Origin of the sequence: Roseomonas mucosa ATCC BAA-692 (assembly GCF_000622225.1) — a bacterium.
GTDB classification, from domain to species: domain Bacteria; phylum Pseudomonadota; class Alphaproteobacteria; order Acetobacterales; family Acetobacteraceae; genus Roseomonas; species Roseomonas mucosa.
In genome coordinates this window covers 110,800-168,126 of the sequence record NZ_JHWD01000010.1, presented here as the reverse complement: position 1 = coordinate 168,126, position 57,327 = coordinate 110,800, and the positions used below count along the sequence as shown (strand labels likewise).

48 protein-coding genes (2 of these 48 cut by a window edge) are annotated in these 57,327 nt (G+C 71.2%); 22 read left to right on the top strand and 26 right to left on the bottom strand.

Annotation, left to right across the window (positions count from 1 at the left end):
• From bcsQ to BT98_RS0112635, 4 genes are all read right to left on the bottom strand, one after another.
• A protein-coding gene (gene bcsQ, locus BT98_RS0112650; RefSeq protein ID WP_019461157.1) for a cellulose biosynthesis protein BcsQ crosses the window boundary here: on the bottom strand, positions 1-416 show its 5' portion. Its footprint begins 385 nt before the window's first position; 416 of the gene's 801 nt are visible here — the first part of the coding sequence; it begins with the start codon at positions 414-416; the stop codon falls past the left edge of the window.
• A gap of 7 nt (positions 417-423) precedes the next feature.
• Positions 424-936: a hypothetical protein gene (locus BT98_RS0112645; protein WP_019461156.1), complete on the bottom strand. Its 513-nt coding sequence runs from the start codon at positions 934-936 to the stop codon at positions 424-426.
• Between the two features lie 636 nt (positions 937-1,572).
• Complete coding sequence (locus BT98_RS0112640) at positions 1,573-2,688, bottom strand: glycosyl hydrolase family 8 (protein WP_026033193.1); 1,116 nt, start codon at positions 2,686-2,688, stop codon at positions 1,573-1,575.
• Positions 2,689-2,757: 69 nt separating this feature from the next.
• Entirely contained in the window at positions 2,758-3,489 is a 732-nt protein-coding gene (locus BT98_RS0112635) for a TetR/AcrR family transcriptional regulator (protein WP_019461154.1), read from the bottom strand.
• Positions 3,490-3,686: 197 nt separating this feature from the next.
• Between BT98_RS0112635 and BT98_RS0112630 the strand changes: the two genes are divergently transcribed.
• The 6 genes from BT98_RS0112630 to mobA all read left to right on the top strand — a co-directional run bounded on the left by BT98_RS0112630 (position 3,687) and on the right by mobA (position 11,274).
• The gene (locus tag BT98_RS0112630) at positions 3,687-5,003 is read left to right on the top strand and encodes a GTP cyclohydrolase II (protein WP_019461153.1); all 1,317 of its coding nucleotides are present in this window, start codon (positions 3,687-3,689) and stop codon (positions 5,001-5,003) included.
• Positions 5,000-6,253, top strand: coding sequence for a URC4/urg3 family protein (locus tag BT98_RS0112625; protein WP_019461152.1), 1,254 nt, complete (start codon positions 5,000-5,002; stop codon positions 6,251-6,253). The genes BT98_RS0112630 and BT98_RS0112625 overlap by 4 nt, the downstream gene beginning before the upstream one ends.
• 44 nt (positions 6,254-6,297) lie before the next feature.
• Positions 6,298-6,939 (top strand): uracil phosphoribosyltransferase, encoded by a 642-nt coding sequence (gene upp / locus BT98_RS0112620; protein WP_019461151.1) that lies wholly within the window; start codon positions 6,298-6,300, stop codon positions 6,937-6,939.
• 362 nt (positions 6,940-7,301) lie between these two features.
• Positions 7,302-9,173, top strand: a complete 1,872-nt coding sequence (locus tag BT98_RS0112615) for an adenine deaminase (RefSeq protein WP_019461150.1) — start codon at positions 7,302-7,304, stop codon at positions 9,171-9,173.
• Positions 9,174-9,216: 43 nt separating this feature from the next.
• The gene (locus BT98_RS0112610; RefSeq protein WP_019461149.1) at positions 9,217-10,602 is read left to right on the top strand and encodes an NCS2 family permease; all 1,386 of its coding nucleotides are present in this window, start codon (positions 9,217-9,219) and stop codon (positions 10,600-10,602) included.
• A 63-nt stretch (positions 10,603-10,665) separates the two neighbouring features.
• Positions 10,666-11,274, top strand: a complete 609-nt coding sequence (gene mobA / locus BT98_RS0112605; RefSeq protein WP_019461148.1) for a molybdenum cofactor guanylyltransferase MobA — start codon at positions 10,666-10,668, stop codon at positions 11,272-11,274.
• 433 nt (positions 11,275-11,707) lie between these two features.
• Here mobA and BT98_RS0112600 read toward each other — a convergent pair whose 3' ends face one another.
• Positions 11,708-12,952: a molybdopterin molybdotransferase MoeA gene (locus BT98_RS0112600; protein WP_019461147.1), complete on the bottom strand. Its 1,245-nt coding sequence runs from the start codon at positions 12,950-12,952 to the stop codon at positions 11,708-11,710.
• Entirely contained in the window at positions 12,940-13,452 is a 513-nt protein-coding gene (gene mobB, locus BT98_RS0112595; protein WP_019461146.1) for a molybdopterin-guanine dinucleotide biosynthesis protein B, read from the bottom strand. Before mobB ends, BT98_RS0112600 begins: the two co-directional genes overlap by 13 nt.
• 203 nt (positions 13,453-13,655) lie before the next feature.
• Between mobB and BT98_RS0112590 the strand changes: the two genes are divergently transcribed.
• A complete protein-coding gene (locus BT98_RS0112590; protein ID WP_037250755.1) occupies positions 13,656-14,651 on the top strand; it encodes an NADP-dependent oxidoreductase in 996 nt (331 codons plus the stop codon).
• Positions 14,652-14,719: 68 nt separating this feature from the next.
• Here BT98_RS0112590 and BT98_RS0112585 read toward each other — a convergent pair whose 3' ends face one another.
• On the bottom strand, positions 14,720-16,057 hold the full coding sequence (locus tag BT98_RS0112585) for a dicarboxylate/amino acid:cation symporter (protein WP_019461144.1): 1,338 nt from the start codon (positions 16,055-16,057) through the stop codon (positions 14,720-14,722).
• Positions 16,058-16,317: 260 nt separating this feature from the next.
• Here BT98_RS0112585 and BT98_RS0112580 point away from each other — a divergent pair, with 260 nt between their 5' ends.
• The 6 genes from BT98_RS0112580 to BT98_RS0112555 all read left to right on the top strand — a co-directional run bounded on the left by BT98_RS0112580 (position 16,318) and on the right by BT98_RS0112555 (position 25,097).
• Positions 16,318-18,225, top strand: a complete 1,908-nt coding sequence (locus BT98_RS0112580; protein WP_051004834.1) for a sensor histidine kinase — start codon at positions 16,318-16,320, stop codon at positions 18,223-18,225.
• Positions 18,222-19,550 (top strand): sigma-54-dependent transcriptional regulator, encoded by a 1,329-nt coding sequence (locus BT98_RS0112575; RefSeq protein ID WP_019461142.1) that lies wholly within the window; start codon positions 18,222-18,224, stop codon positions 19,548-19,550. The genes BT98_RS0112580 and BT98_RS0112575 overlap by 4 nt, the downstream gene beginning before the upstream one ends.
• A 102-nt stretch (positions 19,551-19,652) precedes the next feature.
• A complete protein-coding gene (locus BT98_RS0112570; RefSeq protein ID WP_019461141.1) occupies positions 19,653-20,591 on the top strand; it encodes a 2-hydroxyacid dehydrogenase in 939 nt (312 codons plus the stop codon).
• A 119-nt stretch (positions 20,592-20,710) separates the two neighbouring features.
• Positions 20,711-22,150, top strand: a complete 1,440-nt coding sequence (locus tag BT98_RS0112565; protein ID WP_019461140.1) for a M20 family metallopeptidase — start codon at positions 20,711-20,713, stop codon at positions 22,148-22,150.
• Positions 22,151-22,314: 164 nt separating this feature from the next.
• Positions 22,315-23,892, top strand: coding sequence for an ABC transporter substrate-binding protein (locus BT98_RS0112560; protein WP_037250753.1), 1,578 nt, complete (start codon positions 22,315-22,317; stop codon positions 23,890-23,892).
• 182 nt (positions 23,893-24,074) lie between these two features.
• Complete coding sequence (locus BT98_RS0112555; protein ID WP_019461138.1) at positions 24,075-25,097, top strand: SDR family oxidoreductase; 1,023 nt, start codon at positions 24,075-24,077, stop codon at positions 25,095-25,097.
• A gap of 51 nt (positions 25,098-25,148) precedes the next feature.
• Here BT98_RS0112555 and BT98_RS0112550 read toward each other — a convergent pair whose 3' ends face one another.
• The 3 genes from BT98_RS0112550 to pdxH form a co-directional block, all read right to left on the bottom strand.
• A complete protein-coding gene (locus tag BT98_RS0112550) occupies positions 25,149-26,024 on the bottom strand; it encodes a universal stress protein (protein WP_026033191.1) in 876 nt (291 codons plus the stop codon).
• A gap of 200 nt (positions 26,025-26,224) precedes the next feature.
• A complete protein-coding gene (locus BT98_RS0112545; protein WP_027297231.1) occupies positions 26,225-27,715 on the bottom strand; it encodes a bifunctional aminoglycoside phosphotransferase/ATP-binding protein in 1,491 nt (496 codons plus the stop codon).
• Complete coding sequence (gene pdxH, locus BT98_RS0112540; protein WP_019461451.1) at positions 27,712-28,314, bottom strand: pyridoxamine 5'-phosphate oxidase; 603 nt, start codon at positions 28,312-28,314, stop codon at positions 27,712-27,714. The genes BT98_RS0112545 and pdxH overlap by 4 nt, the downstream gene beginning before the upstream one ends.
• Positions 28,315-28,416: 102 nt before the next feature.
• Here pdxH and fabI point away from each other — a divergent pair, with 102 nt between their 5' ends.
• The 4 genes from fabI to BT98_RS27805 all read left to right on the top strand — a co-directional run bounded on the left by fabI (position 28,417) and on the right by BT98_RS27805 (position 31,997).
• Positions 28,417-29,259 carry an enoyl-ACP reductase FabI gene (gene fabI / locus BT98_RS0112535; protein WP_019461450.1) on the top strand — a complete coding sequence of 281 codons (843 nt, stop codon included), beginning with the start codon at positions 28,417-28,419 and terminating at the stop codon, positions 29,257-29,259.
• Between the two features lie 34 nt (positions 29,260-29,293).
• Positions 29,294-30,400, top strand: coding sequence for a chorismate synthase (aroC, locus tag BT98_RS0112530; RefSeq protein WP_019461449.1), 1,107 nt, complete (start codon positions 29,294-29,296; stop codon positions 30,398-30,400).
• 70 nt (positions 30,401-30,470) lie between these two features.
• Complete coding sequence (locus tag BT98_RS24245) at positions 30,471-31,682, top strand: hypothetical protein (RefSeq protein WP_139323292.1); 1,212 nt, start codon at positions 30,471-30,473, stop codon at positions 31,680-31,682.
• A gap of 126 nt (positions 31,683-31,808) precedes the next feature.
• Positions 31,809-31,997, top strand: coding sequence for a hypothetical protein (locus BT98_RS27805; RefSeq protein ID WP_019461447.1), 189 nt, complete (start codon positions 31,809-31,811; stop codon positions 31,995-31,997).
• 55 nt (positions 31,998-32,052) lie between these two features.
• Here the strand turns inward: BT98_RS27805 and BT98_RS0112515 are convergent, their stop codons facing one another.
• The 6 genes from BT98_RS0112515 to BT98_RS0112490 all read right to left on the bottom strand — a co-directional run bounded on the left by BT98_RS0112515 (position 32,053) and on the right by BT98_RS0112490 (position 37,253).
• Positions 32,053-32,862, bottom strand: coding sequence for a TlyA family RNA methyltransferase (locus tag BT98_RS0112515; RefSeq protein ID WP_265886014.1), 810 nt, complete (start codon positions 32,860-32,862; stop codon positions 32,053-32,055).
• Complete coding sequence (gene dxs, locus BT98_RS0112510; RefSeq protein WP_019461445.1) at positions 32,859-34,790, bottom strand: 1-deoxy-D-xylulose-5-phosphate synthase; 1,932 nt, start codon at positions 34,788-34,790, stop codon at positions 32,859-32,861. Before dxs ends, BT98_RS0112515 begins: the two co-directional genes overlap by 4 nt.
• A gap of 25 nt (positions 34,791-34,815) precedes the next feature.
• Positions 34,816-35,727 carry a polyprenyl synthetase family protein gene (locus BT98_RS0112505; RefSeq protein WP_019461444.1) on the bottom strand — a complete coding sequence of 304 codons (912 nt, stop codon included), beginning with the start codon at positions 35,725-35,727 and terminating at the stop codon, positions 34,816-34,818.
• Positions 35,724-35,963, bottom strand: coding sequence for an exodeoxyribonuclease VII small subunit (xseB, locus tag BT98_RS0112500; RefSeq protein WP_026033252.1), 240 nt, complete (start codon positions 35,961-35,963; stop codon positions 35,724-35,726). The genes BT98_RS0112505 and xseB overlap by 4 nt, the downstream gene beginning before the upstream one ends.
• A gap of 39 nt (positions 35,964-36,002) precedes the next feature.
• Entirely contained in the window at positions 36,003-36,932 is a 930-nt protein-coding gene (locus tag BT98_RS0112495; RefSeq protein WP_026033251.1) for a histone deacetylase family protein, read from the bottom strand.
• A gap of 69 nt (positions 36,933-37,001) precedes the next feature.
• Positions 37,002-37,253, bottom strand: coding sequence for a sulfurtransferase TusA family protein (locus BT98_RS0112490; RefSeq protein WP_019461441.1), 252 nt, complete (start codon positions 37,251-37,253; stop codon positions 37,002-37,004).
• A 246-nt stretch (positions 37,254-37,499) separates the two neighbouring features.
• On the opposite strand from BT98_RS0112490, the gene BT98_RS0112485 reads away from it, so the two are divergent.
• Both BT98_RS0112485 and BT98_RS0112480 read left to right on the top strand, forming a co-directional pair.
• Positions 37,500-38,405, top strand: a complete 906-nt coding sequence (locus tag BT98_RS0112485) for an ROK family protein (protein WP_019461440.1) — start codon at positions 37,500-37,502, stop codon at positions 38,403-38,405.
• A gap of 213 nt (positions 38,406-38,618) precedes the next feature.
• Entirely contained in the window at positions 38,619-39,083 is a 465-nt protein-coding gene (locus tag BT98_RS0112480; RefSeq protein WP_019461439.1) for a hypothetical protein, read from the top strand.
• A 156-nt stretch (positions 39,084-39,239) separates the two neighbouring features.
• Here BT98_RS0112480 and BT98_RS0112475 read toward each other — a convergent pair whose 3' ends face one another.
• The 5 genes from BT98_RS0112475 to BT98_RS0112455 all read right to left on the bottom strand — a co-directional run bounded on the left by BT98_RS0112475 (position 39,240) and on the right by BT98_RS0112455 (position 45,991).
• Positions 39,240-41,024: a glucan ABC transporter ATP-binding protein/ permease gene (locus tag BT98_RS0112475; RefSeq protein WP_019461438.1), complete on the bottom strand. Its 1,785-nt coding sequence runs from the start codon at positions 41,022-41,024 to the stop codon at positions 39,240-39,242.
• A 308-nt stretch (positions 41,025-41,332) separates the two neighbouring features.
• On the bottom strand, positions 41,333-41,857 hold the full coding sequence (infC, locus tag BT98_RS0112470; protein ID WP_026033249.1) for a translation initiation factor IF-3: 525 nt from the start codon (positions 41,855-41,857) through the stop codon (positions 41,333-41,335).
• Positions 41,858-41,920: 63 nt separating this feature from the next.
• The gene (gene thrS, locus BT98_RS0112465) at positions 41,921-43,876 is read right to left on the bottom strand and encodes a threonine--tRNA ligase (protein ID WP_019461436.1); all 1,956 of its coding nucleotides are present in this window, start codon (positions 43,874-43,876) and stop codon (positions 41,921-41,923) included.
• Positions 43,877-43,949: 73 nt separating this feature from the next.
• Positions 43,950-44,876, bottom strand: a complete 927-nt coding sequence (locus tag BT98_RS0112460) for a glycosyltransferase family 9 protein (RefSeq protein ID WP_019461435.1) — start codon at positions 44,874-44,876, stop codon at positions 43,950-43,952.
• On the bottom strand, positions 44,873-45,991 hold the full coding sequence (locus BT98_RS0112455) for a glycosyltransferase family 4 protein (RefSeq protein ID WP_019461434.1): 1,119 nt from the start codon (positions 45,989-45,991) through the stop codon (positions 44,873-44,875). Before BT98_RS0112455 ends, BT98_RS0112460 begins: the two co-directional genes overlap by 4 nt.
• 119 nt (positions 45,992-46,110) lie before the next feature.
• Here BT98_RS0112455 and BT98_RS0112450 point away from each other — a divergent pair, with 119 nt between their 5' ends.
• Both BT98_RS0112450 and BT98_RS0112445 read left to right on the top strand, forming a co-directional pair.
• The gene (locus BT98_RS0112450; protein WP_019461433.1) at positions 46,111-47,274 is read left to right on the top strand and encodes a fumarylacetoacetate hydrolase family protein; all 1,164 of its coding nucleotides are present in this window, start codon (positions 46,111-46,113) and stop codon (positions 47,272-47,274) included.
• Positions 47,271-48,035, top strand: coding sequence for an alpha/beta hydrolase (locus BT98_RS0112445; protein WP_019461432.1), 765 nt, complete (start codon positions 47,271-47,273; stop codon positions 48,033-48,035). The genes BT98_RS0112450 and BT98_RS0112445 overlap by 4 nt, the downstream gene beginning before the upstream one ends.
• Before the next feature lie 15 nt (positions 48,036-48,050).
• Here BT98_RS0112445 and BT98_RS0112440 read toward each other — a convergent pair whose 3' ends face one another.
• The gene (locus tag BT98_RS0112440; RefSeq protein ID WP_019461431.1) at positions 48,051-48,971 is read right to left on the bottom strand and encodes a Rossmann-fold NAD(P)-binding domain-containing protein; all 921 of its coding nucleotides are present in this window, start codon (positions 48,969-48,971) and stop codon (positions 48,051-48,053) included.
• A gap of 133 nt (positions 48,972-49,104) precedes the next feature.
• Between BT98_RS0112440 and BT98_RS0112435 the strand changes: the two genes are divergently transcribed.
• Entirely contained in the window at positions 49,105-49,941 is an 837-nt protein-coding gene (locus BT98_RS0112435; protein ID WP_019461430.1) for a tetratricopeptide repeat protein, read from the top strand.
• A 1-nt stretch (position 49,942) separates the two neighbouring features.
• Here BT98_RS0112435 and BT98_RS0112430 read toward each other — a convergent pair whose 3' ends face one another.
• The 4 genes from BT98_RS0112430 to BT98_RS0112415 all read right to left on the bottom strand — a co-directional run.
• A complete protein-coding gene (locus tag BT98_RS0112430) occupies positions 49,943-50,740 on the bottom strand; it encodes an SDR family NAD(P)-dependent oxidoreductase (protein ID WP_019461429.1) in 798 nt (265 codons plus the stop codon).
• Between the two features lie 110 nt (positions 50,741-50,850).
• Positions 50,851-51,519: an FtsZ-binding protein FzlA gene (gene fzlA, locus BT98_RS0112425; RefSeq protein WP_019461428.1), complete on the bottom strand. Its 669-nt coding sequence runs from the start codon at positions 51,517-51,519 to the stop codon at positions 50,851-50,853.
• Positions 51,520-51,684: 165 nt separating this feature from the next.
• On the bottom strand, positions 51,685-56,226 hold the full coding sequence (gene gltB / locus BT98_RS0112420; protein WP_019461427.1) for a glutamate synthase large subunit: 4,542 nt from the start codon (positions 56,224-56,226) through the stop codon (positions 51,685-51,687).
• Between the two features lie 23 nt (positions 56,227-56,249).
• On the bottom strand, positions 56,250-57,327 hold the 3' portion of the coding sequence (locus tag BT98_RS0112415; RefSeq protein WP_019461426.1) for an NAD(P)-dependent oxidoreductase. Its footprint extends 362 nt past the window's final position; the window shows 1,078 of its 1,440 coding nt (coding positions 363-1,440); the start codon falls outside the window, past its right edge; the stop codon is at positions 56,250-56,252.

Genomic DNA, 57,327 nt, shown 5'->3' with positions numbered 1-57,327 from the left:
AGCGGCGCCAGCAGGGCCAGGCTGCGGGAGGGACCGGGCGGCAGGTCGGCGATGATGAGCAGGGTCTCGTCGGCCAGCATGGCCCGCATGGGACCGAGCAGCAGTTCCGGCTGTTGGCCGAGCAGTCCGTCCAGCGCCAGCGCCCGCGCGAGGTCGATCATCCCGAAGGGCAGCAGCGCGACCCCCGAGGCGGTCTGCCGCAGCGCCCGGTGCCAGTCGGGCCGGTCGGGCATGCCCGAGGCCCAGCCGAGCTGGTCGCCGAGGGACAGGCCGAAGTGCAGCCGCAGCGCGTTCTGCGGATCGAAATCCATGACCAGGACTCGGCGCCCGGCCCGGGAGAGGCTGTGGGCGATGTTCGCCGCCAGGGTGGTCTTGCCCACCCCGCCCTTCGGCGATGCCATGCAGATCAGCGGCACGCTGGGCCTACCTTTGGTCCGGAGAGAAGGGAGAGGGCGTCGTCGCGTTGGCGATGCCGCGCAGCAGCTCCGAAAGGCTGCCGGCGGCCGGCTGCGGCGCGTTCACCGCGGCACGCAGGTCCGCCATGGCATGGTCCACGGCGGCGAGGAGCGCGAAATCCATCTCGGCGGCACGCGGCGGCGGCTGCGCGGGTCCCGGATGACCGGAGGCCGCGGGCGCGGGGCCCGGCGGGATGGAGGGGGGCATGGCGGAAGGCGGCGGCCAGGATGCGGCTGGCGTGTTGCGGGTGGAATCCGGCCAGCCGGACGGGGCCGGGTATGAGGGAGGCGCCAGCGGGTGGGCATTCGCCACCGGGGGCGGAAATCCCGGCTGGGACGGGGCGAAGCCGGTGCCCGGGAATGGCGGCGGATAGCCATGGCCCGGCTGTCCGGTGCCCTGCTCCGACGGCCATGCGGCGCTGCCGGACGGAGCGGCGGGCGGCCAGTGCGGCGCCGGGGCGGCCTGCGGCGAATGGGGCATGGGATATTCCGCCTTTGGGGCAGCAGGCTGCGGGGCAGGATGGACCGGAGGCCGCAGCGCGTCCCAGGGCACGACCGGGAGCGGCGCGGAGGCGGACCAGGTCGGGTGGCTTGCCTGGAAGCCACCCGGAAAACTGCTCTGGGGCATCGCCGGGGGAGGCCAGGATGCCTGTGCCGGCGCGAAAGGCGGCGGCGCGTTCTGCGGCGGGCCGGCGGCCGGCGGTGGGAAGGGTATGCCGCCATGGCCGGGGGCCTGACCTGGGGCCTGGCCCTGGCCTGGGGCGGGCCACTGTGCGGGCCACTGTGCGGGCCCCTGTGCGGACCCCTGCGCGGGATGCGGCATGGACGCCGGGCCTGAAGGCGGGACGGGAGCCTGCATCGCCGCCGGAGGAGCCATGGCCGTCGGCGGCGGGACGGCAACCGGCGCGGCATCGGGCGGCGAGGGTGCCTCATCCGGCGCCGGCCGGGGCGGCGGATCGCGCCGCACGGCCTCGTTGCTGAAGTTCCGGTATCTCAGGGTCGTCGCGCCCAGGGCTTCCGCCACACGCAACACATCAGACTTGCCATCCATGCGAGGCGCCTCCCGACCGGCTTGGGCCATGTGCAGTGCAAGGGATGAGGGAACGCTCCGGCACGCTCATGCCGGGCGGTCCGCCAGGGCGACGAGCAGGCTCAGCGCCGCCGAGTAGTAGGTGTCGTCCCAGAGGGGCGCGGGGAGAGGCGCGGGGAGAGGTGCGGGGGGGATGCTTTCCCGCAGAGGTGAGCGGGAGGCGCCTTCCGGGCGGCTGGCCGCCGGGGCCATGCCGGCACGGCGCATCGCCAGCCCGGCCACCGCCGCCATCCCTGGCAGCGCCGGGACCGGCGCCGCTTCCGCGTTCCGCAGGTCCACCCAGGCAGGCGGCGGGCGTGGCGCATCGGCCCAGAAGGATGCCGGGCCGCGCAGCCCCGGCTCGTCCACCAGCCCGGCCCAGCCGAGCCAGAGCGGCACCCGGACGGCATCGTAGGAAAAGCGCGCCGGCCAGCCTTCCGCCAGCGTCACGCCCCCATCCGCCCGGGACACCGCCACCCAGTCGGCGGGCAGGCCATAGGGGCCGAAACAGGAATCCCGCAGCAGGGCCAGCCCATCCGTGGCCAGGTCGAGCCAGAGCGGGTCGGGCAGCGCCCGGGCCAGAACGCGCATCATCGGAAAGGCGTAGTAGGAGGGGTTCACGACAACCTCTCCACTCCGCTCGAAGCCTTGCAGGCCCGGCAGCAGGACGAGCCGCCCGCCGACCCGGCGCGGCAGCATCCGGAGGATGCCTTGCGCGGTGGCGAGGCCGCCCACCCGCCATTCCGGCCGTCCCCATTGCTCGCCGGCCAGGATCAGCGCCGTGGCGATGAACAGGTCGCCATCCGTGGCGTTGTTGAGGTCCTCGCTGCCGTCGCTGCCCTTGCCGCGCCAGGCGTGCAGGCCGTCCGATGTGCGGCGGAGGTTCTCACGCGTCCAGTCGGCGATTCGTTCGAAGCGCGTCCGGTCGCCGGCCTGTAGGGCGAAGAGCATCGCCCAGCCCTGCCCCTCGGAATGGGTGATGCCGCCGTTTCCCGTATCGACCACCCGGCCCTCGGCCGTCAGGAAATGCCGCGCGAAGGCGTGCCACCCGGATGCGAAATCGCCGGATGAGAGACGGCGCGGGGAAGCAGCCCCCGCTCTACGCGAAACACCGAAAGAACCTATCGCCCAGATAGTTTTCCTTCGCGTTATCTTGCTCGCCAAGGCGGCTCCCAAGGATTTTTGTCATATCCTTGGGTGTATCACCTGACCTAATGCATCGCAAAGGTTGTATTAACCATTTGTTCTTTTCGTGAACGTTCCGGCGCCCCTGTGGCTTTCTCGCCCTGGAGTCATTCCCCCCACGTCAGGCAGGCAGGCGCCGAGGACCAGGCGGAGGATGGTGTCCTCGCCCTCTGCGCAGGCCCGTTCGTCCATCTCCGCGATGCCCAGCACCGGCGCGATCTGCGACGCGAAGTCCGCATAGGTCTGGGTCATGGCCCAGAGGGAGAAGAAGAGGTGCCGCGGGTCGATCGGGCGCATCAGCCCGGCGGCGATCCATCCCTCCATCACCTCCGCCTTCCGCTCCACCAGCTCCCTGAGATCCCGCGCGAAGAAGCCGTGCAGCTGGGGTGCCCCGTGCAGCACCTCGTTGGCGAAGACGCGGGAGGCGTGCGGCCGCAGGCGCGAATGGCGCATCTTGGCGCGGATATAGGCGGTGAGTGCCGTGGCGGGATCGCTGTCCGGGCGGATGTCGTCGGTCGCGGAAAGCCAGAGCGCCAGGATGTCGTCCAGCACCGCGCGGTAGAGCCCTTCCTTGGTGCCGAAATAGTAGTGGAGATTGGCCTTGGGCAGGCCGGCCGCCTCGGCGAGGCCGGACATGCTGGCCCCGGCAAAACCCGCTTCCGCGAAGACAGGTTCCGCCGCGCGCAGGATCTGCGCCCGCAGCGCCTCGCGTCTGCCCTTCCGAGAGGCAGGCTTGCCGTCTCCGGCGCCAGCGCCTGCCGTTTCCGCGTGCTTCACCATCCCGATCCCCTGGAGGACGACCGATCCGTGCCCATCTTGCAAGTTGACCGATCGGTCAAGGTCACCATAGCCTCCCGGACTTGAGCGGCCATCCTCGCCATGGAGCCCTTCCGGATGATCCAGCGCATCGTGCAGATCCCCTCGTCCCGGCAAGCCCGGCCCTGGAAGGAACCGGCCCGCCGGGGAGGCTCCGCGCGATGAGCCAGATCCCCGAAGCCACCCCTTCGCCGCTCGCGTCCCCGCCGCTGCAGGCGGCCCTCCGCGGCAACCAGCCCGGCCCGGCGCGTCCCATCATCCTCACCTCGCATCCCGGAATGGCCGGCCAGGGTGCTCCCACGGTGCAATGGGGCGCCGCCGACCCGCAGCGGCGCGGCCCGGTGATCGCCACCCCCGGCGAGGGCAGCCGCAACGCCATCGGCACCCATGCCGGCTCCTACGCGCTCTATCGCGCCCTGGCCGTCGCCGCCGGGCAGCTTTCCGCCGGCCACCGGCCGGACCTGACCAACACCCGCCCGGCGGAGCCCATCGGTCCCTTCGCGCAGTGGGCAGACCCCGGGAGGATCGTCTCGCTCGATCCCTGGGGCCACATGACCACCGAGGCCTTCGGTGCCGAGATCACGGCGGGCCGCGATATCCGGCCGAGCATCGCGGTCACCAAGGCTCATATCAACATGCCGGAGCTGACCGCCGCGATGCGCGCCGGGCGGCTGGAGCCGGACGGACAGGTCCTCGGCCCCAACGGCGATGCGCGGGTCACCAAGGTGGCCATCGAGCCGGTCTGGTGGCTGCCCGGCGTGGCGGAACGCTTCGGCATCACCGAGAACGACCTGCGCCGCGGCCTGTTCGAGCAGACCGGCGGCATGTTCCCGGAACTGGTGACGCGGCCGGACCTCAAGACCTTCCTGCCGCCGATCGGCGGCATGACCGTCTATCTCTTCGGCGACCCGGCGAAGCTGGGCAGGCCCGAAACGCGCATCGCCTGCCGCATCCATGACGAATGCAACGGCTCCGACGTGTTCGGCTCCGACATCTGCACCTGCCGCCCTTATCTGGCGCATGGCATCGAGGTCTGCATCGAGGAGGCGCAGCGCGGCGGCGTGGGCGTCATCGTCTACAACCGCAAGGAAGGGCGCGCGCTCGGCGAGGTGACCAAGTTCCTTGTCTACAACGCGCGCAAGCGGCAGGAGGGCGGCGACCGCGCCGACCGCTACTTCGCCTGCACCGCCGGCGTGGCGGGCGTGCACGACATGCGCTTCCAGGAGCTGATGCCCGACGTGCTGCACTGGCTGGGCATCACCCGCATCGACCGGCTCGTCTCCATGAGCAACATGAAGTACGAGCCCATCGTGGCCAGCGGCATCGAGGTGGTGGAGCGCGTGCCCATCCCCGAGGAGCTGATCCCGCCCGACGCGCAGGTGGAGATGGATGCCAAGAAGGCGGCCGGCTACTTCACCGACAAGGTGCCGGATGCCGCCGAGCTCGCCATCACCAAGGGCCGCGGGCTGCAGGAGTGAGCGCGGCGGAGGACAGGGCGGAGACCGCCGCGCAGCTCGCCCTGCTGCGCGACCCGGCGACGATCCGGCGGCGGGCTCACGCCATGCTGGCGCTGGCGGAGCGTGACGCCCTGCCGCATTTCCGGCTGCACCCGGAACGGCTGGACGTGGCGGCGGACTATGTCGCGGCGGTGATCCGCGACAACTACCCGGACCTCGCCATCCCCTATCATGCGCGCTGGCGGCATTTCGCCGCCGGCGGGCGCGACCGCTGGGGCGCGCTCGCCCGGATGCTGGAGGACCAGTCCGGCGAGGAGGTCGCCCGCATCCGCTTCGATCTCTGCGTCGTCAGCGTGCTGCTCGACGCCGGGGCCGGGCCGGACTGGGCCTTCACCGAGGACGGGCAGCGTATCGCCCGCTCCGAGGGCCTGGCCGTGGCCAGCCTCCATGCCTTCGCCACCGGGCTCTTCTCGGGCGATCCGACGCATCCGTTGCGCGCCGATGCGGAGGGCCTGTCGCGGATCGACGCCGCCTCGCTCGGCGCCGCCTTCCAGGTGGGGCCGGGCAATCCGCTGGAAGGGCTGGAGGGCCGCGCCGCGCTGATGCGGGCGCTGGGCGCCGCGCTGCGCGCCCGGCCGGACATCTTCGGCCCCCAGGCCCGGATCGGGCGCCTCTACGACCATCTGGCGGCACAGGCCGGGGGGGGTGCCCTGCCCGGCGCCCTGCCTGCCAGGGTAGTGCTGGCCGCGGTGCTGGAGGGGTTCGCGCCGATCTGGCCATCCCGGCTCAGCCTGGGCGGGGAGAATCTCGGCGATGTCTGGCGGCACCCCCTCGCCGCGCCGGAGGAGCCCGCGCCCGGCCTGCTGCCCTTCCACAAGCTCTCGCAATGGCTCAGCTATTCGCTGATCGAGGCGCTGGAGGATGCCGGGCTGCGCGTGACCGGGCTCGACGAGCTGACCGGCCTGCCGGAATACCGCAATGGCGGCCTGTTCCTCGATCTCGGCGTGCTGGAACTGCGCGATCCCGCCCTGGCGGAGCATCCCCTGCCCGTGGAGCATGAGGCCATCGTGGAATGGCGCGCCCTGACCGTGGCGCTGCTGGACCGGGTGGCGGAGGGCGTCCGCGACCGGCTGGGCTTCACCGCCGCGGAGATGCCCCTGGCCCGCGTGCTGGAAGGCGGCACCTGGGCCGCCGGCCGGCGCATCGCCCGCGAGAAGCGCCCCGGCGGCACCCCGCCCCTGAACGTGCGGAGCGACGGCACGGTCTTCTGACCGGCCGAGCCCTTTCCCGCCGAGACGAAGAAGGTCCCGACACCATGTCCGCCGCCCATCCGACCCTGAAGGTGATCGACCACCCCCTGGTGCAGCACAAGCTGACGCTGATGCGGCGCAAGGAGACCTCGACCGGCGAGTTCCGCCGCCTGGCGCGCGAGATCAGCCTGCTGATGGCCTATGAGGTCACGCGCGACCTGCCGCTGGAGACCACCAGCATCGAGACGCCGCTGGAGGTGATGGAGGCGCCCATCCTCTCGGGCAAGAAGCTCTGCTTCGTGTCCATCCTGCGCGCCGGCGACGGGCTGCTGCAGGGGATGCTGGACCTCGTCCCCTCCGCCCGCGTCGGCCATGTCGGCCTGTACCGCGACCCGCAGACCCTGGTGCCGGTGGAATACTACCTGAAGCTGCCCGACGACATCGGCGCCCGGCAGGTGATCGCGGTGGACCCCATGTTGGCCACCGGCCATTCCGCCGCCGCCGCCGTGTCGCGCATCAAGCAGGCCGGTGCCTCGCAGGTGAGCTTCGCCTGCCTCCTCGCCGCGCCGGAAGGGCTGCGCGTCTTCGCCGAAGCGCATCCGGACGTGCCGGTCTTCACCGCCTCGCTGGACCGCGAGCTGAACGACCATGCCTATATCCTGCCCGGCCTGGGCGATGCGGGGGACCGGCTCTTCGGCACCAAGTGAGGCGCCGGCCGCGCCCCGGCGGATTGTCGGGGCACGGCGGAACCCCCTCCGGCGGGGTTTCTTCCGCTTCGGCTGTCGCCTCCGGTTGGACGGGGCCGGTTTCCCCCCGCTTCGGAGGCATTTTGCGGCAAGGTCGAAAAAGCCCAGGAAGTGCCTCGGCTCCGTCACATTTCCGGATGGTTATCCACAGAACCTTCCACGGATTTTGGGGATAACTGGGCGGTCCGGCCCGGCGCTCCACGGCGGGTGACGGGTGGCGGCGCCCCTGTACATGGCACTCGAATTGCAAGATTTTCCGCGGGCCCGGTGGCCGGGGGAGCCAGACCCGCGCCGCCGCCATCCCCCAGCCCGCCGGATCTGCCATGACCCCTGCCCGTCTTCCCGACGACCTGCTGATCGATGCCGCGAGCGAGGTGAGCATCCGCCAGGAGCTGACACTGGTGGCCCTGGGCCGGCGCCCGGCGGACCGGGTGCTGCGGGTCGGACGACTGCTGGACGTGCATACCCGGAGCTGGATGGAGGATGCGGAGGTCGTCATCCGCGGCCGCCGCATCGCCTATGTCGGCCCCGCCGGCTCCTGGCCCGGCGAGGCCGGGGAGCGCGTCCATGAGCCGGACCTCGCCGCGGTGCCTGGCTTCGGCGAGGTGCATAAGCATATCGAGAGCTCCCACCTGACGCCGGAGTGGGAGGCGGCGCTGGTGCTGCCGCGCGGCAATACCTGGACCTGCGAGGCCAGCCACGAGTTCTCCAACGTGGACGGGCCGCACAACCTGGAATTCTGGCTCACGGCCCGGCGCCAGGGGTCGCCGCTGAAGATCTTCCCCCTGCCCGGCTCCGCCGTGCCGCCCACCGCCTATGAATGGGGCGGCGGCTGGTTCGGCCATGACGAGCAGCAGGGCTTCCTGCGCGAGAGCCTGATGGTGGCCGGGCTGGACGAGGTGATGGACTGGCCCGCCGTCTGGAACCCGGAGAACCCGTCCTACAAGCGGCTCTGGGGCATGATCCAGGCGACCTTCGCCCAGCGCGGCGTGGTGGAGGGCCATGGCGCGGGGCTGCGGGAGCTGCCGGAGATCAACGCCTTCGCCGCCGCCGGCCTCGCCTCCGACCATGAGGCCTGGTCGCCGGAGGAGGTGTGGGAGAAGCTCCGCCACGGCATCTTCACCGAGATCCGCCCCTATTCCATGGACCAGGTGATCCCCTGGCTGCTGGACAAGGGCCTCGCAGACTGGTCGCAGGTCGCCTTCACCACCGACGACCGCAGCGCCTCGGACACGATCCGGCTGGGCGCCACGGACCACAATGCCCGCACCGCGATACGCCTGGGCCTCGCCCCGGAAACCGCGATCCAGTGCGTCACGCTGAACCCGGCGCGGCACATGCGCCTGACCCCCTGGGTGGGCAGCCTCGCGCCCGGCCGCTTCGCCGACGTGGTGCTGCTGCGCGATGTCGCGGCGCTGGAGATCGCGAAGGTCTGGGCCGATGGACAGCCGGTGAGCGAAGGCACGCGCTACACCGGGCCGGTGCCGCGCATCGCATGGCCGGAATGGGCGACGCGGACAGTGAACATCCGGCGCGAGATGAGAGCCGAGGATTTCCGCATCGCCGCCACGCCGGGACGCGCGGCGATGCAGGCGGCACTGCTGCGTCCCTTCCACTGGAATGACGGCTTCATCACCATGGAGCTGCCGGTCGCGGATGGCGCCGTGCAGCGCAACGCCGCGCGCCACGTCACGAAATTCGCCATCGTGGACCGTTTCTCCGGCGAGGGGCGCACGGCGAGGATGTTCTGGCTCGGCTGCGGACCGGCCACGCCCGGCACGGCGCTCGCCTGCTCGGTCGCGCATGACAAGCACAACATCTGGGTCGTGGGTTCCTGCGACGAGGCCATGGCGAAGGCGGTGAACGCGCTGCGCGAGACGGGCGGCGGCTGGGCCCTGGTGCGGGAGGGCGCGCTGGTTGCCACCGTGCGCTACGAGGTCGGCGGGCTGATGAGCTGCCGCCCGGCGGAGGCGCTGAACGCGGAGATGCAGCACCTCTATGACGAGGGCGCGAAGGTGGAGTGGATGTACGAGCCCACCTTCCACCCCCGCTGGTTCCCTGGTTTCCCGGAACGCCTGATCTTCGCCACCCTCACCTGCGCGCCGTGGCGCTGGGTGCTCGTGGCCCCCTGCGAGCAGGCGCCGCTGGGCTTCGTCAACGTGCAGACCGGCGAGACGCATCCGGTGGTCTGGTAGGAGGGGGTTCTCCACATGAGCAATGCAAGATGAGCAATGCAAGATGAGTAATGCAAGCCTGGGTGCGGGGGCGCCCATCGGCGAGGCACGGCCGAAAGGCGCGCTCGACCGCTTCTTCAAACTGAGCGAGCGCGGCAGCTCCGTGCCGCAGGAGGCGATCGCCGGCCTCACCACCTTCGCCGCCATGGCCTATATCATCGCGGTGAACCCGGCGATCATGTCGCAGGCCGGCATGGACCGCGGCGACCTGGTGATCGCCACCGCGCTGGCCGCCATCTTCGGCAGCGTGATGATGGGGCTGACGGCGAACCTGCCGCTCGCCGTGGCGCCGGCGATGGGGTCCAACGTTGTCTTCACCTTCATCCTGGTGAAGGGGATGGGCGTGCCCTGGCAGGGCGCGCTCGCCATGGTCTGCTTCACCGGCGTGGTCTTCCTGCTGCTCAGCCTGACGAAGCTGCGCGAGAAGGTGGCGAAGGACGTGCCGGAGGTGCTGAAGGTCGGCATCAGCGCGGCGGTCGGCGCCTATATCGTCTTCATCGCCCTGCGCGGCGCGGGCTTCGTGGTGGCCAATCCCGGCACCTTCATCGCCATGGGCTCGCTGCGCGAACCCGCGGTTCTGCTGACCCTGGCCGGCATCCTGGTCACGCCGATGCTGGTGGCGCGGCAGGTTCCCGGCGCGCTGATCCTGTCCATTGCCGTGCTGACCGTCATCGGCTGCTTCGTGCCGCTGCCGAACGGCACGGCGATCACCAAGGCGCCTTCCGCCTTTCTGGCGCTGCCGCACTGGCCGTCCAACACCTTCGGCCAGCTCGACTTCTCCTACATGTTCCAGAACTTCATCGTGGTGCTGCCGATCCTCTTCTACTTCGTCTGCGCCGAGTTCTTCTCGACGCTGGCGACGGTGATCGGCGTCACGGGGGCGGCGAACCTGCGCCGGCCGGACGGGTCCATCCCCAATGCCACGGCGGCCTTCTCCACGGATGCGACGGCGACGATCGTGGGGCCGATCCTCGGCACCTCCGTGGTCACGGCCTATATCGAATCCGTCACCGGCGTGCAGGCGGGCGGGCGCACCGGACTCACCTCCATCACCGTGGCGGCGCTATTCTTCCTGGCGCTGTTCGTCTGGCCGGTCTTCACCGTGATCCCGCCGCAGGCCACGGCCCCGGCGCTGGTGGTGGTCGGCGTGCTGATGCTGCAGGGGCTGACGCGGATCGACCTGGGCCAGCTCACCAATGCCGTGCCGGTGGCGTTGACGCTGCTGCTGACGGTGCTGACCAACAACCTGATCAACGGCATGGCGATCGGCACGCTGAGCTATATCCTGCTGTTCCTGGCGCTCGGCCGGGCGCGGGAGATCAGCGGCGTGGTCTGGGGCCTGGGCGTGGTGTTCATCGCCTATATCGCGGTGATGACGCGGCTGAGCTGACGGCGGGGCGTCCGGCCAAGGAGGCAGGGGCCCAGGGGGCGGGGACCAAGGGGGCGGGGGACCATGCGGGATGACACGGCGGGGCTCGTCCTGGCGGGCGGGCTGGCGCGGCGGATGGGCGGCGGCGACAAGGTGCTGCGGCCGCTTGGCGGGCGGGCCATGCTGGACCATGTGCTGGCCTCCCTCCGGCCTCAGGTCGCGGCCTGCCTGCTGAACGCGAACGGCGATCCGGCGCGCTTCGGCGCCTGGGGCCTGCCCGTGGCCGCGGATGGCATGCCGGACTTCCCCGGGCCATTGGCGGGTGTCCTGGCGGGCATGGACTGGGTGGCGGAACACCGGCCGGACCTGCCGTGGCTGGTGTCCCTGCCGGGCGACAACCCCTTCGCGCCGCCCGATCTCGTCGCGCGCCTGCATATCGCGCGGGAGGCCGCCGGGACCCCCATCGCCTGCGCGGCCTCCGGCCCGCACCGCCATCCGCCTGTGGCGCTCTGGCCCGTCGCGTTGCGCGGGGAGCTCCGGAGCAGCCTTCTGGCGGGGGAAAGGCGGGTCGGGGCCTGGGCCGCGCGCTGGGGCTGCGCCCTGGCCACCTGGGAGGCGGGGCCCGGCGATCCGTTCTTCAATGCCAATACGCCGGAGGAACTGGCGGAGGCCGAGCGGCGCATCCTGGGGTGAGGCGGCCCCGGGGGCGAGCCTCCGAATGGTGGGCCGCGCCGGGCCGTGGGCGTGTCCTTTGGGCACATGGGGCTCCGGCAAGGTTTTCGGGGGCTGGGCGGAGGCAAGGGTGACTGGGCCGTCGCTATCCGCGGGGCCAGGGTCTCTCACTTCCGTACCGTTTTAGGGTTTTGGTGTTTTAGGTTTTTAGTCCTTTATCTGTCGGGATGGGGACCATGGCTTCGCTTTGCGTGGTGGATGGGTGCCACTGAGGCCTTGCCTCGCGGGACCACAATATCGAGGCGGGAGGTGCGCGGAGCGTGCGGGCCTTCCGTGGCACCGGGAGCCGGTGCTGTCGGGTAGGCGGAACCCAGGCGATGACTTTATTCCTATAGCGTGGCGCGGGCGGAGAAGCAAGAGGCACTCCATGGACCGGCGTGGTCCATGGCCCGTGTCAGAACAGCCCGGCGAAGGGCAGCACCAGGATGCGGTCGCCCGGCGCGACATCGCCCATGTCTTCCGGCAGCTCGGCGAAGGCGTCGCTTTGCAGCAGCGAGGCGATCTGCCCCGCCCCTGCCCGCCCCGGCTTGCGGGCCACCGGACCGTCCGGCCCCGCCTCCACCGCCACGCGCAGGTATTCCCGCCGCCCCGGCAGCTTGCGGTGGCTGAAGCCGGCGCGCAGCTCGAAACGCGGCAGCGGCTTCGGCGCGGCCCCGGCGAGGTGCAGGGCCAGGGGACGCGCGAGGTGCAGGAAGCCGAGCAGCGCGGCGACCGGATTGCCCGGCAGGCCCATGACGGGGCGGCCCTCCACCACCCCCATCGCCAGGGGACGCCCCGGCTTCACCGCCAGCCGCCAGAAGGCGAGGCTCCCCGTTGCCTCCATGGCCCGGCGGACATGGTCCTCCTCGCCCGTGCTCACGCCGCCAGATGTCAGTAACATGTCATGTGAGAGCGCAGCCTCGCGCAGCGCTGCCTCGGTCTCCCCGCGCCGGTCGGGCAGCAGGCCGAGATCCACCGCCTCCACCGGCAGGTTCGCCAGGAGGGACAGCAGCATGAAGCGGTTGCTGTCATGCGCCTGGGCCGGGCCGAGCCGCCCGCCGGGCGCCACCAGCTCGCTGCCCGTGCTGAAGACGCCCAGGCGTGGGCGCCGCGTCACGGGAAGGGCCGCCAGGCCCAGTGCCGCCGCCAGGGCGATCTCGGGGGCCGCGACCAGCCGCCCCTTCGGCAGGGCCAGGGCGCCCGTCGGCAGGTCCTCCCCGGCGTGGCGGATATTGGCCCCGGCTGGCAGGCCCGGCGGCAGGAAGACCCGCCCCGTCCCGGCCCTGGCATCCTCCTGCATCATCACCGTATCCGCGCCGGGCGGCAGCGGCGCGCCCGTCAGGATGCGGACGGCGTGGCCCGGCGGCAGGGGGGCCGCCGCGTCGCCCGCCGCCACCCGGCCGGCCAGCGGCAGCCAGCCGCCTTCCGGCCCCAGATCGGCCCCGGCGAAGGCATAGCCGTCCATGGCGCTGTTGCCGAAGGGCGGCAGGTCGATGGGCGCGGCGATGTCCTCCGCCAGCACCCGCCCGCGCGCGGCCAGCAACGGGACGGCCTCGGCCCCGCCCGCCAGGGGCGGCAGGCGGGCGATCAGCGCCTCCGCCTCCGCCAGCGTCAGCGAGCCGTCGCCGCTGGCGAAGCAGTCGTTGCTCAGCCGTGCCAAGGGGCGGCGAATTCCAGCACGAGGTCGGCCACGCGCTCGATCTCGTCCAGCCCGGCATGGGGCAGGCCGCCCGCCGGCGGCGCGTCGGAGACCACGGCGCGGATGGCCGGGTCCTCCGGATGCAGCCAGGGGCGGCCGTTGGCGGCGCGGAAGACCTCCAGCTTCGGGTGGAGGTCGCGCTTGAAGCCCTCGACCACCACGAGGTCCACCGGCGACAGGCGGGACAGGAGGAAGGCCAGGCCGGGTTCCGGGGCGTCGCGCAGCTCGGTCATCAGCGCCCAGCGGCGGGCCGAGGAGACCAGCACCTGCCGCGCCCCGGCCATCCGGTGGCTGTGGCTGTCCTTGCCCGGCTGGTCCACGTCGAAATCGTGGTGCGCGTGCTTGAGCGTCGAGACGGAGACGCCCCGCGCGTTCAGGCTGGGGATCAGGCGGGTCAGCAGGGTGGTCTTGCCGGCGCCGCTCCAGCCCGCCAGCCCGATGATTCGCCTGGGTCCGCTCATGCCTGTGTTCCGTCCTGTTGCCGCCCTTGTCCCGCTGGCGGGCCCGCATCGCTACCCGATGTGGGGCCGGGCCGGAAGCGTGCCCACCCCCGCCATCTCCCCCTCCACCCATGGGACATACCGCCCCATCTTGCCGCCGGGGGCGGACGATCCCGCAACCGGGCGGGTCCGGCCCCGAAGACACAATGGAGTGTATGCGCATCATGACCGAGACGAACCCGCTGATCCGTCTGGCCCGGCGCCCCACCGGCATCCCCACCACGGAGGACCTGGTCTACGAGGAAGCGCCGGTCCCGCAGCCCGCCCCGGGCGAGGTGCTGGTGCGCAACCGCTTCCTGTCGCTCGACCCCTATATGCGCGGCCGGATGAACGACGTGAAATCCTATGCCCCGCCGGTCGCGCTGGGCGCGGTGATGGAGGGGCAGAGCGTCGGGCAGGTCGTGTCCGGCCCCGGCTTCGAGCCCGGCACCTGGGTCCTGGGCGGCAGGGGCTGGCAGCACTACTGCTCCGTGCCGCCGCACCTGCTGGTGCCGGTGGATGCGGAGGCCGCCCCGCCTTCCGCTTATCTGGGTGTGCTGGGCATGCCCGGCACGACCGCCTGGGTGGGCTGCACCGAGATCGCGCCGGTCAAGCCGGGCGAGACCTTCGTGGTCGCGGCAGCCTCCGGCGCGGTGGGCGCCGTGGCCGGACAGATCGCGCGGCGCATGGGCGCGCGGGTCGTGGGCATCGCCGGGGGCGCGGAGAAATGCGCCTATGTGCGCGACGAGCTCGGCTTCGATGCCTGCGTCGATCACCGGGGCGAGGATCTTCCGGCCGCGCTGGCGGAAGCCTGCCCGCGCGGGATCGACGTCTATTTCGAGAATGTCGGGGGCGCGGTGCAGCGGGCGGTCTGGCCGCTGCTGAACCCCTTCGCCCGCGTGGCCATGTGCGGCATGGTCGCGGAATACAATGACGGCACCCCCGCCCCCGGCCCGAACCTGATGAGCGCGGTGCGGAACAAGCTCAGCATCCGCGGCTTCATCGTGGGCGATCATCCGCGGCAGTTTCCCGTCTGGCGCGAGACCGGGGCGCGCTGGCTGCGCGAGGGGGTGCTGACGTACCGCGAGGATGTGGTGCACGGGCTGCGCAACGCGCCCGGGGCCTTCGCGGGCCTGCTGTCGGGGAAGAACTTCGGCAAGCTGGTGGTGGCGCTGGACTGACGGCGCCAGACGGAAACGGGGCGCCCTGGCGGGCGCCCCGTTCCATTCTTCCGGATGCGGCCCGGCCCCTACTCGGCGGCCGGCACCGGGGCGGCGAGGACCACCTTCTCCTCGGCCTGGCCGGACAGGGCGGCGTTCAGCTTCGCGCGGTCCAGCTCGCCTTCCCAGCGCGCCACCACGACCGTCGCCACCGCGTTGCCGACGAAGTTGGTCAAGGCGCGGCACTCGGACATGAAGCGGTCGATGCCCAGGATCAGCGCCATGCCGGCGACCGGCACGGAGGGCACCACGGAAAGCGTCGCGGCCAGGGTGATGAAGCCCGCGCCGGTGATGCCGGCCGCGCCCTTGGAGGAGAGCATGGCGACCAGCAGCAGCAGGATCTGGTCCCAGATGCTGAGGTCGATGCCCACGGCCTGGGCGATGAAGAGCGCCGCCATGGTCATGTAGATGTTCGTGCCGTCGAGGTTGAAGGAATAGCCCGTCGGCACCACCAGCCCGACCACGGACTTGGCGCAGCCGGCCTTCTCCATCTTCTCCATCAGGGCGGGCAGCGCGGCCTCGGAGGAGGAGGTGCCCAGCACCAGCAGCAGTTCCTCCTTGATGTAGCGGATCAGCGCCAGGATGGAGAAGCCGTTGTAGCGGGCGACCGCGCCCAGCACGACCAGCACGAAGAGCAGCGAGGTCAGGTAGAAGGTGGCGATCAGCATCGCCAGGTTGGCGATGGAGCCAATGCCGTAGCGGCCGATGGTGAAGGCCATGGCGCCGAAGGCGCCGATCGGGGCGGCCTTCATCAGGATCGCCACCAGCTTGAAGATGCCGGCGGAGAGCGAGTTCAGCACGTTCATCAGCGGATCGGCCTTCTCCCCCACCAGGGAGAGCGCGATGCCGAGCAGCACGGAGAAGAACAGCACCTGCAGGATGTCGCCGGATTCGAAGGCGCTGACCGGCGTGTTCGGGATGATGTTCATCAGGAAGCCGGTGATGCTCGTCTCATGCGCCTTGGCGGCGTAGCTGGCCACGGCCTTGGGATCGAGCGAGGCCGGGTCGATGTTCAGCCCCGCGCCCGGCCGGATCACGTTGGCCACGATCATGCCGATGATCAGCGCCATGGTGGAGAAGGTGATGAAGTAGAGCATCGCCTTGCCGGCGACGCGCCCGACCTTGCCCATGTCGCGCATGCCGGCGATGCCGGTCACCACGGTCAGGAAGATCACCGGGGCGATGATCATCTTCACCAGCTTGATGAAGGCGTCGCCGAGCGGCTTCATCTCCTGGGCGAAGGACGGGTAGAAATGGCCGAGCAGGATGCCGACGGTGATCGCGAAGAGCACCTGCACGTAGAGCTGCTGGTAGAGCTTCTTCGGCTTGCGTGGCACGGCCACGGCGGTGGGTTGGACAATGGCCATTGGATGCTTCTCGCCCCTGTGCTGGGCCGCGTCCTCTGCGGGGCGCGGCGTTCCGGTTTCCGACGTCACGCCGGATGCCGGCGTTCACGGGGCCTACGGCAAGGTCCGTGCCAGGAGACGCGCGGAAGGATAGGCGATGCTAACCCCTTCATCTTCTATAAGATATTTCATGCCGCAATGCAGCATCGGCGGCAGGGCGATGCGGTTCTCCACACAGTCCTGGACGCGGTAGTGCGGATTTCCACACAGCCTGGCGCCGGATGAGAGAAGCCCTCCCCGGCCCCGCACGGCAGCCCGTGCGGCGGCGCTCCCGGTGGCACCTCCGGTGGCGCCGCATCGCCTGGCTGCTGCTGCCGCTGCTGCTCCTTCTCCTGCTGGACCGGGTGGCCGATGGCCTCGCCACCCGCATCGCCCTGTCCGACCTGCGGACCAGCGCCCGGGCCGAGGCGGAGCTGCGCATGGCCCTGCTGCGCAGCGAGATCGACAAGCAGCGCAGCCTGCCGGTGGTGCTGGCCAGCGACCCGGACCTGCGGCGGGCCCTGGAAACCCGCGACCCCGCCCTGCTGGGCGCGCTGAACGCCAAGCTGGAGTCGCTCAGCGGAAGCACGGGCGCCGGGGTGATCTACGCGCTCGACGCACAGGGCATGACCCTGGCGGCGAGCAACTGGCGGCAGGAGGACAGCTTCGTCGGCAACGACTACAGCTTCCGGCCCTATGCCCGGCTTTCCATGGAACGGGGCTCGGCCGAGCATTTCGCCCTGGGCACCGCCAGCCACCAGCCGGGCCTCTACCTCGCCCGCCGGATCGACGCGCCGCCCTTCCCTGGCACCGCCGGTCCCCGGACGCTCGGCGTCATCGTGGTGAAGACGCTGTTCGACCGCGTGGAGGAGGGCTGGCGGCCGCTGCACCAGCCGGTGCTGGTCACCGACCGGGCGGGCGTCGTGCTGGTCACCAGCGAGCCGGCCTGGCGCTTCCGCGCCATCGTGCCGCTTCCGGAGGAGGAGCGCCGGCGCATCCGCGAGAGCCTGCAGTTCGGCGACGCGCCGCTGGCGCCGCTGCCGCTGCCGCTGCCGGATGCCGGCTCGCCGGGGGCGGAGGCTCCTGTTCGCCTGCGCCTGCCCGGCGCCGCGACGGAAAGCTTCCTCCTCACCCGCGTCCCGGTGCCCAGCACGGACTGGACCCTGCACCTGCTGACTCCGACCCGGGTGCCGGTGGAGCTGGCCACCGCCGCGGCGCGGCTGTTGACGCTGCTGGCGGGGCTGCTGGCGCTGCTCCTCGCCTGGCTGACGCTGCGCCGCCGCCGCCGCTTGGGGCTGGACATGGCGCGGCAGCGGCGGCAGCGGGAGGAACTGGAGGCCGAGGTCCGCCTCCGCACCGCCGAGCTGGAGCGGGCCAATGCCAGCCTGCGGGCGGAGGGCGAGGAGCGGCAGCGCGCCGAGGCCGCCATCCACCGGCTGCGCGACGATCTGGTGCAGGCCAACAAGCTGGCCATCCTGGGGCAGATCACCGCCAGCGTGGCGCATGAGATCAACCAGCCGGTGGCGGCGATCCGCTCCTTCGCCGACAATGCGCGGCTCTTCCTGGAACGGGGCGACGCCGCCTCGGCCACCCGCGGCCTCGGCACCATCGCCGGGCTGACCGAGCGGATCGGCGCCATCACCGGGGGGCTGCGCGGCTTCGCCCGCAAGGCCGGGGGCAGCCTGGAAAGCGTGCCGGTGCGGGCGGCGGCGGAGGCGGCGCTGCTGCTGCTGGGCCACCGGCTGCGCCAGGATGCCGTCGCGGTGGTTCTGGACGTGCCGGAGGAGCTTTGCGTGCGCGCCGAGCGGGTGCGGCTGGAGCAGGTGCTGGTGAACCTCGTGCAGAACGCGGTCGAGGCCCTGGACGGGAGGCCGGGCGGGCGCATCCGGCTGGAGGCGCGGCGGGTGCCCGGCCCGGCCCCCGGCCGGGTCCGCGTCACCGTGTCCGACAACGGGCCGGGGCTGGCGCCGGAGGTGGCGCGGTCCTTGTTCATGCCCTTCACCACCACGAAATCGGAGGGGCTGGGGCTGGGCCTCGTGATCTGCCGGGACATCGTGAGCGATTTCGGCGGGACGCTGGAGGCGGAGCCCCCTTGCGGGCCGGAGCCCGGCGGAAGCCTTTTCGTGATCACCCTGGAGCAAGCCGCTTGACCGACCTCGCCTTCGTGGATGACGACCCCTTCCTGCGCGAGGCCAATCTCCAGAGCGCCGCCCTGGCGGGGCTGGAGGCCCGCGGCTTCGCCTCGGCCGAGGAGGCGCTGGCGGCGATCGGGGAGGATTTCCCGGGCGTCGTGGTCACCGACCTGCGGATGCCGGGGATGGATGGCACCGAGCTGTTCCGCCGCCTGCGCCGGCTGGACCCGGACCTGCCGGTGATCCTGATCACCGGCCATGGTGATATCGCCATGGCGGTCGCCGCGATCCGGGAGGGAGCCTACCACTTCCTGGCTAAGCCCTATCCGGCCGAGGAGCTGATGGGCGCGGTGCGGCATGCGCTGGAGAAGCGGCGGCTGGTGCTGGAGAACCGCCGCCTCGCCCGGGCCGTGGCGGCGGCCGAGGAGGACAGCCCGCTGCTGGGCAACACGCCGGAGATGGTGCGGCTGCGCAAGGTGCTGCGGCAGATCGCCGATGCCCAGGTGGACGTGCTGATCGAGGGTGAGACCGGCACCGGCAAGGACGTGGTGGCCAATGCGCTGCACCGCATGAGCCGCCGCGCCGCGCGGCCCTTCGTGGCGCTGAACTGCGGCGCCCTGCCGGAAACGGTGATCGAGAGCGAGCTGTTCGGCCACGAGCCCGGCGCCTTCACCGGCGCGCAGAAGCGCCGGGTCGGGCGGATCGAGCATGCGGATGGCGGCACGCTCTTCCTCGACGAGATCGAGGCCATGCCGCTGGCCTTGCAGGTCAAGCTGCTGCGGGTGCTGGAAACGCGGGAGATCGCGCCGCTCGGCACCAACGAGATCCGCCGGCTGGACCTGCGCGTGGTGGCGGCCACCAAGACGAACCTGCTGGAGCTTTCCCGGCGCGGCGGGTTCCGCGAGGACCTGTACTACCGCCTGCATGTGGTGACGGTGCATCTCCCCGCCCTGCGGCAGCGGCGGGACGACATTCCCCTGCTCTTCGCGCATTTCCTGCGCCGCGCGGCGGAACGCTTCGGCCTGCCGGTGCCCGAGATGACCCCGGCCCTGCGCCGCCACCTGATGGAGCATGACTGGCCCGGCAATGTACGCGAACTGACGCATCATGCCGAGCGCGTGGCGCTGGGCCTGTCGGAGGAGGCCGCCCCGCCGGGCGAGGCGCGGGCGAGCCTGCCGGAACGGGTGGATGCCTATGAGGCCATGGTGATCCGCGACGCGCTGCGGGAACATGATGGCGACGTGCGCGCCACGGTCGAGGCGCTCGGCATCCCGCGGAAGACCTTCTACGACAAGCTGCGGCGCCACGACATCGACCAGCGCGCCTACCGGCTGCGGGAATAGGGCGACGCCAGGGGGGACGGCGCCGGAAACGTCATGCCACGCCGCGCCGGAGGGGCCTAGGATGCCTGTGCCGGGACACGCCCCTGAGCCGCGGAGCCGCCATTGACCATTCCCGTCCTGCTTGCCATCGACATCGCGCCCGAGAACCTGGCGCGCCTGCGGGACGCGGGCTTCGAGCCCGTCCAGGCCGCCGGCCGCGCCCCCTTGCCCGAGGGCCGGGCCGCGGCGATCCGTGCCGTGCTGACCAACGGCTCCACTGGCTTCTCCGCCGCGCAGATCGCCGCCCTGCCCGCGCTGGAGATCGTCTGCGCCCTGGGCGCCGGCCATGAGAAGATCGACCTCGCCGCCGCCGCGGCGCGCGGCATCGCGGTCACCAATGGCGCGGGCACCAATGACGTGGCCGTCGCGGACCATGCGATGCTGCTGCTGCTCGCCATCGCGCGCGGGGTGGTCCAGGCGGATGCCGCGGCGCGGCGCGGGGAATGGGCCGGCGCGCGGCAGCTCCGCCCGTCGGTCAGCGGCAAGCGGCTGGGCCTGCTCGGCCTGGGCCATATCGGGCAGCGCATCGCCGACCGCGCCGCCGGCGGCTTCGGCATGGAGGTCGCCTATCACAGCCGGAGGGTGCGGGAGGGCTCCCCCTTCCGGCACGAGCCGGATCTCGCCGCCCTGGCGGCCTGGTGCGACTTCCTGGTGGTCGCCGCGCCGGGCGGGGCGGAGACGCGCCATCTCGTGGATGCGGCGGTGCTGCGGGCGCTCGGGACCGAGGGGTTCCTCGTGAACATCGCGCGCGGCAGCGTGGTGGATACCGGGGCGCTGATCGAGGCCCTGGAGCAGGACCGCATCGCCGGGGCGGGCCTCGATGTGGTGGAGGGCGAGCCGGACAACATCCCCGCCCGGCTGACCCGCCTGGAGAACGTGATCCTGACCCCGCACATCGCGGGCCGCTCGCCCGAGGCCGTGCGGGCGACGGTGCGGCTGGTGATCGACAACCTGCGGGCCCATTTTTCCGGGCAGCCCCTGCTGACGCCGGTTTCCGCCTGAAACCGGCGGCGGGCGAGGAAAAATCCTCCCCGCCGGCGGACTTCCGGAGGCGGGAATGCTACAGCCCGGCCCGAGTTCCCGATGCCGGCCCCGGGGCCGGCGAGACCTGAGGAGAGAGCATGCGCAACGATCCGATCTCCCTCGACCGGCTCTCCGCCGAGGTCGAGGCCAAGAGCCCCGCCTTCACCGCCGTGGCCGACCGGATCTGGGGCCATGCCGAGCTGCGCTTCCAGGAACACCGGTCGATCGAGGAGCAGATCGCGCTGCTGGAGGCCGAGGGATTCCGCGTCACCCGCAATGTCGGCGGCATCCCGACAGCCTTCATGGCCGAGGCCGGGTCCGGCGGCCCGGTGCTGGGCTTCCTGGGCGAGTTCGATGCCCTGGCCGGGCTGAGCCAGGAGGCGGGCGTCGCCGAGCCGAAGCCCGTCGCCCCGGGCGCCACGGGCCATGGCTGCGGCCACAACCTGCTCGGCGCGGGGGCCATGCTGGCCGCGGTGGCGGCGCGCGACGCCCTGGCCGCCAACGACCTGTCCGGCACGGTGCGCTACTATGGCTGCCCTGGCGAGGAAGGCGGCTCCGGCAAGACCTTCATGGCGCGCGAGGGCGCCTTCGACGACCTCGACGCGGCCGTCTCATGGCATCCGGGCGTGGTGAGCAGCGTGATGTCTTCCCGCTCGCTGGCCAATTTCCAGGTCTATTTCCGCTTCCACGGCCGCGCCTCGCACGCGGCGGGCTCGCCCTGGCTGGGCCGCTCCGCGCTCGATGCGGTGGAGCTGATGAATGTCGGCGTGAACTACCTGCGCGAGCACATGCCGCTGGACTGCCGTGTGCATTACGCCATCACCAACAGCGGCGGCGTCTCGCCCAACGTGGTGCAGGCGGAGGCCGAGGTGCTCTACCTGATCCGCGGCCCGCGCGTGAAGGAGGCGCAGGCCCTGTTCGACCGGGTGAAGGCCTGTGCCGAGGGCGCCGCGACCATGACCGGCACGCGGATGAGCATGGAGATCGACAAGGCCTGCTCCGACACCATCCCGAACACGGCGCTGGAGATGCGGATGCATGAGAACCTGCTCCGCCTCGGCGCACCGGCCTTCGACGAGGCGGACCGCCGCTTCGCCGCCGAGCTGCGCCGCTCGCTGAGCGAGGAGGACATCGCCGACAGCATCGGGGCTGTGGGAGCGCCTGAGGAGGTGGGCGCGCAGGTGCTGCACGAGGGCGTGCTGCCCTTCGATGGCCGTTCGCGCGCCGGCAACGGCTCCACCGATGTGGGCGATGTCAGCCAGATCGTGCCGGTCGTGCAGTGCTGGGGCGCCACCTGGGCCGTGGGCACGCCCTTCCACACCTGGCAGGCGGTGGCGCAGGGCAAGAGCCCGCATGCGCACAAGGGCATGGTGCAGGCGGCCAAGGCCATGGCGGCCACGGCGCTCGACGCCTTCCGCGACCCGGAGCTGCTGGCCCGCGCCAAGGCGGAGCTGCGCGAGCGGACGGGCGGCAGGCCCTATGCCTGCCCGATCCCCGGCGAGGTGCTGCCGCCGCCGCTGCGCCAGCAGCGCGGCTGAACCGCGCGCCGCCGTTCACGCGGCGTCAACCATGGGCGTGCCAGGGGGAGCCATGAACCGCCCGCCCGGCACGGCCCCTCGCCCCGGAGCCCCGTCGCTTCCGGGGCCCAGAGCCGCCCGCAGCGGCCGGACCGGACACGCCAGACACACGGATGGAGACCACCATGCTGAAACGAGTCCTTCTCGGCGGGATCGCCGCGCTTTCGCTCACCCTCGCCACGGCGGAGGCGCGCGCGCAGGAGCTGACCATGGGCGTGGGAGCGCAGGTCACCTCGATGGACCCGCATTACCACAACCTCACGCCCAATTCGGGCGTGGCCGGGATGGTCTTCGGCACGCTGGTCGCCACGGATGCCAATGTGCGCCCGCAGCCCGGCCTCGCCCTGTCCTGGCGCCCGGTGGACGAGACGACCTGGGAGTTCAAGCTGCGCCCCGGCGTGAAGTTCCATAACGGACGGGATTTCACGGCGGAGGACGTGGCCTTCACCATCGCCCGCGTGCCGACGGTGCCGAATTCGCCTTCGTCCTTCGCGCAGTATGTCCGGGCCATCAAGCGCGTCGAGATCGTCGATCCGCTGACCGTGCGCTTCCACACGGAGGCGCCCTATCCGCTGCTGCCGACCGACCTCGTCAACGTCATGATGCTGGACCGCCAGACGCATGAGGGCGCGACGACCGAGGACTTCAACAGCGGCAAGGCGGCGATCGGCACCGGCCCCTTCCGCCTCGTCTCCTACCGCAGCGGCGACCGCATCGAGCTGGAGCGCAACGACGCCTACTGGGGCGACAAGCCGCACTGGTCCAAGGTGCACTACCGCATGATCACCAGCGACGCCGCCCGCACCGCGGCGCTGCTGGCGGGCGATGTGGACGTGATCGACCAGGTGCCGACCAGCGACCTGAAGCGGCTGCGCGACGACAAGCGGATCAATGTCGAGGAGACGGTCGGGCTGCGGCTGATCTATCTCGCGATGGACCAGGGCAACGAGGGCGACTCGCCCTTCGTCACCGGGCCGGACGGGCAGAAGCTTGGCCGCAACCCGCTGCGCGACACGCGGGTGCGCCAGGCGCTGTCGATCGCCATCGACCGGCAGGCCATCGCGGCGCGGGTGATGGAGGATGCGACGGTTCCCACCGGGCAGGTCATGGCGGAGGGCACCACCGGCTACGTGCCCGACCTGCCGGCGCCCAAGGCCGATCCGGAGGCGGCGAGGAAGCTGCTGGCCGAGGCGGGCTATCCGCAGGGGTTCCGCATCACCATCCACGGCCCCAACGACCGCTACATGAACGATGCGCGGATCATCCAGGCGGTCGGGCAGATGTGGACGCGCATCGGCGTGCGGACCCAGGTCGACGCGCAGCCCTTCACCGCCTTCATCGCGCGTGCCAGCCGTGGCGACACCAGCGTCCACCTGATGGGCCTGGCGGCGACCAGCGGCGAGGCCTCCACCATGCTGCGCGCCCTGCTGGCGACGCAGGACAAGGAACTGGGCACCGGTGCCTCCAACCGCGGGCACTACTCCAACCCTGCCTTCGATACGAAGCTGAACGAGGCCATGCGGACCCTCGACGACGCGAAGCGGGAGGCGATCCTGCAGGAGGCGACGCGGATGGCGATGGCGGATACGGGGCTGATCCCGATCCACATCCAGAAGAACGCCTGGGCGCTGCGGCACGGCCTGAGCATCGACGCCCGCGCGGACGAGTACACGCGGGCCCAGGACGTGCGTCCGGCGGACTGAGCCGCCCTTGCCGGGTGGGGGTGTGCCGGGTGCCATCCCGGCAGGCCCTCGCCGGGCTGTGACACCGCTACAAGACACCGGCCTCCTCCGGCGGGCGTTTCGTGGATGCGAGGAGCGTGGCGCTGGTGGGACAACCATGAGGCGCGGCGTCCTCCATCCGCGATACGGACAGGAGAACCGCCATGGACCAGGACGAGAGCAGCGCCTCCCGCCGCCGGCTGATGCAGGGAACCGCCGCGGGGCTGGCGGCGATGGCGGTGCCGGGCCTCGCCGCCACGGCGCAGGCCCAGGGCGCCAACCCGCAGGCCTCCCCCGGCGCCGCGCCGAGGCTGGAGGACCCGCGCGCCGCCTATCCCGCCCCGCCCTTCCAGCCGCAGTCGCAGCCCTGGCCGGGGCTGGCCAGCCGCATGAACCCGCCGCCCGACCATGGGGAGAAGAGCTATCGCGGCAGCGGCCGCCTCGCCGGACGCAAGGCGCTGGTCACGGGCGGCGATTCCGGCATCGGCCGCGCCGCCGTCATCGCCTTCGCGCGGGAGGGCGCGGATATCGCCATCAGCTACCTGCCGGCGGAGGAGGAGGATGCGCAGCAGGTGGCGGCCCTGGTCCGCGAGGCCGGGCGCAAGGTGGTGCTCCTGCCCGGCGATATCCGCGACGCGGGCTTCTGTCGCAAGCTGGTGCAGGACGCGGTCGATGGGCTGGGCGGGCTGGACATCTTGGTCAACAACGCTGCCCGGCAGCACCATCACGACTCCATCCTCGACCTCAGCGAGGAGGATTTCGACTGGACGGTGCGGACCAACATCTACGCGATGTTCTGGATCACCAAGGCGGCGGTCCCGCACCTGAAGCCCGGCTCCGCCATCGTGAACACCAGCTCGGTCAATGCCTACCAGCCGAGCGAGATCCTGCTCGACTACGCCATGACCAAGGCGGCGATCATGAACTTCTCCAAGGGGCTGGCGAAGCAGCTCGCGAAGCGCGGCATCCGCGTGAACGCCGTGGCGCCCGGCCCCTTCTGGACCCCGCTGCAGGTCGCGGGCGGCCAGACCGAGGAGAACCTGAAGAGCTTCGGCGCCCAGACCCCGCTGGGGCGCCCCGGCCAGCCCGCCGAGATCGCGCCGATCTACGTGCAGCTCGCCGCGGCGGATGGCAGCTACATCACCGGGCAGGTCTTCGGGGCCTCGGGCGGCGCCGGGATGCCTTGACGGGTGGCTCGGGGAGGCGCGGGGTCTTTCCCACTGCCTCCCCGCGCGTCCTCAGCGGCACATCAGGACGGGAATGTCCGCGTTCTCCAGCACGTGCCGCGTCACGCCGCCGAGGATGAGCTGCCGCAGCCGGGAATGGCTGTAGGCGCCCATGCAGAGCAGGTCGGCCCTGAACTCCTTGGCGGCGGACAGCAGCCCGGCGCCGATGTCCTTGCTCACCGGCTGGAACTCCTTGGCCTCGGCCTCGATGCCGTGCCAGCGGAGGTAGGAGAGGATGCCGTCCACCGAAGGGCCGCGCCGCTGGTAGCCGGTGGCGTAGAGGATCTGGATCGCCGAGGCATGGTGCAGCCAGGGCAGCGCGGCGGCGATGGCCGCGGCGCTTTCCGCCGTGCCGTTCCAGGCGCAGCAGGCGCGTGTGCCGATGGTCTCGGGCGGCAGGCGCGGCGCGATCAGCACGGGCCGCCCGCTGTCGAAGAGCACGGCATGCAGCGCGTCGGAGGAGGAGACATCCTCCCCGGCCTCCGGATGCGGCACGATCGCCAGGTCGTAGAGGCGCGACTGCTGGGCGACGAGGTCCTCCTCGCGCCCCGCCACGCTCTCGAAGGACAGGGTCGCCGCATTCGCCTTGTTGGCGGTGGCGGCGTTGGTGGCGATCTGCACGTCCTTGCTCGCCACGAAGCGGTCGAAGAGCGCCCGCACGCGATGGGCGCGGTCGCCGCTCTCGCGCTCGGTGGCGGCCATCATCTCCTCGATCATCGCCCCGGAGAGCCCTTCGCCGGCCAGCGGCGCCACGTCGCGCGCATCGACGCGGACATGCAGGCAATGGACGTGGCTGTGCCAGATCCGCGCCATCATCAGCGCCGTCTGGAGGGCGGCTTCTCCCGCGGCCGTACCGGTCAGGGGGAGAAGGATTCGGCGGTAAGCCATGGAACTGCTTCCTATAGGCCCGGTCCGGCGCGGCGGGTCAGGGCTGCTCCCTGAAGCGCCGCACGGACCGGAGGGTGGGCCTCGGCCCGGATTGTCCCGCCGCGAAGGCCGCGGGGCAAGTCGCGCGAGCGGGATGCCATCACGAAGCGGGACGTGGATGCAACCGGCCGTCGTTCAGGGCCGTCGTTCAGGACCGTCGTTCAGGCAGGTTGCAGCCGCGCCAGGAGGGCCGTGGCCGCCGCGACCGGATCGCCATCCGCCCGCACCGCTTCCCAGGTGAGCGGGCCGGGATCGCGGCGCGCGCTGGCCTCCAGCACGGCGAGGTCGGCATCCGAGGCATCGTGGCGCCGCGCGGCGATGCGGTCGCGCAGCACCGTCATGGGCGCCTCCAGCCAGAGGCCCAGGAAGGGGCAGCCGGCCTCCCGCGCCAAGGCCTCGATTCCCGCGCGCTGCGCCGGATCGAGGAAGGTGGCGTCGGCGATCACCGAATGGCCGCCGGTCAGGGCCTCGCGCGCTTCCCGCAGGAAGGCGGCATAGGTTTCCGCCTTGCGCGCCGGGGTATAGGCTTCGGGCGGCAGGCGGGTCTCCAGCTCCACCCCGGCGAGGCGCTTGCGGATCTCGTCGCTGCGCATCACCGCCGCGCCGGGCGCCACGCCGATCCCGGGTGCCAGGGCGCGGGCCAGCCAGGACTTGCCGGTGCCGGGCAGCCCGCCGATGGCCAGCAGGACGGGCGGGGCGGGTTCCAGGTAGCCCCGCGCCGCGTGCAGGTAGGGCAACCCGTCCGTGCCGGCCAGGACCTCGCAATACGACCGCACCATGGCGCGCAGGGAGAGCCAGGGCGCCAGCCCGCCCAGCAGCCCGGCATCCCCGGTGCGGCCGAGATAGCGCGACAGGGTCCGGTTGGCCGCCGCCCGGCTGGCGCGCCGGTCCAGGTCCATCAGCAGAAAGGCGAGGTCGTAGCCGGTGTCCACCGTGGCCAGCGCCTCGTCGAATTCCAGCGCGTCGAAGGCCACGGGCCGGCCCATGGGCCCGCTGGGCCAGAGCACGAGGTTGCCGAGATGCAGGTCGCCATGGCACCGCCGCACATGCCCGGCGGCGGCGCGGGCGTTGAGCAGCCCCCGCCGCGTCGCGAAGGCCGCCCCGAGATCGCCGGCCAGCCGCTCCACCTCCGGCATCGGCAGACCCGCCCGGCGGCAGGACTCGACGGCGCCCGCGAGGACGCGCTGCATCGCCGCCTCCGAGTCCAGTCCCTCGATCACGGGCTGCGTGGCGTGCAGCGCCGCCACCGTGTCGCCCAGAGCATCCGCCAGGGTGCCGTCCACGCCGTGGCGGGCCGCGATCAGGTTCAGGAAGCCGTCGGCGGGCAGGGTCGCCATCTCCAGCACCCAGTCCACCGCCTCTCCGTCGCCATCCAGGCGGAGCGGCCCGCCGGGGGCGCGGGTGACGGCATGCACGGCGTGGTAGATGCCGGGCGCGGCGGGGGCGTTGATCTCCAGCTCCCGCCGGCAGAAGCGCTCCCGCGCCTCCAGCCCGGTGAAGTCGAGGAAGCTCAGCGCCACGGCCTTCTTCAGCTTCAGCGTGCGCTCCGCCCCGACATAGATGGCGGAGATATGCGTCTCCAGCGGCGCGGCTGCCCCGGTCAGCCGGGACAGCAGGGCGCCGGTCTCGCGCTGCTCCGGCGGCAGGCTCACGGGTAGAGGCGCTGCTGTTCCCACCCCTCGCCGTCCCGGATGAAGACCACCCGGTCATGCAGGCGGTAGGGGGCGTCCTGCCAGAACTCGATGCTGTCGGGGATCAGGCGGAAGCCGCCCCAGTGTTCCGGGCGGGGCACCTCCTCATCGGGGAAGCGCTGTTCCGCCTCCCGCAGCCGCGCCTCCAGCTCGGCCCGGTCGGACAGCGGCTCCGACTGGCGCGAGGCCCAGGCGCCGAGGCGGGAGATCCGGGCGCGGGAGGCGTAATAGGCATCGGATTCCGCCGGGGTGGCGTGCTCGACGCGGCCCTCCACCCGCACCTGCCGGCGCAGGCTCTTCCAGTGGAAGCAGAGGGCGGCGCAGGGGTTGGCGTCCAGTTCCCGCCCCTTGCGGCCCGTGTAGTGCGAATGGAACATGAATCCCCCCGCATCCACGCTCTTCAGCAGCACGATCCGGGCCGAGGGGCGGCCATCCGCCCCCACCGTGGCGAGGCACATGGCGTTCGGGTCGTTGGGCTCGCTGGCCTCGGCCGCGCGCATCCATTCGCTGAACAGCGCGACGGGATCGGTGCTCAGGGTGAAGTCCGTATTGGCGTCCATGATCCCTTGCCCTCTTGCCGGGTCGTAAGGCATGTGCCACCCCTCCGGCCCCGCCGCAACATCACGGCCGGTCGCATGACCGGTGCCTCGGGACCACACCGCATGACCGACATCGCGCAAGAACACAAGATTCCGACGGGCAACCTGATGGCGGGCAAGCGCGGCCTCGTCATGGGTGTCGCCAACGACCGCTCCATCGCCTGGGCCATCGCCCGTTCGGTGGCGGCCCAGGGCGGCGAACTCGCCTTCACCTATCAGGGGGAGGCGCTGGAGAAGCGTGTCCGCCCCCTGGCCACCAGCGTCGGCAGCGACCTGGTGATGCCCTGCGACGTGACCGACGACGCCTCGGTGGAGGCGGTGTTCCAGACGCTCGGCGAGCGCTGGGGCAAGCTGGACTTCCTGGTCCACGCCATCGGCTTCGCCAACAAGGAGTACCTGCGGGGCCGCTACATCGACACGCCGCGGGAGGCCTTCCTGCAGGCGATGGACATCTCCTGCTTCTCCTTCGTCTCCGTCGCGAAGCATGCGGCCGCGATGATGAACGAGGGCGGCTCGCTGCTGACGCTCACCTACCTGGGCGCCGAGCGGGTGATGCCCCACTACAACGTCATGGGCGTGGCCAAGGCGGCGCTGGAGGCCTCGGTGCGCTACATGGCCGCCGACCTGGGCGACCGCGGCATCCGCGTGAACGCGATCAGCGCCGGGCCGATCAAGACGCTCGCTGCCTCCGGCATCGGCGATTTCCGCTATATCCTGAAGTGGAACCAGTACAACGCGCCGATGCGGCGCAATGTCGGGCTGGAGGAGGTGGGCAATTCCGGCCTCTATTTCCTGTCCGGCCTTTCGACCGGCGTGACCGGCGAGGTCCACCACGTGGATTGCGGCTACCATACCGTCGGCATGAAGAACCCCGACGCCCCCGACATCACGGTGGAGAAGGGCTGACCGCCCTTTCCCGCATTCCAGGCGCCCTGCCCCCATGTCGCACAACAGCTTCGGCCACCTGTTCCGCGTGACCACCTGGGGGGAGAGCCACGGCCCCGCCATCGGCTGCGTCGTGGATGGCTGCCCGCCCGGCCTGCCGCTCGACGAGGCGGATATCCAGCCCTTCCTCGACAAGCGCCGCCCTGGCCAGTCGAAGCTGGTGACGCAGCGGCAGGAGCCCGACGAGGTCCGCATCCTGTCCGGCACCTTCGAGGGCCTGACCACCGGCACGCCGATCGCGCTGGAGATCACGAACCAGGACCAGCGATCCCGCGACTATGGCGAGATCGCCGACCGCTTCCGTCCGGGCCATGCCGACCTCGCCTACCACCTGAAATACGGGGTGCGGGACTATCGCGGCGGCGGCCGGTCCTCGGCGCGGGAGACCGCGATGCGGGTCGCCGCGGGGGCGGTGGCGCGCAGGGTGCTGGGGCCGGAGATCCGCATCCGCGGCGCCATGGTGGCGCTGGGCGGCGACGGGGTGGACCGCTCCACCTGGAACTGGGCCGAGGTGGAGCGCAACGCCCTCTTCTGCCCCGATGCCGGCGCCGCCGCGCGCTGGGAGGAGCGGCTGATGGCGATCCGCAAGGCCGGCAGCAGCATCGGCGCCGTCATCGAGGTGGTGGCGGAGGGCGTGCCGCCCGGCCTGGGCGCGCCGCTCTATGGCAAGCTGGACGCCGACCTCGCCGCCGCGCTGATGAGCATCAACGCGGTGAAGGGCGTCGAGATCGGCGAGGGCTTCGCCGCCGCCGCCCTGTCCGGCGAGGAGAACGCGGACGAGATGCGCATGGGAGCGGAGGGCGAGGTGCTCTTCTCCGCCAACCATGCCGGCGGCATCCTGGGCGGCATCTCCACCGGCCAGCCGGTCGTCGCGCGCTTCGCGGTGAAGCCCACCTCCTCCATCCTCTGGCCGCGCCGGGCGGTGGACCGTTTCGGGGCGGATGTGGAACTGGTCACCAAGGGCCGCCACGATCCCTGCGTCGGCATCCGCGCCGTGCCGGTGGGCGAGGCCATGATGGCCTGCGTGCTGGCCGACCACCTGCTGCGCCACCGCGCCCAGAACCCGGATGCCCCCACCCGCGCCCGCCTGCCGCGCAACTGAGCGCCTCACGAAGACGTTTGATTGACCGATCCCGAAACTCGGGATTTAGCGGCGGTGCGGTTTCGGAGGGTTGATCCGTATGGCGTATGCGGCAGGGTCTCATCACGCCATCAAGGACGCGTTCCTCGATCTCGCCGGCGAGGAGGCATGGCTTCAGCGCCTTTCCGACATCAGCGAGGCCTCCCGCCGCCGTTCCTTCAGCGCCCGTGCCCTGCAACAGCGCCATGCCCTCGAACTCGCCCTGGCCCGCATCTTCGGCGGCGAGGCCCAGGCCAGCCTGGGCCGGCCAGGCAGCGCCGCCACCGAGGCGCGGGCGCTGGATTTCGCGCGGGAGGCGGTGGAGCTGGCCGCGACCCTGCCGCCCGGGCCGCGCGACCGGCTGCGCCACCTGCTTGCCGCCGGGCTGACGGGGCAGGCCAATCTCATCCCCCTCTTCCACATGCTGCGGGTGGCGAGCCTTCAGCGCTCGCGCGGCTTCATCGTGCATCATGCAGGCCTGATCGACGGCACGCCGCACGACCTGCTGATCCGGCGGGAGGAGGCGGAGGCGGAGATCGTCTGCGGGACGGCGCTCGCCGACGAGGGGCGTCCCCTGCACCACAGCGGCTGGTGCACGCTGGTGGACCGGGTGAATCCCGACCTGCACACCTGGCTCTCGGCGCATCCGGGCCGCTATGTCCTCAAGGTGACGCTGCCGGACGGCATCCAGGAGCCGGAGCACGTCGCCGAGCTGCACCGGCGTATCACCGCCCTCCTGTCCTCCCGCAAGCGCCACGATGCCGACCAGGCGGCGGTGCTGAAGCTCGATCCGCTGCTGGTCGCCGGGGCGCAGGCCGCGCTGCCCGCGGTGCTGCGCGCCCAGTTCGGCCCCGACACGCATCTCGCCATGGCCGGGGACCCCAGCGGCGGCAACATCCTGGTGATCGCCGCGCGGTCCGGGCGGGAGAACGGCATCGCCGCCGCCCTCTGCCGCCACGCCACCCTGGCGGCCTCCCGCCTCAGCGGCACGCGCCCCGGCATTCTGGCCATGTTCCTGGAGGACCTGAACCGGACGGAATGGCGCAGCCTGCGCGAGAGCCTGGAGCTGGAAGGGGCGGTGCGCCGCTTCCTCACCCAGCCCGCGGCGCGCCATGTGGTCGCGGTGAGCTGCGCCACCCGGATGGAGATGTTCGGCATGGTGCCGCCCGACGCGACTCCCGGTGGCGAGCTGCGCTTCCGCCACCCCTCGCATCCGCAGGGCCGCCTTTCGGCTTTGCTACCCTCGGTTGAGTCGTGCGGCTGATCCCGGCAGACTGCGCCGAATAGTGCGTTCCGGAAAACCTTGCGACTTTATGAATGTTGTTGTTGCAGGCCATTGCCCCGAGGGGCATTGTCGGCACGTTGCAGTGCAAAATTCGGGGAAGGTCGGATGACCGATAGCGAGCTCGAGAACGCACTCGAGGAGTTGGACCGTCTCATTAACGATCCGGAGATCAGAATGGATCCGGATCGCGTCTGGAATCTTCTTGCGCAGCTTCGTACGCAGAACCCTGCCGATGGCGCTGGCAGCCACGTCATGACTGCCACGCCGGCCGTTTCCGTCCAGACCACGGCCTGACGCCCCCGGGGAAGGCACGTCCCTCCCGGATCGATCCCGGCGGCAGGGCTCCGGTTCAGGAGCTCCCGTCCCGGCGGGCGGCGATCAGGAACTCCTTGTTCCCTTCGGGACCGGTGATCGGACTTTCCGTCACCCCGAGAACCGACCAGCCCTCCAGCCCCGTCCACCATTCCCGGATCATGTTGCAGACCCGGCGATGGACGTTCGGGTCGCGCACCACGCCGCCCTTGCCCACGGCATCCGGTCCCGCCTCGAACTGCGGCTTGATCAGCGCGGCGGCCCAGGCCCCGGGCGCCGCGAGGCCGAGCGCCGCCGGCAGGACGGTGCGCAGCCCGATGAAGGACGCGTCGCAGACCACGGCACCCAGGGGCTCCGGGACATGGGTGGCGTCGATGTAGCGGGCGTTCGTCCGCTCCATCACCACCACGCGCGGGTCCTGGCGCAGGCTCCAGGCCAGCTGGCCATGGCCGACATCCACGGCAAAGACCTTCGCCGCCCCGTGCTTCAGCAGCACGTCGGTGAAGCCGCCGGTGGAGGCGCCGACATCAATGCAGGTGCGCCCGTCGGGCTTGAGGCCGAAATGGCCCAGGGCATGGGCCAGCTTGACGCCGCCGCGCGAGACCCAGGGGTGTTCCTGCCCCCGCACCTGGAGGGGCATGTCCGGCTTCACCGGCTGGCCCGGCTTGTCCACCCGTGCCTCGCCGGAAAAGACCTTGCCGGCCAGGATCAGCGCCTGGGCCCGGGTGCGGCTCTCGGCGAGGCCACGGTCCACCAGGGCCTGGTCGGCGCGGGTCTTGCCGGCGGCGGGGCCGGAAGGCGCGCGCGGGGCGGGCGCCCCGGCCTCCGCCTTCCGATCCGCCTTCACGCCCTGGCGGGCGCCAGCGCCGCGCCCCCCGCAGCGGAGCCCAGGGCCGACTGCACCGTCGCCACCACATGGGCGGCGTTCAGCGCGGCCTCGTCGTACTGCTTCCGCGGGTTGTTGTGGTCGATGTAGCGGTCGGGCAGCACCATCGGCCGGAAGCGCAGCCCGCCATCCAGCAGGCCCTTCCAGGCCAGATGCTGCGCCACGAAGCTGCCGAAGCCGCCGACCGAGCCTTCCTCGATCGTCACCAGCACGCCGTGGTGACGGGCCAGCTGCTCCACCAGGGCCGTGTCCAGCGGCTTGGCGAAGCGCGCATCGGCCACGGTGCAGGAAAGCCCCTGCGCCGCCAGCTCGTCCGCCGCCTTCAGGCATTCCGCGAGCCGCGTGCCGTAGGACAGCAGCGCGACCGCCGTGCCCTCGCGCAGGATGCGGCCCTTGCCGATCGGCAGGATCTCGCCCCGCTGCGGCAGGGCGGCGAGCCCGGTGCCCTCGCCGCGCGGATAGCGGAAGGCGATCGGCCCGGCGTCATGGGCCGCCGCCGTGGCCGTCATGTGGACCAGCTCCACCTCGTCGGCCGGGGCCATCAGCACCATGTTCGGCAGGCAGCCGAGATAGGCGATGTCGAAGGACCCCGCATGGGTGGCGCCATCCGCGCCGACCAGCCCGGCCCGGTCCATGGCGAAGCGCACCGGCAGGTTCTGCAGCGCCACGTCGTGCATCACCTGGTCGTAGGCGCGTTGCAGGAAGGTCGAGTAGATCACGCAGAAGGGCTTCATCCCTTCCGTCGCCATGCCGGCGGCGAAGGTGACGCCATGCTGCTCGGCGATGCCCACGTCGAAGGTGCGCTTCGGGAAGCGCTTGCCGAAAAGGTCGAGGCCGGTGCCGGAGGGCATGGCGGCGGTGACCGCCACGATCCGGTCGTCGCGCTCCGCCTCGGCGATCAGCGCATTGGCGAAGACCCTGGTGTAGGCCGGCGGGCCGGGGGGCGCCTTCTGCTGCTCACCCGTGACGACGTTGAACTTCTGCACGCCGTGGTACTTGTCGGGTGCGGATTCCGCCGGGGCGTAGCCCTTGCCCTTCTTGGTCACGACATGCAGCAGGACCGGCTGCCCCTCATCCGCGTCGCGCAGGTTCCGCAGCACCGGCAGCAGCGCGTCGAGGTCGTGGCCGTCGATCGGGCCGACATAGTAGAAGCCCAGCTCCTCGAACAGCGTGCCGCCGGTCAGCAGCCCGCGCGCGTATTCGTCCGCCCGTTCCGCGGCGCGGGCCAGCGGCGCCGGGAAGCGCTTCGCCAGCTTGCCCATCACGTCCCGGATGGAGAGGAAGGGCCGCGAGGAGATGGTGCGCGACAGATAGGCCGAGAGCGCCCCCACCGGCGGGGCGATCGACATGTCGTTGTCGTTGAGCACCACGATCAGGCGGGACTTCATGGCGCCGGCGTTGTTCATGGCCTCGTAGGCCATGCCGGCGCTCATCGCGCCGTCGCCGATCACGGCGATGACGTTGCGCGCGTCGCCCTTCAGGTCTCGCGCCACCGCCATGCCGAGGCCGGCGGAGATCGAGGTCGAGGAATGCGCCGCGCCGAAGGGGTCGTACTCGCTTTCCGACCGCCGGGTGAAGCCGGACAGGCCCCCGGGCTGCCGCAGGGTGCGGATGCGGTCGCGCCGCCCGGTGAGGATCTTGTGCGGGTAGGCCTGGTGGCCGACATCCCAGATCAGCCGGTCGGCCGGCGTGTCGAAGACGGCGTGGATGGCCACCGTCAGCTCGATCACCCCGAGGGAGGCGCCGAGATGCCCCCCCGTGCCGCTCACCGCGTCGATGGTTTCCGCCCGCAGCTCACTGGCGAGTTGGCGGAGCTGTTCGGCCGAAAGGTTGCGCAGGTCCGCCGGGATGCGGACGCGGTCAAGCAGCGGCGTGCTGGGTCGTGACATGGGTCCTCCGGCCGCGTGGATGGTGTCAGTTCCTACGCTGGATCGCGTAGTCGGCGAGCTGGCGCAGAAGTTCCGCCTTCTCCCCGAAGCTGTCGAGATGCCGCCGCGCCTGGGCGACGAGGCGTTCGGCCTGGACCTGGGCGCGTTCGAGGCCGAGCAGGCTGACCAGGGTGGCCTTGCCCGCACCGGCATCCTTGCCGGTGGCCTTGCCCGCCTCCTCCACCGTGGCGGTGGCGTCCAGCAGGTCGTCGGCGATCTGGAAGGCGGCGCCGACATCGTGCCCGTAGGAGCAGAGCACCATGCGCTGCGCGGCGGGCGCCTTGCCCAGGATCGCGCCGGCCTCGGCCGAGAACTCGATCAGCTTGCCGGTCTTGAGCAGTTGCAGCCGCCCGATCTCGGCCTGGGTCATGGGCTCCGTGGCGCTTTCGGCCAGGATGTCGAGCATCTGCCCGCCCACCATGCCGCGCGCGCCGGAGGCCAGGGCCAGGTGCAGGCAGAGCTCCGCCCGCACCGCCGGATCGGGATGCGTGTCGGGCGCCGCCAGCACGGCGAAGGCCTGGGTCTGCAACGCGTCGCCGACCAGGATGGCGGTGGCCTCGTCCCACTGCTTGTGGACGGTGGGCTTGCCGCGGCGGAGGTCGTCGTCGTCCATCGCGGGCAGGTCGTCATGCACCAGCGAATAGGCGTGCAGCATCTCGATGGCGGCGGCGACGCGCAGCGCGGAGGCGCGGGCGACGTTGAACTGCCGCGCGCCCTCCAGCACCAGGAAGCCCCGCATCCGCTTGCCTCCGCCCATGGCGGCATAGCGCATCGCGGCGAAGAGCGGCGCCTCCCGCCCTTCCTCGCGCGGCAGCAGGATGTCGAGCGCCTGCTCGATCTCCCCCTGCGCGGCGGTGAGCGCCATGGTCAGGGATGTCGGCATGGCCTGGCCGCTCATTCCTCGATCTCCCGCAGCGACGGGCCGTTGGGGCCGGGGACGATCGCCTGCACGCGCTGCTCCGCCTCGTTCAGCTTCCGCTCGCAATGGGCCCGCAGGGCGGTGCCGCGGGTGTAGCTGGCGATCGCCGTCTCCAGGGAAGCATCGCCGCGCTCCAGGCTGCGGACGATCTCCTCGAGCTCGCGCAGCGCCTCCTCGAAGGAAAGCGTTTCCACCACGGGCGACGTGTCGTTCATGAACCTCGTTTCCAGAAGCCGGTCCCCGTTATCCATGTCTCAGGCATCCATCAGGGCCCGCACATGCGCGGCCACGGAACGGGCCAGCGCGTCCAGGTCGTAGCCGCCTTCGAGCATGGATACCACCCGCCCACCGCAGACCCGCCTTGCAACCGCGCAAATTTCGCCGGTCACCCAGGCGAAATCCGCTTCCGTCAGGCGGAGATGGGCCAGCGGGTCGCGGGCATGGGCGTCGAAGCCCGCCGAGACCAGGATGAGGCCGGGGGAGAAGCCTTCCACCGCGGGCAGGATACGCTCCGACCAGGCGGCCCGGAACTCGTCGCCCTTGGCGCCCGGCGGCAGGGCGACATTGAGGATATTGCCCATGCCGCGCTCGCTCGCGGCGCCGGTGCCGGGATAGAGCGGCATCTGGTGCGAGGAGGCGAAGAAGACGCTGGGATCGCGCTCGAACACCGCCTGGGTGCCGTTGCCGTGGTGCACGTCAAAATCCAGGATCGCCACCCGTCCCGCGCCGTGCACCTCCTGGGCGTGGCGGGCCGCGACGGCGATGTTCGAGAAGAGGCAGAAGCCCATGGCCCGCGCGGGCTCCGCATGGTGCCCAGGCGGCCGCACGGCGCAGAAGGCCCTGGCGAACTCGCCGCGCATCACCGCATCCACGGCGGCGATTCCGGCCCCGGCGGCGTGCAGCGCGGCCTCGGCGCTGCCCGAGCCCATGGCCGTGTCGCCGTCGATCACCACATGCCCGTCGCCTTCGGGCCGCGTCGCCAGGATGGTGTCCACATAGCTGGCCGGATGCACGCGCATCAGCTGCTCGCGCGTCGCACGGGGCGCTTCCTCCCGCGCCAGCATCGAGAAGCACTGCGCCTCCAGCGCCTCCAGCACCACGCGCAGGCGCGCCGGGCGTTCCATGGCCTCGAAGCCCATGTCGTGACCCAGGCATGCCCGGTGCGTCAGCAACAGAAGATCCACTTGTTCTTCTTCCCCCTGCCCCGGCCCCGGCGGTCTGTCCCCCTGGGCCGGCCCCCCTCCCGCGCCGGGTCAGCCGGCTTCGGACGCGACCGTGTCCTTCCGCTTTCGCAGCGTGAAGCGGTACAGGCCCGCCCCCTCGCTGAAGCTGACGAGCGCATGGCCGGTCTCCCGGGCATAGGCCTGGAAATCCTTGACGCTGGCCGGGTCCGTGGCCAGCACCGTCAGCCGTGCCCCGGCAGGCAGGGATCGAAGGGCCTTGTTCGCCTTCAGCACCGGCAGGGGGCAGCTCAGCCCCTTCACGTCGAGCACCGTCTCGCTCATCGTCGCAATTCCATCACTCCAGCGCCAGGCTGTCCAGCACGGCGGAACCCGCCGGGCCTTCCGGCCGGGCCGGTCACCGGACTGTGTCCGGCTGTGGTCCCTGTCGCGCCCCTCTCTGCCCGGCTCCGTGCCCCGCGTCACGTCCCGCTTCCATGACCACCGGCGGGGTGCCCCGGCGGCACGCGGTCCCGCTTGCCGGCCTCCCCGTCTTGCCGCAGCCTCCGGGGCAGGAGAACGAGGCTGGTCATGCGCATCAAGCTTGGCGTGGATCTGGGTGGCACGAAGACGGAGATCGTCGCCCTGGACGAGGATGGCCGCGTGCGCCTTCGCAGGCGCAGGCCGACACCCCGGGCCTATGACGACATCGTGAACAACATCGCCGCGCTGGTGGCGGAGGCGCAGGCGGAGTTCCAGGGCACCGATGCGAGGCCGACCATCGGCATCGGCATCCCGGGCAGCATCAGCCCCCATACCGGCCTGGTGCGGAACGCCAACACGCAGGAGATGAACGGGCATCCGCTCGACGTCGATCTGGCCAATGCCATCGGCCGCGAGGTCCGGGTCATGAACGACGCCAACTGCCTGGCGATGAGCGAGGCCGCCGACGGGGCGGGCCGGGGCTATCCGGTCGTCTTCGCGGTGATCCTGGGCACGGGCTGCGGCGCCGGCATCGTGGTGAACGGCTATCCGCTGGACGGTCCAAACCGGATCGCCGGCGAATGGGGGCACACCCCCCTGCCCTGGATGCGCGCCGAGGAGATGCCGGGCACCCATTGCTGGTGCGGCAACCCGAACTGCCTGGAGACCTATCTTTCCGGCCCCGGCCTGGCCATCGACACCTATGGTCCCGGCCACCGGGACGCCTCCGCGATCGGCGAGCAGGCCGCCGCCGGCGATGCCATCGCCCGTGCCGGGCTGGAGCGCCACGCCGACCGGCTGGCCCGGGCCCTGGCCAACCTGACGAACATGCTGGACCCGGACGTGATCGTGCTCGGCGGCGGCGTCTCGAATCTGGAGCACTGCTACCACGAGGTGCCGCGCCTGATGGAACCCTGGATCTTCGGGGATTCTCGCCGGATCAACATCGTGCAGGCGAAGCACGGGGACAGTTCGGGCGTCTTCGGCGCCGCCCGGCTCTGGGACCGCGGCTGAAGAACAGGAGCCGAAGTCCTCGCCACCGGAAGCCGGGCGGGAACTTGGCCGCCGAAATGCCCGGCCGGACTTCTTGCCCGTCTCGTGGCGCGATGAGGTGACCGCAACTTGCCGGCAAAGTCTCCGTTAAGCCGGGGAGACCAGCCGGGAGAAGAAGGACCCTGAAACGCAGGGGAATCACTTCTCCACAGGGTCTGCCCAAGGAGACCAACAATGAACAAGACCTTGCTCTCGGCCTGCGCCCTGGCCTTGGCCCTCGGGGCCGGTGCTGCCTCGGCACAGTCGATGCCGGACACCCAGGCCCGGCCGGGCGCCACGCCCCGCGACAACAGCGGCGCAGGTTCCTCCGGCGTCGATACGCCGATGCTGAACCGGCCGGCAACGAGCCGTCCCGGCTATGGCTCCACGCCGCGCGACAACAGCGACGCCGGCTCCTCACGCGTCAACAGCCCCCAGATGAACCGGACCGGCACCACCTATGCCGCCCCGGGATCGACGCCGCGGGATGTCAGCGGCGCCGGTTCCTCGGCGGTGGAGGGCGGCCCCGGCACCGGCCCGGCGCATCTGCGTGGCAATCGCGGCCACACGACCGGTCGCAGTGCCAGCAACGGCGCCTATCTCGGGGGTGGCGGCGTCTATGAACGCGGCCCCGACGGCACCCTGCGTCTCGTGCAGTAATCGGGGGCCACCCCCTTCCTGCCTCGCGGGAAGGGGAACCAGCGGGAGAAGAAAAAGCCGCCACGGGTCCGTGGCGGCTTTTTCGTGTTCCGGCCTCCCTCCGGGGTGATCCCGGCAAGCGGCGGGGCGGAGGGAGGCTCGCCCCGCACGGCCCTTTCAGGCCGGCACCGGGGCCGGCTGGCTCACCGGGGCGGTCCCGGCGAGCTGGGTCTTCACCAGCTCGGCGAAGCGGCCGTTCAGCGCCACCAGCTCGTCAAAGGTGCCGCGTTCCGTGATGTAGCCGGAATCGAACACCATGATCTCGTCCGCGTCCCGGACGGTGGAAAGCCGGTGGGCGATGATGAAGGTGGTACGCCCCGCCATCAGGGCCTTCAGCGCCTTCTGCACCCGGGCCTCGGTGGCGGTGTCGAGTGCGCTCGTCGCCTCGTCCAGGATCAGCACCGGCGGATCCTTCAGCAGCGCGCGGGCGATGGAAAGGCGCTGCTTCTGCCCGCCCGAGAGCGTGCTGCCACGCTCGCCGATGAGCGTTTCGTAGCCCTGGGGCTGGCGCATGATGAAGTCGTGCGCCTCGGCCATGCGGCAGGCGTGCTCGATCTGCTCCTGCGTCGCGTCGGGCCGGCCGATCAGCAGGTTCTCGCGGATGGTGCGGTTGAACAGCATCGAATCCTGGAAGACCACGCCGATATTGCCGCGCAGCGAATTCAGCGAGATGTCCCGCAGGTCGTGCCCATCCAGGGTGATCCGGCCGGAGACCGGGTCCCAGAGCCGCTGGAGCAGCGACATGGCGGTGGACTTGCCGGCGCCGGTCTGGCCGACCAGGGCCAGGGTGCGGCCCTGCGGCGCGGTGAAGGAGACGTCCTTGAGGATCAGCGGACCGCCCGGATAGCCGAAGGCCACGTTCTCGAAGCGCACCTCGCCCTTCGCCTGGACGATATCGACGGCGTTCGGCTTCTCCGGCACGGAGGAGCGGGCATCCAGCACGGCGAACATCTCCGCCAGGGCGGGCATCTGCAGCACGGTCTGCGAGGCGAAGGCCACCGCGCCCTCCATGCGGGAGATCAGCATGTTGGCGAAGCCCATGAAGGAGACGATCTCGCCCACCGTCGCCTGCCCCCGCATGTGCAGCCAGGTGCCGAGCAGGAAGATCAGGATGATGCAGATGGTGGAGCAGGCGCGGGTCATCACCGTCACCACCGCCCACCAGTTCAGCACCGGGAACTGGTGCGCCAGGACCTGCTGGATGGTGTCGCCGAAGGCCCGGGTCTCGGCATTGATCCGGGTGAAGGCCTGCACCACCGTCACGTTCGACAGCGCATCCTGCACATTGCCCGCGAGGCCGGAATGGAGCTTCTCCACATGCTCCTGCGCCGCCTGGGTGCGCTTGATCACGAAGATCGAGACGGTGACGAAGATCACCACCAGGGCCATGAGCAGCAGGCCCAGGCGCCAGTTCAGGAAGAGGGTCAGGGGCAGGAGCACGATGGCCGAGAGGAAGGTCATCAGGTGCTCGCGGAAGAAGCCCAGCCAGAGCGAGAACAGCTTGTCCGAGCCGGAGAGCATGATCTTCATGATCCGGCCGGACTGCGTGTCGCCATGGAAGGACAGCGGCAGCGACAGCACGTGCTGGAAGAAGCGGTGCATCGAGACCAGCCGGTTCCGGTGCGACATCCGGTCCGCCAGCAGCGAGGTCGCGACATTCGCCGCGATCCCGGTGAGGCCCACCGCCCCCCAGACCACCAGCAAGGCCATGGCCTGGCGCCAGATCTCGCTGGCGGGCAGGCGGCCGGAGGCGGAAAGGACGTCCACCACCCGCCCGAACAGGACAGGCTCCAGGAACTGCAGCCCGGCCAGGGCCAGAGCGGAGAAGGCGAGGCCGATCGCGACCCATTTGTCTGGCGCCAGGAGACCCAGCACCCTGGCGTAGAGGCGGATGAAATGCATGCGGCTCCCTCACCTTGCCGGCACAAACTCCGTCAGCCGGCGATGGGCCGCAAGCCCGGGGCACGCCGGCCGGTCAGGGCGGGAACGCGTCATCCCCGCTTCGGCTGACCATGCCGGGCCGCCTTTTTTTCCATCGGTGCGCGGCGCCCGGCCCGACATGCCGCGCGAGGCGCCGCCGATGGCGCAAGCGCGGCCAGGTGGCCGGGCCGCGAAGCCCACCGCCAGCCGGAATGGGCGAGCCGGAACCGGATCGCCCCATGGGAACGCGCCAGCCGGAAGGAGGAACCTCCGGAGCGGCGCAGCAGATCCTACTTCGGTGCCAGGACCATGATCATCTGGCGGTTCTCCAGGCGCGGCATGGATTCCACCTTCACGGTGTCGCCCAGCTCGGTCCGGATCCGCTCCAGCACCTTGGCACCCAGATCCTGGTGCGCCATCTCGCGGCCGCGGAAACGAAGCGTCACCTTGACCTTGTCGCCTTCCTCGATGAAGGAGCGCGCGGCGCGCATCTTCACCTCGTAGTCGTGGTCATCGATGTTCGGCCGTACCTTGATCTCCTTGATCTCGACGACCTTCTGCTTCTTGCGGGCCTCGTTGGCCTTCTTCTGCTGCTCGTACTTGTACTTGCCGTAGTCGGTGATCTTGCAGACCGGCGGATCGGCGTTCGGGCTGATCTCCAGGAGATCCATTCCCACATCATAGGCACGCAGCAGGGCCTCGCGCGCGCTCATCACGCCGAGCATCTCGCCGTCCTGATCGATCAGGCGGACCTGCGGGACGCGGATATCCTCGTTCACCCGCGGACCGTCGCGGGTGGGAAGCTGGTTCGGAATAGGGCCTCGGGCCAGGGTTAGCTCCTGTTACGGTTTCGTAGGGATGATTTTATGGTGCGCGGCTCAGGCCGCTGCAACCATGTTCTCGCGCTTGGCATCGGGCGGGGCGGCTTCCGCCGCCAGCTTCGCCACGGCCTCGTCCAGGGACAGGGTCTCCTGTTCACGCCCGGGCAGGCGGCGCAGCACGATCTTCCCTTCCTCGGCCTCGCGCCGCCCGATCACCACCATCAGCGGCACGCGGCCCGCAATATGGTCCGCCACCTTGCGGTTGATCTTCTCGTTGCGCGTGTCGAGCTCCACCCGGAGCCCGGCGGCACGCAGCGCCTGTCCCACCTGCTCGGCATAGGCATCGGCATCGCTGACGATGGTCGCCACCACCACCTGCACCGGCGCGAGCCAGAGCGGGAAGCGGCCGGCATGCTGCTCGATCAGGATGCCGATGAAGCGCTCGAAGCTGCCCAGGATGGCGCGGTGCAGCATGACCGGGCGCTTGCGGCTGCCGTCCTCGGCCACGTACTCGGCGTCCAGGCGCTCCGGCAGCACGAAATCCACCTGCAGCGTGCCGCACTGCCAGTCGCGGCCGATCGCGTCGCGGAGCACGAATTCCAGCTTCGGGCCGTAGAAGGCGCCCTCCCCCGGGTTCATCTCGTATTCCACATTGGCGATGCGGCAGGCCTCGTGCAGCGCGCCTTCCGCGTGGTCCCAGACCTCGTCCGTCCCGGCGCGCTTCCCCGGGCGGTCGGAGAACTTCACCCGGAAGTTCTCGAAGCCCAGGTCGCGGTAGATGGCGGAGAGCAGCGCCACGAACTTGACCGTCTCGCCCGCGATCTGCTCCTCGGTGCAGAAGATGTGCGCGTCGTCCTGGGTGAAGGAGCGCACCCGCATGATGCCGTGCAGCGCGCCCGAGGGCTCGTAGCGGTGGCAGGCGCCGAACTCGGCCATGCGCAGCGGCAGCTCGCGGTAGCTGCGCAGGCCCTGGTTGAAGATCTGCACGTGGCAGGGGCAGTTCATCGGCTTCAGCGCGAGGACGCGGTCCTTCTCGGATTCGTCCTCGACGGTCGCGATGAACATGTTCTCGCGGAACTTCTCCCAGTGGCCGGAAGCGATCCAGAGCTTGCGGTCCACGAGCTGCGGGGTGCGGACCTCCTGGTAGTCCGCATCGTCCAGCCGGCGGCGCATGTAGTCCTCCAGCGCCCGGTAGAGCTTCCAGCCCTTCGGGTGCCAGAAGATGGAGCCGACCGCTTCCTCCTGGAGGTGGAAGAGGTCCATCTCCTTGCCGATCTTGCGGTGGTCGCGGCGCTCGGCCTCCTCCAGCCGGAGCAGATAGGCATCCAGCTCCTTCTGGTCGCGCCAGGCGGTGGCGTAGATGCGGGACAGCATGGCGTTGCGGTGGTCGCCACGCCAATAGGCCCCGGCCACCTTCATCAGCTTGAAGGCGGAGCCGATATCGCCAGTCGAGCGCATATGCGGCCCGCGGCAGAGGTCGAGCCAATCGCCCTGGCGGTAGATGCTGATCGGCACGTCCGCCGGCAGGTCACGGATCAGCTCGGCCTTGTAGCGCTCGCCCTTCTCCTCGAAGAAGCGGATCGCTTCCTCGCGCGGCCAGACCTCGCGCACGAAGCCCGCGTTGCGCGCGACGATCTCGCGCATCTTCGCCTCGATCGCCGGGAAGTCCTCCGGGGTGAAGGGCTCGTTGCGGGCGAAATCGTAGTAGAAGCCGTCCTCGATCGCCGGGCCGATGGTGACCTGGGTGCCGGGGAAGAGCTCCTGCACCGCCTCGGCCAGCACATGCGCCGCGTCGTGCCGGATCAGCTCCAGCGCCTCCGGGTCCTTGCGGGTGACGAAGCGGAGGCTGGAATCCACCTCGACCGGGGTGGCGAGGTCCACCAGCTTCCCGTCCAGCTCCATGGCGAGCGCCGCCTTGGCGAGGCCGGGACCGATGGCGGCCGCGACCGTCGTGCCCGTCACCGCCCCGTCGAAAGAACGGGTGGATCCGTCGGGCAGAGTGATCACGGGCATGGGCGCGGGCCGTTCCTTGCGTGGGGAGGGGTGTGAAACAAGGCGCGACCTTTGGGACCGCGCCCGCAACACGTCAAGGTGGGGCAGATGGTGACGGTGCCGGCAGCACGTCCAGGCCGCGCAGGGCTGTCATGACGGCAGCGGGGTCCAGGCTGTCCAGCGGCAGGCGTTGCAGCGACGCCGCCCTGTCCCCGCGCGGCGCGGTGAGCGCAGGATCGCTGTCCGCGCCGAACAGGGTCAGGGTCGGGCTGCCCACCGCCGCCGCCAGATGGGTGGGGCCGGTGTCGTTGCCCACGGTGAAGGCGGCCCGGCGGAGCAGCGCCGCCAGCTCGAAGAGCGAGGTGCGGCCGGTCAGGTCGATGGCGTCCGGCCGCCCCGCGCGCACCGCTCTGGCCAGCGGTGCCTCGGAGGGGCCGCCCACCACCACGGATGGCAGGGGCAGCAGCGCCGCCAGTGCCGGGAAATGCGGCCAGCGCTTGGCCGGGCGGCTCGGGCTGGCGCCCGGTACCAGCGCGGCGAAGCGTTCCGGCAGGCCGAGATGCGACAGGTCGGCATCCAGCCAGCCCAGATCCGGCGGCGGGAAGTCGTGGATGCCGGCCATCTCCAGCTGTTCCCGCTGCCGTTCCAGCGTGTGCATGGAATCGCGCAGCGGATTGCTGTGCGGATGACTGGCGCCGCGCGCGATGCCCGACCACTCGGGACGGCCGCCGACCAGCAGGCGGTAGCGCGAGGAGCGCCCCGAGGTTTGCAGGTCATAGACCCGGTCGAAGCGCCCGGCCCGCAGCCGGCGCGCGAGGCGCAGCAGGCCGGCGGGCCCGCTCGGCCGCTCGTCCTGCCAGACCTCGTCGAACCAGGGCATGTGCCGGGTGAAGTCCACGAAGGCCTTCGTGGTCAGCAGGGTGACATGGGCGCCCGGATGATGCGCGCGGATCGCCGCGAAGGGGCCGAGGGCCAGCACGACGTCGCCCAGGGCCGAGAGCTTGATGACCAGGATCCTCACAGCAGCTCCCGATACACGTCCAGCGTCGCCGCCTGCATCGCGGCGGTGGTGTAGCGCGCCAGCACCGCCGCCCGCGCCGCCGCGCCGATCGCCGCGAGCGCGTCCGGCGGCAGGGCCAGGGCGCGGCGGATCGCCCCGGCCAGCGCCGCCGGGTCGTCGGGCGGCACGCGCCAGCCGGTGACGCCCTCCTCCACCGTCTCGCGCGGGGCGCCGAGATCGGCGGCGATCACCGGCACCCGCATGGCCTGGGCCTCGATCACCGTGCGGCCGAAGGGCTCCGGCTTGGTGCTGGCATGCACCGCGAGGTTGGCCAGCATCAGCGCCGCCGGCATGTCGCGGGTGATGCCGGGCAGCAGCAGGCGGTCGCCGAGGCCCAGCGTGGCGGCGTCGCGCTCCAGCTCGGCGCGGTAGTCGCCCTCGCCCACCAGGATGCCGGTGGGCCCGTCCTCGCCGAGCCGCGACAAGGCGGTGAGGAAGGTGCCCTGCCCTTTCCAGCGGCTGAGGCGGCCGGGCAGCATCACCACCGGGTGCCGTTCCGGCACGCCCCAGGCGGCGCGCAGCGCGGCGATGCGTTCCGGTGGGATGGCGTCGGGATCGAAGGCGGAGACATCCACCCCGCGCGGGATCAGCCGCAGCCGGTCCGGGCCGATGCCGTGGCGCCGGCGGATCACCTCGGCCACGTGCTCGCTGATGGCGATCACCCGGTCGCCGCGCACCATGACCGAGTTGTAGAGGCGCTTGCCGGGGAAATCCTCGCTGTAGACGCCGTGATAGGTGGTAACGAAGCGCACCCCCGTCCGCCGCGCCGCCCAGAAGGCCGACCAGGCCGGGAAGCGGGAGCGCGCATGCACGATCCGCACCCCCTCCGCCCGGATCAGCCGCGCCAGCGCCCCGGCATTGGCCACCAGCGCGGCGGGGGATTTCCGGTCCAGCGGCAGGGTGACGTGGCGGCCGCCCACCGCCTCCACCTCGCGCGCCATCGCGCCGCCGGCGGAAGCCACCAGGGCACGGTAGCCGGCCCGGGCGATGGCCTGGGCGATCTCCACCGTGCCGCGCTCCACGCCGCCGGAATGCAGCGCGGGCAGGACCTGGAGGATGGCGGGGGGAGTGGGCATCGTGCCGCCGCTGTAATGCCTAATCGGCGGGCTTGGAACCGTCCGGCGCCGGCCCGCCCGCTTGGCGGCCCCCTGCCTCGCCTCTACAGTCCTGAAAAGACGGGAGAGGAACCGCACCCATGCAGGCAGCGACCATGCAGGCATCCCCCATGCAGGCAGCCCTGCCGCAGGACTGGCGCGAGGGCCATTTCGCCTTGCGGCTCGACACGCCGGCGGGGCCGGTCGCCGTCGCACTGCGCCAGGGGCGGGCCTATGACATGACCCCCGCCTTCGGCACGGTCAGCGCCTGGCTGAACGAGGCCGACCCCCTCGGCGCCATCGAGGCGCGGGGCGAGCCCCTGGCGCTGGACCCGGAGGCGGCGCTGGCGGAGGGCCGGTTCCTGGCCCCGGTGGACCTGCAGGCGATCAAGGCCTGCGGCGTGACCTATGTGCGCTCCATGCTGGAACGGGTGATCGAGGAGCGCTGCCGCGGCGATGCCTCCCGCGCCGAGGCGGTGCGGGCCGAGGTGCGCGGCATCATCGGCGAGGACCTCGCCGCCCTGGTGCCGGGCAGCGAGGAGGCGATGCGGCTGAAGGAGGCGCTCGTCGCCAAGGGCTGGTGGAGCCAGTACCTGGAGGTTGGCATCGGGCCGGATGCCGAGGTCTTCACCAAGTGCCAGCCCCTGGCGGCGGTCGGCCCCGCCGCGCCGATCGGCGTGCATCCCGCCTCCGCCTGGTCGAACCCGGAGCCGGAGGCGGTGCTCTGCGTCAACGCGCGGGGCGAGATCCTGGGCACCACCCTGGGCAACGACGTGAACCTGCGCGACATCGAGGGACGTTCGGCGCTGCTGCTCGGCCGGGCCAAGGACAACAACGCCGCCACGGCCCTCGGCCCGGCGATCCGCCTCTTCGATTCCGGCTTCACACTGGAGGATGTCCGCCGCGCGGAGATCGCGCTGCGAATCGAGGGCGAGGACGGCTTCGTGCTGGACGAGGCCGGTGCGGTCGGCGCGATCAGCCGCGACCCGGCCGATCTCGTGGCCCAGGCGGCCAACGCGCACCACCAGTATCCGGACGGCTTCGTGCTCTTCCTCGGCACGCCCTTCTCGCCCGGCAAGGACCGCTCCACCCCCGGCGGCGGATTCACCCATGTCCCGGGGGACAGGGTCCGCATCGCCTCCGGGCGGCTTGGCGCATTGTGCAACCAGGTGGCGCGGACGGACGAGTGCCCGCCCTGGCGCTTCGGCGCGGGTGCCCTGTTCCGTTCCCTGGCCGCCCGTGGACTGCCGAGGACCGCATCATGATGGAAGAATTCGGCCGCCTCGACCGTGGCGACGGCGTGGAACTGGCCTGGGCGGCCCTGCGGGGCACAGGGCCGACGGTGGTCTTCCTGGGCGGCTACCGTTCCGACATGGAGGGCACCAAGGCGCTCTACCTGCGGGAGCGCTGCTCCGAGCGCGGGCAGGCCTTCCTGCGGCTGGACTATTCGGGCCATGGCAGCAGCGGCGGCCGCTTCGAGGACGGCACCATCACGCGCTGGACCGCCGACGCCGCGGCGGTGATCGATGCCCGCGCGCCGGAGGAGCCGCTGATCCTGGTGGGCTCCTCCATGGGCGGGTGGATCGCCCTGCTCCTGGCCAGGCTCTGGGGCGAGGAGCGCGTGCATGGCGTGCTGGGCATCGCCGCCGCGCCCGATTTCACCGAGGTGCTGATCCCGGACGAGCTGACCGAGGAGGACCGCCTCGCCCTGGCCCGCGACGGCGTGACCTACCGCCCCTCCGACTATGGCGACCCGATGCCCTTCACCGCCGCCCTGCTGGAGGACGGAAGGAACAACCTGCTGCTGGGGCGGCCCCTGGGCTACACCAACCCGGTGAAGCTCCTCCAGGGCATGCGGGATGCCGAAGTGCCCTGGCGCCACGCGCTGCGGATCGTGGAGGCGGTGGAAGGCCCCGCCGTGTCGCTCACGCTGGTGAAGGACGGCGACCACCGCCTGTCGCGCCCCGCCGATCTCGCCCTGCTCTGGCGCAGCCTGAACGGCCTGCTCCGGCCGGAGGGCACCTGACGGAGCAGGCCGCCGTCACGCTTCCGGGCCGTCACCCTGTTCCGCGAGGATCTGCCGCAGCCCCTCGCGATAGCTGGGATAGCGCCATTCCAGGCCGAGCGCCGCCTTGGTCCGCGCATTGGCCACGAGCCGGTGCTCCGACCAGAAGGACCTTGCCATGGGCGACATCCCCGCCCAGGCCTCATCGAAGGGGATGGCCGGCGGCGGCGGCAGGCCGAGCAGCCGGGCCGCCTCCTCCGCCACCAGCGCCGGTTCCGCCGGCCCGTCATCCACCAGGTGCAGCACCCTGGGAACGGTCTCCAGCGGGCCGCCGCCCCCCGGCGCCGGGGCCGGGCATGTCTCCATCGCGGCCAGCACCGCGCGGGCGATGTCGCCGCGGTGGATGCGGCCGAAGGCATGGCCAGGCCTGATCACCCGCCGTGCCTTTCCGGCGCGGACCTCGTCCAGCGCGCTGCGCCCGGGACCGTAGATCCCACCCGTGCGGAACAGGTCGAGCCAGGCCCGCCCGGCCAGGGCCGCCTCCCAGGCCAGTTCCGCCTGCCGCCGCCGCCGGGAGCGCGGCTGCCCCGGCGCGGGCGGTGTCGCCTCGTCCACCCAGGCGCCGCCGCGATCGCCATAGACGCCCGTGGTGGAAAAATAGCCGACCCAGCGCAGCCCCGCCTCCAGCCCGGCGCGGAGCGCTTCGCCATGCCGCGCCAGCACCGGGTCGCCTTCCTCGCCGGGCGGGATGGTGATCAGGAGATGCGTCGCGGCGGCGATCGCCGGGCCGGCGGAATCGAAGGGGATCGCCGGCACGCGCCCCGCCTCCGCTCCGGACGGGACGCGGCGATGGGTGCCCCGGACGGCGAGGCCGCGCGCCAGCGCGGCTTGCGCGATGGCCTCGCCGGCATAGCCCAGGCCCAGGATCAGCAGGTTCGGGGAAGAGTCGGATGCCATCGGGACGGCATGTGGCGTGCTCCCCTGCTGCTGGCTAGGTCCGCCCCGCCCCTGTTCCGCCCGCAGGACGTTGCCGCAGAATCACGCTTTCGGGCGATGCCGCCCTTTCGTCATCTGTTCTAGAATGGAGGGGATGAGCCTGTCCCTCCGACCCGTGCTGATGGGCGCCTTTGCCGCCGCCCTCCTGGCCGCCCTGGCCGGAGGGGCCTGGCATTTCCTGCGCCGCCCGCCCGTCCCCCTGACGGAGGAGGTGCTGCCCCTCCCGCCCGAATCGCCGCGCCTGGACGACAGCCCGGAATATCTTCGCTGCCTGGACCAGATCCCCGACGATCCGCAGGGGGCGCTGGCCTTCGCCGAGGCCTGGCAAGACCGCGCCGGAACAAGCAACGGGTCGCGCCATTGCCAGGCCCTGGCCCTGCTGGCCCTGGGCGATGGCGAGAGGGCCGGCCCCCGGCTGGAGGCGCTGGCCGGGCAAACCGGGTTCAACAACACCGCCCGCGCCGTGCTCTATGGGCAGGCGGGGCAGGCCTGGATGGCCATCGGCGATGCCAGCCGCGCCTATGCCGCCACGACCCTGGGCCTCGCCCTGGCTCCGGACAGCGCCGACCTGCTGGTGGACCGCGCCCTGGCCTCCGGCAGCCTCGGACGCTACGCCGATTCCCTGGCCGATGCCACGCGGGCCACGGAGCTGGACCCGGACCGCCCGGATGCCTGGGTCTTTCGCGCCGCCGCCCTGCGCCATCTCGACCTGCCGCAGGAGGCTCTCCACGCCATCGACCGGGCGCTGACCATCGAGTCCGACAATGCCGAGGCACTCCTGGAACGCGGCATCCTGCGGCAGTTGAACGGGGACCTGGAGGGTGCGCGGGAAGACTGGGAGAGCGTGATCCAATCCGCCCCGGACAGTGCGGCCGCCGATCTGGCGCAGCAGAACCTGGCGCTCAGCGAGGCGGGCCCGAAGCGGCGCTAGCTCAGGTCGAGACCGTGGCGACCGAGCCGCCATCCACCCGGTAGTTCGCGCCGTTCACGAAGCTGGCGAGGTCGGAGCAGAGGAAGGCGATGGCGGCCGCGACCTCCTCCGGCCTGCCGCGGCGCGCGAGTTCCAGGGTGGGGCGCTCCTCCTTGAGGAAGCTCTGCACAGCCTCCTCGAAGGAGGTGCCGTTCTTCCTGGCCCGCTTCTCCATCATGGCATCGGTCATCGGTGTCTCGATATAGGCGGGGGAGACGCTGTTCACGAGGACACCCTGCTTCGCATAGGTCTTCGAGAGCCCCTTGGTGAGGTTCAGGATCGCCGCCTTGGCCGCGCAATAGGGCAGTTCGTCGGCATAGGGCTGCACCGCATCCTCGGAGCCGATCAGCACCACCCGGCCCCAGCCCCGCTCCGCCATGGCGGGGATGAAGGCCCGGCAGACCCGCACCGCCGCCATGAAATCGACCTCCAGCGCCAGGCGCCAGTCCTCGTCGCCGAGTTCGTGGAAGATGCCTGTCGGGCCGGTGATGCCGGCGGCGTTCACCAGGATGTCCACGGCCCCGAAACGCTCCCGCGCGCCCTTTGCCAGGGCCTCCACCTGTTCCGGCTTCGTCAGGTCGGCGGCGATGGCGAGGACCTCGCCGGACAGCCCCGCCGCGGCCTTTTTCAGCGAGGCGGCGTCCTTGTCGGACAGCACGACCTTCGCCCCGTCGCGGAGCAGGAAGCGCGCCGTTTCCAGCCCGATGCCGGAATCGCCGCCGGTGACGACCGCGACACGATCCTTGATCCCGAGTTCCATCGTGCCGCCACCTTCCGCCTTGTGCGGAAGGCAAGACGTCCGGCGGCGGGGCCGGTTGCCCCTGCCGCCGGCGCTGTCACGGGGTTTTCAGCGCGGGCGGCTGGCGCCGCTCAGAAATCCAGGTCGTCGTAATGTTCCGGTGGCGCCACGCCGCTGATCCGCTCGGCCAGGATCGGGCGGAAGGACGGGCGCGACTTGATGCGCGCGTACCAGTCCTTGGCGGCGTCGGAGAGCGTCCAGTCCACGTCGCCGATGTAGTCCAGCGCCGAGAGGTGCGCGGCCGCCGTCAGGTCCGCCAGCGACAGGCTGCTGCCCGCCAGCCAGCTCCGCGTCTCGGCCAGCCAGCCAAGATATTCCAGGTGGCCCTTGATGTTGGCGTAGCCGGCGCGCAGGGCGGGCCCGTCCGGGTTGCCCCGCTGCAGCATGCGCTTGAACTGCTTCTCGTAGAGCAGGTTGCGCGTCACCTCGTCGTTGAACTTGCCGTCGAACCAGGCGACCAGCCGGCGCACCTCGGCGCGTTCGGCATGGGTGCGGCCAAGCAGCGGGGTCTCGGGATAGGCCTCGTCCAGGTACTCGCAGATCACATAGGAATCCGCGAGGACCAGCCCGTTCTCCTCCTCCAGCACCGGCACCATGCCGGCGGGGTTGAGGTCGAGGAATTCCGGCCGGCGTTCCCAGACGCGCTCCAGCCGCAGCTCGAAGGGAATCCGCTTCTCCGCCAGGGCCAGTCGGACCTTGCGGCAATGGGGCGAGAGGGGAAGGTGATACAGGACGCGCACGACGCTGCCATTACGGCAGGAGGGCGGCGGCGCCAACCGTCTAAACAGAGTTTTACCGTTGTTGATTCGGGCGGCCTTGTCGCCCGCGGCCAGGGCATGAAGGCGGCATGACGGGGCGGACATGATCCGCCCCGCCAGGACTCCCCGGACCGCGGTTCCGGCGGCCTATTCGGCCGCCGCCGCGACCTCACGCATCGGGCGCGACAGGAGCTTCGCGTAATCCTTCGGCACGATGTGCCAGAAGGCGTTCCGCTCCACCGCCCAGTCGTTGAGCAGCCGCGCCGCGAGGCGCGAGCCGGTCTCCCTGGCATGGCGCGCGATGGTTTCGCGCAGCACGCCTTCCCAATGGGCCGACTCCAGCCGCCCCCAGAGCAGCGTCTCCGGGTTCAGGCGGCGCTCGAAAGTGGCATCCGCATCCCAGACGAAGGCCATGCCGCCGGTGAAGCCCGCGCCGAAATTGTCGCCCACGGGCCCGAGGATCACCACCGTGCCGCCGGTCATGTACTCGCAGCCATTGGCGCCGACACCCTCGACCACCGTGGTGGCGCCGGAATTGCGGACGGCGAAGCGCTCGCCCGCCTGACCCGCGGCATAGAGCTCGCCCGCCGTCGCGCCGTAGAGGCAGGTGTTCCCGACGATGCTGTTCTCGTGCCAGACGAGGTTCACGTTGTTGCCCGGCCGCACCACGATGGTGCCGCCCGACAGCCCCTTGCCGACATAGTCGTTGGCGTCGCCGCGAACCTCCAGCTTCAGCCCCTGCACCGCGAAGGCGCCGAGCGACTGGCCGGCGGAGCCGCGCAGCCGCACCGTCAGGTGCCCCGGCTGCAGCCCGGTCATGCCGAACTGCCGCACGATGCGCGAGGAGGTCTTGGTGCCGATGGCGCGGTGCGTGTTCCGGATGTTGTACTGGAGCTGCATCTTCTCGCCACGCTCGAAGAGCGGCATCGCGTCGCGGATCATGTCCGCGTCCAGCGTTTCCGGCACATCGTTGCGGCCCTCGATGGTGCAGTAGGGCTTCTCGCCGCCGGAATCGGCCTTCACCAGCAGCGGGTTCAGGTCGAGGTCGTCGAGGTCCTCGGCGCCGCGCGAGACCTGCTTCAGCAGGTCGGTGCGGCCGATCACCTCCTCCAGCTTGCGGAAGCCGAGCGAGGCCAGGATCTCGCGCACCTCCTCCGCGATGAAGGAGAAGAGGTTGATCACCTTCTCCGGCGTGCCGGTGAACTTCTCCCGCAGCGCCTCGTCCTGCGTGCAGACGCCGACCGGACAGGTGTTGCTGTGGCACTGCCGCACCATGATGCAGCCCATGGCCACGAGGCTCGCCGTGCCGATGCCGAACTCCTCGGCGCCCAGCATGGCGGCCATCACCACGTCGCGCCCGGTCTTGAGCCCGCCATCGGTGCGCAGCTTCACCCGGTGGCGCAGCCGGTTGAGCTGGAGCACCTGGTGCGTCTCGGTCAGCCCCATCTCCCAAGGCAGGCCGGCATACTTGATCGAGGTGACCGGCGAGGCCCCGGTGCCGCCGGAATGGCCGGAGACCAGGATCGCATCCGCCTTGGCCTTGGCCACGCCCGCCGCGATGGTGCCGATGCCCGAACGCGCCACCAGCTTCACGCAGACCGAGGCATCCGGGTTGATCTGCTTCAGGTCGTAGATGAGCTGCGCCAGATCCTCGATCGAGTAGATGTCGTGGTGCGGCGGCGGGGAGATCAGCGTCACGCCCGGCGTGGAATGCCGCAGCCTGCCGATCAGCTCCGTCACCTTGAAGCCCGGGAGCTGCCCGCCCTCGCCCGGCTTGGCGCCCTGGGCCACCTTGATCTCGATCTCGCGGCAGTTGTTCAGGTATTCCGCCGTGACGCCGAAGCGCCCGGAGGCCACCTGCTTGATCGCCGAGGAGGCGTTGTCGCCATTGGCGCGCGGCCTGGCGCGGGAGGCGTCCTCGCCGCCCTCCCCGCTGTCGGAGCGCGCCCCGATGCGGTTCATGGCGATGGAGAGCGTCTCGTGCGCCTCCAGGCTCAGCGCGCCGAGGGAGATGCCGGGCGCCAGCAGGCGCTTGCGGATCTCGGTGACGCTCTCGACCTCCTCCAGCGCGACCGGCTTCGCGACATCGGTGCGGAAGTCCAGCAGGTCGCGCAGCGCGACCGGCGGCAGGCGCCGCACCGCCTCGCTGTAGCGCTTGAAGGTCTGGTAGTTCTCCGTGTCCACCGCCTTCTGCAAGGTGTGGATCAGGGAGCCGTCGAAGGCATGGGCCTCGCCCCGGCGGCGCAGCTTGTAGAGCCCGCCCACCGGCAGCGTCACCGCATCGGCGTTCCAGGCTGTCCTGTGCAGCGCCAGGATGCGCCGGGCGATGCCGGACAGGCCGATGCCCGAGATGCGCGACTGCATGCCGGGGAAGAATTCCGCCACCAGCGAGCGCGACAGCCCGATGGCCTCGAAGTTCATGCCGCCGCGGTAGGAGGAGAGCACGCCGATGCCCATCTTGGACATGATCTTCAGCAGGCCCTTGTCCACCGCCTTGCGGTAGCGCGCCACGCAGTCGGTCAGGCTGAGCTCGCCCAGCAGGCCGCGGCGGTGCCGGTCGGCGATGCTGTCCTGCGCCAGATAGGCGTTCACCGTGGTGGCGCCGGCGCCGATCAGCACGGCGAAGTTGTGCACGTCCACGCATTCGGCCGAGCGCACGTTCAGCGAGCAGAAGGTCCGCAGCGAGTTGCGCACCAGATGCGTGTGCACCGCGCCGACCGCCAGGATCATCGGGATCACGCAGCGGTCCGGCCCCTGGGCCTCGTCGGTCAGGATCACATGGGCGCAGCCGGAGCGCACGCCCTCCTCCGCCTCGCGCCGGATGCGGTCGATGGCGTGGCGCAGGCCCGCCTCCCCTTCCGCCGCCGGGAAGGTGCAGTCCACCGAGGTGGCACTGGTGCCCATATAGGCCCGCATCGCGTCGAACTCGGCATTGGACAGCACGGGGCTGTCCAGCATCAGCATGTCGAGCTGGGTCGGATCCTCGTCGAGGATGTTGCCCAGGTTGCCGAGGCGCGTCTTGATCGTCATCACCCGCGTTTCGCGCAGGCTGTCGATCGGCGGGTTGGTGACCTGCGAGAAGGTTTGCCGGAAGTAGTGGTGCAGGCCGCGATACTGCTGCGACAGCACCGCCACGGGCGTGTCGTCGCCCATCGAGCCGATCGCCTCGGCGGCATCCTCCACCATCGGGTGCAGGATCTGCTCCAGCTCCTCCAGCGTGTAGCCGACCGAGAGCTGGCGGCGGCGCAGCGCCTCCACCGGCGGGGCCTCAGGCTCATGCTGGTCGGCGCGCACGATGCCGTCGATGCGGGTGGTGCGGCTGACCCACTCGCCGAAGGGCTTGCGGGCGGCCAGCATGTCCTTCATCTCGGCATCGCTGAAGAACCTCGCATGGTCGAGATCGACGCCGATGCACTGGCCGGGGCCGACGCGGCCCTTGGCCATCACCCGGTCGTCGGGGATCTTCACCATGCCCGTCTCGGAGCCGACGAAGAGCAGCTTGTCCGACGTCACCGTGTAGCGCAGCGGGCGCAGCCCGTTGCGGTCCAGCCCGGCCACCACCCAGCGCCCGTCCGTGCCGCAGACCGCGGCCGGCCCGTCCCAGGGCTCCATCACCGCGTTGCAGTAGAGGAACAGGTCGCGATGCGCCTCCGGCATGGTGGCGTTGCTGCTGACGCTTTCGGGGATCAGCATGGACTTCACCATCGGCGCGTCGCGCCCGGCCCGGACCAGCAGCTCGAAGACGTTGTCGAGCGTCGCCGTGTCGGAACCGCCGGCCTGCACGACCGGCTTGATGTCCTCCATGTACGGGTCGAGCAGCGGATGGGCGAGCCGCGTCTCGTGGCTCTTCATCCAGTTGATGTTGCCGTGGACGGTGTTGATCTCGCCGTTATGCGCGATCATGCGGAAGGGCTGCGCCAGCCGCCAGGTCGGGAAGGTGTTGGTGGAGTAGCGCTGGTGGAAGATGGCGAAGCGCGAGACGAAGCGCTCGTCCAGCAGGTCCGGGTAGAACTGCGTCAGGCTCTCCGCCAGGAACATGCCCTTGTAGATCAGCGAGCGGCAGGAGAGCGAGCACAGGTACAGCTCCGGCACCTGGGCCGCGATGGCCTGCTTCTCGATGCGGCGGCGGATCACGTAGAGGTCGCGCTCCATCAGCGCTGGCTCGCGGTTCTCCGGGTCCCAGATCAGGATCTGCTCGATCTCGGGGCGCGTCGCATTGGCCTTCTCGCCGATGCAGGAGACGTCGATCGGCACCTGCCGCCAGCCATAGATGTTGTAGCCGGCGTTCAGGATCTCGACCTCGACGATCTGGCGGCAGCGCTCCTGCGCGCCGAAATCCGTCTTGGGCAGGAAGACCATGCCGACGCCGATGGGGCCCGGGCGCAGCCGGTCGCCGCCCCGCTCCACCGCCTCGGCGAAGAAGTCCTGCGGGATCTCGATATGGATGCCGGCGCCGTCGCCGGTCTTGCCGTCCGCATCCACCGCGCCGCGGTGCCAGACGGCGCGCAGCGCGTCGATGCCGGCCTGCACCACCTCCCGCCGCGCCACGCCGTCCAGCGCGGCGACCATGCCGACGCCGCAGGCGTCGTGCTCGGTGACATCGACATGCGCCGCCTGCGTCAGGCGCGCGGCCTCCACCGGATAGGCGGCGGCGAAGGCGGAGCCGCTCTCGATCATCTTCTCGCTCATCGTCCCGATCCCTTCCCCGCCCCTCACTCCGCCGCCTGGGCGACGGCCGACTGCTTCTCGTGCCAGTGCTCGATCCGGTCGGCGGCGTCGCGCCCGTCGCGGATGCCCCAGACCACCAGGCTGGCGCCGCGCACGATGTCGCCCGCGGCGAAGACGCCGGGGATGCTGGTCATCATCGTGCGGTGGTCCACCTGCAGCGTGCCCCAGCGGGACACGCGCAGCCCGGGCTCGCCGAACATCTCCGGCAGGTCCTCCGGGTCGAAGCCCAGTGCCTTGATCACCAGGTCCGCCGGCTCGGTGTACTCGCTGCCCGGGATGGGCTCGACCTGCTGGCGGCCGGTGGCCTCGGGCAGGCCCAGATGCATGCGCACCGCCTGCACGCCGGTCACCGTGCCGGCCTCGCCCAGGAAGAACTTCGGCGCGGCGAGCCAGGAGAAGCGCACGCCCTCCTCCTCGGCATTCTTCACCTCGCGCATCGAGCCCGGCATGTTCGCCTTGTCGCGGCGGTAGAGGCAGGTGACCGAGGCGGCGCCCTGGCGGATGGAGGTGCGGACGCAGTCCATGGCGGTGTCGCCGCCGCCGATCACCACCACCCGCTTGCCGGCGGCGTTCAGCGCGCCGCTGTCGAATTCCGGCACCGCATCGCCCAGTCCCTGGCGGTTGGAGGCGATCAGGAAGTCCAGCGCCCGCACCACGCCGTTCAGGTCGTTGCCCGGCACCTCCACGTCGCGCGCCCGGTACACGCCGGTGGCGATCAGGATCGCGTCGTGGCGGTCGCGCAGTTCCGCCAGCGAGGCGTCGCGGCCGATCTCGAAGCCCAGCTCGAAGCGGATGCCGGCCTCCTCGAACAGTTTCCAGCGGCGGAGGATGACCTCCTTCTCCAGCTTGAAGTTCGGGATGCCGTAGATCATCAGCCCGCCGACCCGGTCGTGCCGGTCATAGACGGTGACCTGCCAGCCGCGGCGGCGCATCCGCTCGGCGGCCGCGAGGCCGGCCGGGCCAGCGCCGACGATGCCGACCGAGCGTTCCGTTTCCCGCGCCGGGACTGGCGGCTTCACCCAGCCCTTCTCCCAGGCGGTGTCGGTGATGTAGCGCTCCACC

Coding starts and splice junctions, on each gene's coding strand:
- BT98_RS0112585 (WP_019461144.1), bottom strand. CDS start 16,057: ATGGCCATTGTCCAACCCACCGCCGTGGCCGTGCCACGCAAGCCGAAG.
- BT98_RS0112560 (WP_037250753.1), top strand. CDS start 22,315: ATGCTGAAACGAGTCCTTCTCGGCGGGATCGCCGCGCTTTCGCTCACC.
- BT98_RS0112450 (WP_019461433.1), top strand. CDS start 46,111: ATGCAGGCAGCGACCATGCAGGCATCCCCCATGCAGGCAGCCCTGCCG.
- BT98_RS0112440 (WP_019461431.1), bottom strand. CDS start 48,971: ATGGCATCCGACTCTTCCCCGAACCTGCTGATCCTGGGCCTGGGCTAT.
- aroC (WP_019461449.1), top strand. CDS start 29,294: ATGTCGCACAACAGCTTCGGCCACCTGTTCCGCGTGACCACCTGGGGG.
- BT98_RS27805 (WP_019461447.1), top strand. CDS start 31,809: ATGACCGATAGCGAGCTCGAGAACGCACTCGAGGAGTTGGACCGTCTC.
- BT98_RS0112435 (WP_019461430.1), top strand. CDS start 49,105: ATGAGCCTGTCCCTCCGACCCGTGCTGATGGGCGCCTTTGCCGCCGCC.
- BT98_RS0112485 (WP_019461440.1), top strand. CDS start 37,500: ATGCGCATCAAGCTTGGCGTGGATCTGGGTGGCACGAAGACGGAGATC.
- BT98_RS0112555 (WP_019461138.1), top strand. CDS start 24,075: ATGGACCAGGACGAGAGCAGCGCCTCCCGCCGCCGGCTGATGCAGGGA.
- BT98_RS0112590 (WP_037250755.1), top strand. CDS start 13,656: ATGACCGAGACGAACCCGCTGATCCGTCTGGCCCGGCGCCCCACCGGC.
- BT98_RS0112550 (WP_026033191.1), bottom strand. CDS start 26,024: ATGGCTTACCGCCGAATCCTTCTCCCCCTGACCGGTACGGCCGCGGGA.
- gltB (WP_019461427.1), bottom strand. CDS start 56,226: ATGAGCGAGAAGATGATCGAGAGCGGCTCCGCCTTCGCCGCCGCCTAT.
- fabI (WP_019461450.1), top strand. CDS start 28,417: ATGACCGACATCGCGCAAGAACACAAGATTCCGACGGGCAACCTGATG.
- BT98_RS0112455 (WP_019461434.1), bottom strand. CDS start 45,991: ATGCCCACTCCCCCCGCCATCCTCCAGGTCCTGCCCGCGCTGCATTCC.
- BT98_RS0112505 (WP_019461444.1), bottom strand. CDS start 35,727: ATGAGCGGCCAGGCCATGCCGACATCCCTGACCATGGCGCTCACCGCC.
- upp (WP_019461151.1), top strand. CDS start 6,298: ATGTCCGCCGCCCATCCGACCCTGAAGGTGATCGACCACCCCCTGGTG.
- mobA (WP_019461148.1), top strand. CDS start 10,666: ATGCGGGATGACACGGCGGGGCTCGTCCTGGCGGGCGGGCTGGCGCGG.
- BT98_RS0112480 (WP_019461439.1), top strand. CDS start 38,619: ATGAACAAGACCTTGCTCTCGGCCTGCGCCCTGGCCTTGGCCCTCGGG.
- BT98_RS0112580 (WP_051004834.1), top strand. CDS start 16,318: ATGAGAGAAGCCCTCCCCGGCCCCGCACGGCAGCCCGTGCGGCGGCGC.
- BT98_RS0112645 (WP_019461156.1), bottom strand. CDS start 936: ATGCCCCATTCGCCGCAGGCCGCCCCGGCGCCGCACTGGCCGCCCGCC.
- BT98_RS0112635 (WP_019461154.1), bottom strand. CDS start 3,489: ATGGTGAAGCACGCGGAAACGGCAGGCGCTGGCGCCGGAGACGGCAAG.
- BT98_RS0112565 (WP_019461140.1), top strand. CDS start 20,711: ATGCGCAACGATCCGATCTCCCTCGACCGGCTCTCCGCCGAGGTCGAG.
- BT98_RS0112490 (WP_019461441.1), bottom strand. CDS start 37,253: ATGAGCGAGACGGTGCTCGACGTGAAGGGGCTGAGCTGCCCCCTGCCG.
- dxs (WP_019461445.1), bottom strand. CDS start 34,790: ATGTCACGACCCAGCACGCCGCTGCTTGACCGCGTCCGCATCCCGGCG.
- thrS (WP_019461436.1), bottom strand. CDS start 43,876: ATGCCCGTGATCACTCTGCCCGACGGATCCACCCGTTCTTTCGACGGG.
- mobB (WP_019461146.1), bottom strand. CDS start 13,452: ATGAGCGGACCCAGGCGAATCATCGGGCTGGCGGGCTGGAGCGGCGCC.
- BT98_RS0112630 (WP_019461153.1), top strand. CDS start 3,687: ATGAGCCAGATCCCCGAAGCCACCCCTTCGCCGCTCGCGTCCCCGCCG.
- BT98_RS0112430 (WP_019461429.1), bottom strand. CDS start 50,740: ATGGAACTCGGGATCAAGGATCGTGTCGCGGTCGTCACCGGCGGCGAT.
- xseB (WP_026033252.1), bottom strand. CDS start 35,963: ATGAACGACACGTCGCCCGTGGTGGAAACGCTTTCCTTCGAGGAGGCG.
- BT98_RS0112445 (WP_019461432.1), top strand. CDS start 47,271: ATGATGGAAGAATTCGGCCGCCTCGACCGTGGCGACGGCGTGGAACTG.
- BT98_RS0112615 (WP_019461150.1), top strand. CDS start 7,302: ATGACCCCTGCCCGTCTTCCCGACGACCTGCTGATCGATGCCGCGAGC.
- pdxH (WP_019461451.1), bottom strand. CDS start 28,314: ATGGACGCCAATACGGACTTCACCCTGAGCACCGATCCCGTCGCGCTG.
- BT98_RS0112475 (WP_019461438.1), bottom strand. CDS start 41,024: ATGCATTTCATCCGCCTCTACGCCAGGGTGCTGGGTCTCCTGGCGCCA.
- BT98_RS0112610 (WP_019461149.1), top strand. CDS start 9,217: ATGAGTAATGCAAGCCTGGGTGCGGGGGCGCCCATCGGCGAGGCACGG.